The following is a 54,345-nucleotide window of genomic DNA, read 5'->3' as shown; positions in this document are numbered from 1 at the left end:
GGTCGACGCCGTCTCCGGCTCCGCCAAGGAGAAGATCACCGCCGCCGGCGGTACCGTCACCGAGCTCATCTGACCTTTTCAGGTGTCTCGATGACTTGAGCGATCCCGACCGGGGATACCCCACAAAAGGGGTATCCCCGGTTGGTCGTTCCTAGGGCGGTGGTGTCGCCGGTAAGGTGACCAGCACTGCCCACTTTTCACTGGGTGCTTCCCATGGGGCACCTTGAGCGGCAGTCGGCCGTTACACATGTCGTCGTTCCTTATTGGACCCTCAAGACCGTCACCCTTGACGCAGATGCGCGGGGGTCGCAGGAGGCACCGTGCTCACCGCGTTCGCCCGGGCGTTCAGGACGCCCGACCTGCGCAAGAAGCTCCTCTTCACGCTCGGGATCATCGTGATCTACCGGGTCGGGACGCACATCCCGATCCCCGGTGTCGACTACACGTCCGTTCAGCGGTGTGTGGACGAGGCGTCCGGCAACCAGGGCCTCTTCGGTCTGGTGAACATGTTCAGCGGCGGCGCGCTGCTGCAGATCACCATCTTCGCGCTGGGCATCATGCCGTACATCACGGCGAGCATCATCCTTCAGCTGCTCACCGTGGTCATCCCGCGTCTGGAAGCCCTGAAGAAGGAGGGCCAGGCCGGTACCGCGAAGATCACGCAGTACACCCGGTACCTCACCGTGGCGCTCGCCATCCTGCAGGGCACCGGCCTGGTGGCCACCGCCCGCAGCGGCGCCCTGTTCTCCGGCTGCTCGGTCGCTTCGAGCATCGTGCCGGACCAGGCGATCTTCACCACCATCACCATGGTCATCTGCATGACTGCGGGCACCGCCATGGTCATGTGGCTCGGCGAGCTCATCACCGACCGCGGCATCGGCAACGGCATGTCGATCCTGATGTTCATCTCGATCGCCGCGACGTTCCCCTCCGCGCTGTGGGCCATCAAGAAGCAGGGCACGCTGGCGGACGGCTGGATCGAGTTCGGCACCGTCATCCTGGTCGGCCTGGTCATGGTCGGTCTGGTCGTCTTCGTCGAGCAGGCCCAGCGCCGGATCCCCGTGCAGTACGCGAAGCGCATGATCGGCCGCCGGTCCTACGGCGGCACCTCGACGTACATCCCGCTGAAGGTGAACCAGGCCGGTGTGATCCCGGTCATCTTCGCCTCGTCGCTGCTCTACATCCCGGCCCTGGTCGCCCAGTTCTCCAGCGGACAGTCCGGCTGGAAGACGTGGATCGAGACCAACCTGACCAAGGGCGACCACCCGATCTACATCAGCATGTACTTCCTGCTGATCGTTTTCTTCGCGTTCTTCTACGTGGCGATCTCCTTCAACCCCGAGGAAGTCGCCGACAACATGAAGAAGTATGGTGGCTTCATCCCGGGCATCCGGGCTGGCCGACCGACCGCTGAGTACCTCTCGTACGTGCTCAACCGGATCACCTGGCCGGGTTCGCTGTATCTGGGTCTTATCGCTCTTGTACCGACGATGGCGTTGGTTGGCTTCGGGGCAAGCCAGAACTTCCCGTTCGGTGGCACCAGCATCCTGATCATCGTGGGTGTCGGTCTCGAAACGGTGAAGCAGATCGAGAGCCAGCTCCAGCAGCGCAATTACGAAGGGTTCCTCCGCTGATGCGTATCGTCCTTGTCGGGCCGCCGGGCGCCGGAAAGGGAACGCAGGCCACACGTCTGGCCGAGAAGCTCCGCGTTCCGCACATCTCCACGGGAGACCTGTTCCGCGCCAACATCAGCCGGCAGACGGAACTCGGGAAGCTCGCGAAGTCCTACATGGACGCCGGCAACCTCGTCCCCGACGAGGTAACCATCGCCATGGCCAAGGACCGCATGGAGCAGCCGGACGCCGAGCGAGGTTTCCTGCTGGACGGTTTCCCGCGCAACGTCTCGCAGGCCGAGGCGCTCGACGAGCTCCTCACCACCGAGGGCATCAAGCTGGACGCGGTACTGGACCTGGAGGCCCCGGAGGAGGAGGTCGTCAAGCGGATCGCCGGCCGGCGCATCTGCCGCAACGACTCCTCCCACGTCTTCCACGTGACGTACAAGACGGCCGCCGTGGAAGGCGTCTGCGACCTCTGCGGCGGTGAGCTGTACCAGCGGGACGACGACTCCGAGGAGACGGTCCGCACGCGGCTGGAGGTCTACCACACGCAGACCGAGCCGATCATCGACTACTACAAGGCGCAGGGCCTGGTCGTGACCATCGAGGCCATGGGCCCGGTGGACGAGGTCACCGGCCGTGCGCTGGCGGCGTTGAAGCGCGAGGGCGACGACCAGTAGTCGTCGGCCCGATACGGCCGTGGAGTCCTCCGGGACCCCACGGCCGTAGTGTTGTGTACGTACGTGACCGACCCACCTGAGTGACGGAGAGCGCAGGCCCCCCATGGTGCAGATCAAGAGCCCCGAGCAGATCGCCAGGATGCGTGCGGCGGGGCTGGTCGTCGCCGCCATCCACGCGGCCACACGGGAAGCGGCGGTCCCGGGGGCGACGACGAAAGACCTGGACGAGGTGGCCCGCAAGGTCCTCGCGGAGAACGGCGCGAAGTCGAACTTCCTCGGGTACGGCGGCTTCCCGGCCACGATCTGCACGTCGGTGAACGACGTCGTCGTCCACGGCATCCCCTCCGACGAGGTCGTCCTCAAGGACGGCGACATCATCTCGATCGACTGCGGCGCGATCGTGGACGGCTGGCACGGCGACGCGGCGTACACCGCCTTCGTCGGCTCCGGCCACGCCCCCGAGCTGATCGAGCTCTCCCGGGTGACGGAGGAGTCGATGTGGGCCGGCATCGCGGCCATGAAGCCGGGCAACCGGCTGGTGGACGTGTCGCGGGCCATCGAGACGTACATCCGCCGCCAGCCCAAGCCCGGCGGCGGTCGCTACGGCATCATCGAGGACTACGGCGGCCACGGCATCGGCACCGAGATGCACATGGACCCGCACCTGCTGAACTACGTCGACCGCCGGCGGGGCAAGGGGCCGAAGCTGGTGCCCGGCTTCTGCCTCGCCATCGAGCCGATGGTCTCGCTCGGCACTCCGCGGACCGAGGTCCTGGAGGACGACTGGACGGTCATCACCACGGACGGGACCTGGTCGTCGCACTGGGAGCACTCGGTGGCGTTGACGGAGGAGGGGCCGCTCGTGCTGACGTCTCCCGACGCAGGCAGGGCGAAGCTGGCGGAGCACGGGGTCGTGGCCGCGCCGGACCCGCTGGCCTGAGGTCTGGCCGGTCACCAGTCGCCGGTCACCAGTCGCCGGTCGACTGTCACCAGTCACCGGTCACCAGTCACCGGTCACCGGTCGCCGGTCGCCGGTCGTCTGTCACCGGTCCGGGGCCGTCCGTCCAAGGCCGGCGCAGCCGTTAGAAGCCTGCCAGGCGCCCCGGGCGGTCAGCCCGCTCGCTGCTGCGAGGGCGTGCGACGGGGCTTACGCGCCCGCCCGCCCTTCCGTCCCGCCCTTCCGTCCCGTCCTTCTGTCCGGCCCCTGGTGGCTGTGCCCCGGGGCCCCCGCTGTCGGCGTGAACGGCCGGGGCCCGCTTAAGGATCTCCTCGCCGGGGCAGACTTCTCGATTCGTGTTTCCGCCAGCGCTGGCGTAGACTGACTCGTCGGCTCTCGTGCACCCGCATGTCCGCATGCGCCCGTAAGGGAAAAGGCGGGGGAGCCGATCAAGGTAGTCGATTCGAAGGGCGAAGCGTGGCCAAGAAGCAAGGTGCCATCGAGATCGAGGGCACTGTCGTCGAGTCTCTGCCGAACGCCATGTTCAGGGTCGAGCTCCAGAACGGCCACCAGGTCCTGGCGCACATCAGCGGCAAGATGCGTATGCACTACATCCGTATCCTCCCTGACGACCGGGTCGTGGTGGAGTTGTCTCCGTACGACCTGACGCGTGGCCGGATCGTCTACCGGTACAAGTAGATCTTGCCCGTACCTTCGTGCGCCCCACGGGCGTGCGGGGCTGTTGGCAACTGACCCGGAGAACCTCACCCCATGAAGGTCAAGCCGAGCGTCAAGAAGATCTGCGACAAGTGCAGGGTGATCCGCCGTCACGGCCGGGTCATGATCATTTGCGAGAACCCGCGCCACAAGCAGCGCCAGGGCTGATCGCACACGGATCACACCCTCTGCATCGACATCGCAGAGACTTCGCGCGACGCGAGCTGAATTGTTCATACGCAGGGCCCGGACGGGATTTCCCGTCCGACACCCCCGGTTCGGAGGCCGGGGACCCATGCCGTACCAAATCTTCTGTCCGACAGGAGAGGCCGGCGGCTGGGGGCCGGCTCTGCGGAAGACCTCCGAGGATCAACTGGAGCCATTGAATGGCACGCGTTTCCGGTGTCGACATCCCGCGCGAAAAGCGTGTGGAGGTCGCCCTCACCTACGTGTTCGGCATCGGCCGGACCCTTTCCCAGGAGACGCTGGCAGCGACCGGCGTCGACCCGAACACCCGCGTTCGCGACCTCTCCGAGGAGCAGCTCGTCGCGATCCGCGAGTACGTGGACGCCAACATCAAGACCGAGGGTGACCTTCGTCGCGAGATCCAGGCCGACATCCGCCGCAAGGTGGAGATCGGTTCGTACCAGGGTCTCCGTCACCGTCGCGGTCTGCCGGTCCGCGGTCAGCGCACCAGCACGAACGCCCGTACCCGCAAGGGTCCGCGTCGCGCCATCGCCGGCAAGAAGAAGCCGGGCAAGAAGTAGTCCTCAGCGGACAACGCTTCATCAGCGGTCTTCGCTGTAGGACCGACCACCTCCCCGTAGGAGTTTGTAGATGCCCCCCAAGGGTCGTCAGGGCGCTGCCAAGAAGGTGCGCCGCAAGGAAAAGAAGAACGTCGCGCACGGCCAGGCGCACATCAAGAGCACGTTCAACAACACGATCGTGTCCATCACGGACCCGGCCGGAAACGTGATCTCGTGGGCCTCCGCCGGCCACGTCGGTTTCAAGGGCTCGCGCAAGTCCACGCCGTTCGCCGCGCAGATGGCCGCCGAGTCGGCTGCCCGTCGCGCTCAGGAGCACGGCATGCGCAAGGTCGACGTCTTCGTCAAGGGCCCGGGCGCCGGTCGCGAGACCGCCATCCGTTCCCTGCAGGCGACCGGCCTCGAGGTCGGCTCCATCCAGGACGTCACGCCGACCCCGCACAACGGCTGCCGTCCGCCCAAGCGTCGCCGCGTCTGATCTGACGTACGGCTGCTGGGACTGAGGAATTCGGGCGGTACGGCTCTTACGGGCCGTATCGCCCGTACCCTTGCACTTACCACCGTCAGGCTCCGCCTGGTGCATCAGGGCATCAAATAGTGGGTGCCCCTGACTGAAGGATCTCCGCATGCTGATCGCTCAGCGCCCCTCGTTGACCGAAGAGGTCGTCGACGAGTTCCGCTCCCGGTTCGTGATCGAGCCGCTGGAGCCGGGCTTCGGCTACACCCTCGGCAACTCCCTCCGCCGCACCCTCCTGTCGTCGATCCCCGGCGCTGCTGTCACCAGCATCCGCATCGACGGCGTCCTGCACGAGTTCACCACCGTGCCGGGCGTCAAGGAGGACGTCACCGACCTGATCCTCAACATCAAGCAGCTGGTCGTCTCCTCGGAGCACGACGAGCCGGTCGTGATGTACCTGCGCAAGCAGGGCCCGGGTCTGGTCACCGCCGCCGACATCGCGCCCCCGGCCGGTGTCGAGGTGCACAACCCCGACCTCGTCCTCGCCACGCTCAACGGCAAGGGCAAGCTGGAGATGGAGCTGACCGTCGAGCGCGGTCGCGGCTACGTCTCGGCCGTGCAGAACAAGCAGCTGGGCCAGGAGATCGGCCGTATCCCGGTCGACTCCATCTACTCGCCGGTGCTGAAGGTCACGTACAAGGTCGAGGCCACGCGTGTCGAGCAGCGCACCGACTTCGACAAGCTGATCGTCGACGTCGAGACCAAGCAGGCGATGCGTCCCCGCGACGCCATGGCCTCCGCGGGCAAGACGCTGGTGGAGCTGTTCGGTCTCGCCCGCGAGCTGAACATCGACGCCGAGGGCATCGACATGGGTCCGTCCCCGACGGACGCCGCCCTGGCCGCCGACCTGGCGCTGCCGATCGAGGAGCTGGAGCTCACCGTTCGGTCGTACAACTGCCTCAAGCGCGAGGGCATCCACTCCGTGGGTGAGCTCGTGGCCCGTTCCGAGGCCGACCTGCTCGACATCCGCAACTTCGGCGCGAAGTCGATCGACGAGGTCAAGGCGAAGCTGGCCGGCATGGGCCTGGCCCTCAAGGACAGCCCGCCCGGATTCGACCCGACCGCCGCCGCCGACGCCTTCGGCGCCGACGACGACGCGGACGCGGGCTTCGTGGAGACCGAGCAGTACTGAGCGCTCCGCCAGGAGGCCTGTTCTGCGGCTGCGGGGCCGTTGTCGCTGGTCGCGCAGTTCGCCGCGCCCCTTCGGGGGCGCGGACCCTCCGGGTGCTTCGCAAGAGGCGCCCGGATCTCCGACGGGCGATCGCCCGCTCGGACACTGACTCCGGTACCTGATACGGCCGGGGCAGACACCTAGGAGAGACACCATGCCGAAGCCCACCAAGGGTGCCCGTCTGGGCGGCAGCGCCGCGCACGAGAAGCTGCTCCTCGCGAACCTCGCGAAGGCGCTGTTCGAGCACGGCCGCATCACCACCACCGAGGCGAAGGCGCGCAAGCTGCGCCCGTACGCCGAGCGTCTGATCACCAAGGGCAAGAAGGGCGACCTGCACAACCGTCGCCAGGTGCTCCAGGTGATCACGGACAAGAGCGTCGTCCACACGCTCTTCACCGAGATCGGCCCGCGCTACGAGAACCGTCCCGGTGGCTACACGCGCATCACCAAGATCGGTAACCGTCGTGGCGACAACGCGCCCATGGCCGTCATCGAGCTGGTCGAGGCGCTGACGGTCGCGCAGGAGGCGACCGGCGAGGCCGAGGCCGCCACCAAGCGCGCGGTCAAGGAGTCCGAGGAGGCCAAGGTCGAGGAGACCCAGGCCGACGAGGCTCCCGCCGAGGAGTCCAAGGACGCGTAAGCGTTCCGCCCGGGCTGTGCGTCCGGGGCCACGGCGGCGTCGCGGCCGGTCGCGTCCGCGTGACAGAGCCGACACATCGCCGCAGTCCCGCGCCACTGAAGGGCGTTGGCGGGTCCGTTCCTTTCGAGGGGCGGGCCCGCTTTCTCGTGTCGCTGAGAGGATCTCTGTGTGAGTGACGAAGTACAGCCCGGGTTCGTCCGGGTGCGGCTGGACCTGTCCTACGACGGCTCCGAGTTCTCCGGGTGGGCCAAGCAGGCCGGGGGACGGCGGACCGTGCAGGGGGAGATCGAGGACGCGCTGCGGACCGTCACACGGTCCGGCGGGACGACGTACGAGCTGACCGTGGCCGGGCGGACCGACGCCGGGGTGCACGCGCGCGGGCAGGTCGCCCACGTCGATCTCCCGGAAACGGTCTGGCGCGAGCACCACGAGAAGCTGCTGAAGCGGCTCGCCGGGCGGCTGCCGCGGGATGTGCGGGTGTGGGCGCTGCGGGAGGCCCCGCACGGCTTCAACGCGCGGTTCTCGGCGATCTGGCGGCGGTACGCCTACCGGGTCACCGACAACCCCGGCGGGGTCGACCCGCTGCTGCGCAACCACGTCCTGTGGCACGACTGGCCGCTCGACGTCGACGCCATGAACGAGGCCGCCGAGCGGCTCCTCGGGGAGCACGACTTCGCCGCGTACTGCAAGAAGCGGGAGGGCGCGACCACCATCCGCACGCTGCAGCAGTTGAGCCTGGTCAAGGGGGCCGACGGGATCATCACCGCCACGGTCCGCGCCGACGCCTTCTGCCACAACATGGTGCGGTCGCTGATCGGGGCGCTGCTGTTCGTGGGCGACGGGCACCGCGGGGCCGAGTGGCCCGGGAAGGTGCTCGCCGCGGGCGTACGGGACTCGGCCGTGCACGTCGTGCGGCCGCACGGGCTGACGCTGGAGGAGGTCGGCTATCCGGCCGACGAGCTGCTCGCCGCGCGCAACAAGGAGGCGCGCAACAGGCGGACGCTGCCCGGGGCCGGCTGCTGCTGACTCCGCCCGCCTCGCGCGGGGCCCGGGCCGGTCAGCTGCCGGCGGCCGCCGACGCCTGGGCCTCGCCGCGGCGGCGGATCTGCTGGAACGTGAACTTGGCCAGATCGTCGCCGGCGGTGAAGACCGCGGTGTCCTTCGTCGTCACGTCCTTGCCGTCGGTGAAGCCCGTGAGCGTGAAGTAGGCGTACCGGCCGTAGGAGTTGGTCGTGGAGCGGCAGATCGCGCCGTTGCAGAACGCCTTGACGCCCCCGCCGGCGAGGGCCTTGACGATGCTCTTGTTGTCAGCGGCCTGGCTCTTGACCTTGAGGGCCTGGGCCTCGGTGTCGAAGACGGCCACCCCGACCGTGACCGCGACGCCGTCCTTGGTGTAGGTGACGCGCATGACGCGGGTGCAGTCGTTCGCGGTGAGGATCTTGGGCAGGGTGCCCGCGGCCCCCGTGGCGCACGTGGTGCTGTCGGCCTTGGGGCCCTTCTTGTACACGGCCGAGCCCATCGTCAGCTGGGTGCCGGGGAAGAGCAGATCAGGGCCGTTGGGGGCGGTGTCCTTGGCCTTGCTGGAGATGAACTCCTTCGGGTCCAGCGGCGGCGGTGCGCTGGTCGGCGCGAAGGACGGGGCGCCGGACGCGCTCGGCAGGCCGGCGGTCCCGGGCAGGGAGGAGGTCGGCTTGTTCGCCTCGTCGTCGCCGTTCGCCGACACCACGGCCATGGCCACGGCGGTGCCGACGGCGATCGTGGCGAGCGCGCCGCCGCCTATGAGGAGCAGTCGGCGGCGCCTGTTGCGCGTCTCGGACGCCTCGGCGAGCGCGGCCCAGTCCGGGGTCCGCCCGTCATCGCCGGTCGCCCACGGCTGCTGGGAGTTCGGTTTCCACGGATCCCACTGGGACTGAGGTCCCCCCTGCCCATAGCTCATGGGGCGCATCTTAGACGGGAGGCGGGGGGTGCTGTTCCGCCCCAACAGGCGCGGGAGGTCACGGCATTCGGGGCGTGAGTGCGGGCAAAGGCGACATGTCCAGGTGGTTGGTGCGGCGTTCTCCCAGGCCGACGGGCGAGGTGTGGCGCGGGACACTCCGGGAGGGGGTTTCCGGCCGTCTGCCCCTGGCGAGGCTGACATGTTCACGTGCGAGGCTCGGCCCCGTTTTGACCCGACCCCCAGGACACGGGTATTCTGCTTTTTCGTTGTGTATTGGCTTGCTCTTCTCACGGGACGGGCCCTTACACCGGTCCACCGGGCCGATGACCAGCGACCTGCACGCGGCTTGCGTCACCGCAGTGCGGTCAGGGCTGTCGTGATCGTCTTCGGTGACCTTGTCAGGACCAATTCACTGAAGAAGCGAAGGCTACGAACCGTGCGTACGTACAGCCCCAAGCCCGGCGATGTGACGCGCCAGTGGCACGTCATCGACGCTCAGGACATCGTCCTGGGCCGTCTCGCCACCACTGCCGCGTCCCTTCTGCGGGGCAAGCACAAGCCGATCTACGCGCCCCACGTCGACACGGGTGACTTCGTCATCATCATCAACGCCGACAAGGTGCACCTCTCCGGCAACAAGCGGACCCAGAAGATGGCCTACCGCCACTCCGGGTACCCGGGCGGTCTGCGCTCCGTGCGCTACGACGACCTCCTCGCGAACAACCCGGAGAAGGCCGTCGAGAAGGCCGTCAAGGGCATGCTCCCCAAGAACACGCTTGGCCGTCAGATGCTCTCGAAGCTGAAGGTCTACAAGGGTGACGTGCACCCGCACGCGGCGCAGCAGCCCGTGCCGTTCGAAATCACCCAGGTCGCGCAGTAAGTCCGGCCACACCCCCAAGCTGAAGAGAATCTGAGGAGAACCGTGGCCGAGACCACTGCCGAGCAGCCGCTCGAAGAGACCGAGCTCGTCGACATCGACAGCTACACCACCGAGTCCGAGGTCCCCGTCGAGGGCGAGTACACCTCGGAGTCCCTGGCGTCCCGCTTCGGCGAGGCCCAGCCCGCGGCCGGCCTGGGCCGCCGCAAGAACGCCATCGCCCGCGTCCGGATCGTTCCGGGCTCCGGGAAGTGGAAGATCAACGGTCGCACCCTCGAGGACTACTTCCCGAACAAGGTGCACCAGCAGGAAGTCAACGAGCCGTTCAAGGTCCTCGAGCTCGACGGCCGCTACGACGTCATCGCCCGCATCTCGGGTGGCGGCGTCTCCGGTCAGGCCGGTGCGCTCCGTCTCGGTGTCGCCCGCGCGCTGAACGAGGCCGACGTCGACAACAACCGCGGCGCCCTCAAGAAGGCCGGCTTCCTCACGCGTGACGACCGCGCGGTCGAGCGCAAGAAGGCCGGTCTCAAGAAGGCCCGCAAGGCCCCGCAGTACAGCAAGCGCTAAGCTTCGCTGCCTGCTCGTACGCATCCGGGTCGGGCCGGTTCCGGTCCGCCCGCACGTACTCCGAACGCCCCGGCGGCACGCCACAGTGTCGCCGGGGCGTTCGTTTTCTCGCAGCTGTGGGCGTATAACGGCACAAGGTGCTCAAAGGCTTGTGTGATCGGGTGTTCAGCGCATCGAATGCCTGGATGCGGTGCCTGGACGTGGCGCCGGGAAGCCGCGCCGGGACGCGGGAACCGCCGCGGACCGGCGGTCCGTGCGACGCGCCCGCAGGGCTTTCGAAACTGACGCTTCCTCAGGAGGACAAGTGGGACGACTCTTCGGCACGGACGGCGTGCGCGGTGTCGCCAACGCGGATCTGACGGCGGAGCTGGCCCTCGGCCTCTCGGTCGCGGCCGCGCACGTGCTGGCCGAGGCGGGGACGTTCGAGGGACACCGGCCGGTGGCCGTCGTCGGACGGGATCCGCGGGCGTCCGGGGAGTTCCTGGAGGCCGCCGTGGTGGCCGGTCTGGCGAGTGCGGGCGTCGACGTGCTGAAGGTCGGCGTGCTGCCGACGCCCGCCGTCGCGTACCTCACCGGCGTGCTCGGCGCGGATCTCGGCGTGATGCTCTCCGCCAGCCACAACGCCATGCCCGACAACGGCGTCAAGTTCTTCGCCCGCGGCGGCCACAAGCTCGCCGACGAGCTGGAGGACCGGATCGAGTCGGTCTACGAGGAGCACCGCACCGGCGCGCCCTGGGAGCGTCCGACCGGCAACGGCGTCGGCCGCGTGCGCTCGTACAACGAGGGGTTCGACCGCTACGTCGCCCACCTCATCGCCGTCCTGCCGAACCGGCTCGACGGGCTGAAGATCGTCCTGGACGAGGCGCACGGCGCCGCGGCGTGGGTGTCGCCCGAGGCGTTCACGCGGGCCGGCGCGGAGATCGTGACCATCGGGGCCGAGCCGGACGGGCTCAACATCAACGACGGGTGCGGGTCGACCCACCTGGACAAGCTGAAGGCCGCGGTCATCGAGCACGAGGCCGACTTCGGCGTCGCGCACGACGGGGACGCGGACCGTTGCCTCGCCGTGGACCACACGGGCGAGGAGATCGACGGCGACCAGATCCTCGCCGTGCTCGCCCTGTCCATGCGCGAGCGGGGCGTGCTGCGCTCGGACACCGTTGTCGCGACCGTCATGTCCAACCTCGGCTTCAAGCTGGCCATGGAGCGCGAGGGGATCCAGCTGGTGCAGGCCGCCGTCGGCGACCGGTACGTGCTGGAGGAGATGAAGCAGCACGGGTACGCGCTGGGCGGTGAGCAGTCCGGGCACGTGATCATCCTCGACCACGCGACGACCGGCGACGGAACGCTGACCGGGCTGATGCTGGCGGCACGCGTCGCCCAGAGCGGACGGTCGCTGCGCGAGCTGGCCTCCGTGATGGAGCGGCTGCCGCAGGTGCTGATCAACGTGCCCGACGTCGACAGGTCCCGGGTCGGTGACTCGGCCGAGCTGGCGGCCGCCGTCGGCGAGGCGGAGCGTGAACTCGGCTCCACCGGCCGGGTGTTGCTCCGTCCTTCGGGAACCGAGCCGCTGGTACGGGTGATGGTCGAGGCGGCCGACATCGATCAGGCGCGGTCCGTCGCCGGGCGGCTGGCGGACGTGGTGAAGTCCGCGCTCGGTTAGGCCCCCGTCGTTTCCGGACCGTCGGGGCCCCGCTCTCCTGACGGCCGGAGACCCGGCTGTCGGCCGGAGTCCGGCGCGCCCGGGGGACGGGCCGTCAGGGCCGCGCGTCCCTGACGGCCGGAGACCCGGCTGTCGGCCGGAGCCCGGCGCGCCCGGGGGACGGCAACAGGCCGGCGTCTGCGCGCTAGAGACCCGGCTGCCGGCCGGCGTGGGCCCGACGCCGTTGTCCGGCCCAGAACCACTTCTGGGCCAGCAGGGTCAGCGTGCCCGCCAGCACGATGCCCAGCAGGTTCAGCAGGAGCTGTTCCGTGGAACCCCAGGTCTGGTGGGTGTCGCCGTAACTGAGGGCCACGGCCGCGTTCGCGGCCGCCGGGACCGTCGTCACCGAGATGGCGACGCCCACCAGGGCGCCGGACTTCGCCGAGGTCAGGGACAGGGTGCCGGCCGCGCCCGCCAGCAGGGCGACGATGAAGGAGAAGGCGTCGGGGGCGTAGACGAAGCCGGTCTGGGGGCGGTCGGCGTCCAGCTGCTCCCTGCTGAACTGGCCGATCACGTCCATGAAGAGACTGAAGCCGACGGTCACCGCCATCGCCGCCGCGAAGCCGACCAGCAGGGCGATCAGCGAGCGCAGGGCCAGGCGGGGTGCCCGCTGCACGATCGACGTGGAGATGCCGGCCAGCGGGCCGAACTCCGGGCCCACCGCCATCGCGCCCACGATGAGGACCGCGTTGTCGAGGACCACACCGCAGGCCGCGATCATCGTGGCCAGGGTGATGAACGCGACGTAGGTGACCGAGAGCGTCGACTCCTCGTGGCTGGCGTCGGTGAGGTGCTCCCACAGGACCGCGTCCGCACCCTCGCCCGGCGCCTCCTTCTCGGCCTTGTCGGCGCGCAGGGAGAGCGACAGGTCGATGTTCTCCACGGCGATCGAGCCGGTCTTGTCCAGGCCCAACTCCTGCAGGCCGGTGAGGAGTTCGTCCCCAGCCTCGCGTGCCACGTCGCACAGGACGACGTCGCCGGCCGGGTTGCGGGCGGCCCCCGGCAGGACGACGAGGTGCGTGGTGCCGACGGTGTTCTCGATCAGCCGGACGGCGGAGCCGGTGCTGTCCGACGGGGTGATCAGGCGCAGGTGAAGCATGGGGGCAGGGTATCCGTCAGAGTTTGCGCAGACTCAGGCGTCGTACCTTGTGGTCCTGGCCCTTGCGGACCACGAGGGTGGCGCGGCCGCGGGTCGGGGCGATGTTCTCGACCAGGTTGGGCTTGTTGATGGTGCGCCAGAGGCCGCGGGCGTAGTCGACGGCCTCCTCCTCGGAGACCTGGGTGTACTTCCTGAAGTACGAGTCGGGGTCCTGGAAGGCCGTGTGACGCAGCTTCCGGAACCGGTTGAGGTACCAGCGCTCGATGTCCTCGGCGCTCGCGTCGACGTACACGCTGAAGTCGAAGTAGTCGGCGAGGCCGACGCGGGTGCGCCCGTCCTTGCCGGGGAGCGCGGGCTGCAGGACGTTCAGGCCCTCGACGATGAGGATGTCCGGGCGGCGGACGGTCAGCTTGCGGTCCGGCACGATGTCGTAGATCAGGTGGGAGTAGACGGGGGCCGTGACCTCGCCCTTGCCCGCCTTGATGTCGGCCACGAAGCGGGTCAGGGCGCGCCGGTCGTAGGACTCCGGGAAGCCTTTGCGGGACATCAGGCCGCGGGCTTCGAGTTCCCTGGTCGGGAGCAGGAAGCCGTCCGTGGTGACCAGTTCCACGCGGGGGTGCTCCGGCCAGCGGGAGAGCAGGGCCTGCAGGAGGCGCGCGACCGTCGACTTGCCCACCGCCACCGACCCCGCGACGCCTATCACGAACGGGGTGCCGGACTGCGAGCCCTGTTCGCCCAGGAACGTGTTGAGCGCGCCGCGCAGACCGTCCGTCGCGCCGACGTAGAGGTTGAGCAGACGGGACAGCGGGAGGTAGATGTCGCGGACCTCGTCGAGGTCGATGACGTCGCCCAGGCCGCGCAGCTTCTCGACCTCCTCGGCCGTCAGCGGCAGCGGGGTCTTCTCGCGCAGCGCGCTCCACTCGCTTCGAGTGAGGTCGAGGTAGGGAGTCGCCTCCGGCCTGTGCCGGTGGGCGCTCCGGGGCATCGGAGAGACCGGGGAGATCACACTCCATTGTTAACGGAGTTTGAACGGCCCGGCAGGTGGGGTCCGTCACGCCTGTCGGTCCGGCCGATAAAGAGATGGGCGAGCCGAAGCCGGGATGACAGGGTCGAGCGGGGGGTTTCGACGGGCCGGCCAGAGGGTGCCGCGGTGTTCGTCGCCGGTCGGCGGTTTCTCAGCCCCCGGCAAGGCGTGGGAATTTCCGAAATCGGGCACGTGGAGCCACTTTCGGGGGGCCGTTTCGCCGTACGCTGCCGCCCATGTGCGGAATCGTGGGATACGTGGGGTCTCAGTCGGCGCTCGACGTCGTCATGGCCGGACTGAAGCGGCTGGAGTACCGGGGCTATGACTCGGCGGGCGTCGCCGTGCCGGCCGACGGGGGGCTCGCCGCGGCGAAGAAGGCGGGCAAACTCGTCAATCTGGAGAAGGAGCTGACGGAACGGCCGCTGCCGGCCGGGACGACGGGCATCGGGCACACCCGGTGGGCCACGCACGGCGCGCCGACGGACGCCAACGCCCATCCTCATCTCGACAACGCCGGCCGGGTCGCCGTCGTGCACAACGGGATCATCGAGAACTTCGCCTCGCTGCGGGCCGAACTGGCCGAGCGCGGCCACGACCTGGTGTCCGAGACCGACACCGAGGTGGTGGCGCACCTGCTCGCCGAGGAGTTCTCGGTCACCGCCGATCTCGCCGAGGCCATGCGACTGGTGTGCCGACGGCTGGAAGGCGCGTTCACGCTGGTCGCGGTGCACGCCGACGAGCCGGACGTGGTGGTCGGCGCGCGCCGCAACTCCCCGCTGGTGGTGGGCGTCGGGGAGGGCGAGGCGTTCCTCGCCTCGGACGTCGCCGCGTTCATCGCCCATACGCGCTCGGCGATCGAGCTGGGGCAGGACCAGGTCGTCGAACTGCGCCGGGACGGCGTGACGGTCACCGGCTTCGACGGAACCGCCGCCGACGTGCGCGCCTACCACGTCGACTGGGACGCGTCGGCCGCCGAGAAGGGCGGCTACGACTACTTCATGCTCAAGGAGATCGCCGAGCAGCCCAAGGCCGCCGCCGACACGCTGCTGGGCCGCGTCGACGGCTCGGGGGCGCTGACCCTCGACGAGGTGCGGATCCCGGCAGCCGAACTGCGGGAGGTGGACAAGGTCGTCATCGTCGCGTGCGGCACGGCCTTCCACGCGGGCCTCATCGCCAAGTACGCCATCGAGCACTGGACGCGCATCCCCTGCGAGGTGGAGCTGGCGAGCGAGTTCCGCTACCGGGACCCCATCCTGGGCGCACGGTCGCTCGTCATCGCCATCTCGCAGTCCGGCGAGACGATGGACACCCTGATGGCGTTGCGGCACGCCCGCGAGCAGGGCTCCAAGGTGCTCGCCATCTGCAACACCAACGGATCGACGATCCCCCGTGAGTCGGACGCCGTGCTCTACACGCACGCCGGGCCCGAGGTGGCCGTCGCCTCCACCAAGGCGTTCCTGACGCAGCTGGTGGCGTGCTACCTGGTCGCCCTCTATCTGGCGCAGGTGCGCGGCGCCAAGTGGGCAGACGAGATCCGGGCGGTCGTGCGGGACCTCGCGCGGATGCCCGGCGAGGTCGAGCGGGTGCTGGAGACCATGGAGCCGGTGCGGGAGCTGGCCCGCTCGCTCGCCGGGAAGGACACGGTGCTGTTCCTCGGGCGGCACGTGGGCTACCCCGTCGCGCTGGAGGGAGCGCTCAAGCTGAAGGAGCTCGCCTACATGCACGCGGAGGGGTTCGCGGCAGGGGAGCTGAAGCACGGGCCCATCGCCCTCATCGAGGAGGACCTGCCGGTCGTGGTGGTGGTGCCCTCGCCGCGCGGGCGGTCCGTGCTGCACGACAAGATCGTGTCCAACATCCAGGAGATCCGGGCGCGGGGGGCGCGGACCATCGTGATCGCGGAGGAGGGGGACGAGGCGGTGGTGCCGTACGCCGACCATGTCGTGCGCATTCCCGTCACGCCGGTGCTGCTGCAGCCGCTGGTCGCGACGGTGCCGTTGCAGGTGTTCGCGTGCGAGCTGGCCACCGCGCGCGGCAACGAGGTCGATCAGCCGCGCAACCTGGCGAAGTCCGTGACGGTGGAGTGAACCGTGTGGAGCGGCCCGTGTGGAGTGAACCGTGTGGAGCGGCCCGTGTGGAGCGGCGGCCCGTCTGCCGGGCCGCTCCTGGATCGCCCGCGGCTGGTCCAGGAGCGGCCCGGGGCGGGCGTGTCAGCTCCGCCTGCGCGCCCTGCGGGCCGCGAACACCTTCCAGGTCGCGAAGACGAGCGGAAGCTCCATGATCCAGACGCCCACGACGGCGTCCCACTCGGGGTCGGCGGCCGAGGCCTCGTCACCCGTGATGACCGCGCACAGCAGGCCCCAGACCGCCGCGAGCAGGCCCACGAGCCACAGCGCGGTGGTCCAGCCCCAGGTGGAGCGGCCGCCGCCGGCCGGCGGGGCGGGGGTCCGCTCGCGCGGCTGGGGAACGGCCTCGGGCTCGCGGGCCGGCATCGGCACGGTCGCCTGCGGGGGCACCGCGGCGTCGAGCGCCGCGATGCGGTCCGGCGTCACGCCCCGGTACAAGGTCGGCTCGACGGTCACCGAGAAGCCGTCGTGGCCGGTGAGGGAGCGGGCGCCGTCGGGCCGGGCGGTCATCGCCGCACAGGCGTCGTAGCGGACCGTGATCGGGCCCCTCGGGGTCAGCAGGCTCACGCCCTCGGCGCCGATCACCAGGGTGACGTCCTCGTCCTCCAGGGACTGGTGACGGGTGCCGGTGACGGCGGCGGTCGAGCGCTGCGGGGCGAGCGTCAGGCCCGCCCAGTCGACGCCTCGGCCGGGTACCTGGAGGAGCGCGTCCCGCCACGCCTCCCGGGCGACCTCGCGCAGGTCCTGGACGGTCACCGCGTTGAGCTCCGCCTTGTGCTGCTCGGGGCTGAGGATGCGGTGCCCGAGCAGCAGGCTCAGCGCGTACGAGGGCAGGGTGGCGGCGCCCAGGTCGGGGTTGTCGTACACCTTGAGGAGCTTGCCGCGCACCGAGTCCAGCTCGGCCTGTTCGATGCGGCCCGCGCGCAGCCGGGCGAGGACGTCGACGAAGCCGCCGACGACCGCGTCCTGCTTCTTGGGGAGGGCGTCGGCGTAGGCCGTGAGGGTGGCGAAGTCGGCGTCGCGCGGGCTGTAGTCGGCCTCCGCGGAGTAGGAGTAGCCGCCCTCCTGGCGCAGGTCCTGGAAGAGGGCCCGGCCGAGCACGTCCGCGAAGACGGCGGCCGCGGTGGAGCGGCGCAGCACCGAGGTGAGGACGACATGGCCGTCGTCGCCGCTGATGTACGCGGGGGTGGTGGGCAGGGCGCTGGTCGCGACCGGCGCGGGGAAGCGGGAGCCCGCGGGCAGGGTGAGGTCCAGGCCGTCGGGGATGTGGTCGCTGGTGATCCACAGCACCGCGTTGTCCCTGGTGAAGCGGGTCTCGGCCCAGTGCCGGACCTGGTCGGGCGTGAGGCCCCAGGTGCCGAGCTCGGTGTAGCTGGACAGGCCGTAGCCCTGGGCGCCGTACCGCCACAGCGGCATCTGCTGCCGGGCGCCGCCGCGGCCGGCCGCCTCCGTGCGCAGGATCTCCTTCTCGGTCTCCAGCCGCTGCATCGGCAGGTCCCGCAGGCCGGCGCACACGCTGTTGAGGTACTCGACGACCTCCGCCTCGCTGCCGGTGACGTGGAAGAGGGTGTACGCGTTCGCCGTCGCACCGTTGTAGTGCAGGTCGGACAGGCCGAGGCGGTGCAGGGCGAGGTGCTCGACGAGGTGCGTGACGCCGGCGGTGGCCAGCGTCTCGTCGGCGCGGCCCACCCGGAAGAAGAGACCGGCGGTGATCTCGTTGCCGGAGGAGGGCGCGTAGAGGGCGGGAATGCCGTCGACGCTGGTGTGCGAGACCAGGCCGTCCAGGGCGGCGAGGCCGTCGGGCCCGTCGGAGCCGTGGACGGGGTCGTGCTGGTGCAGGTCCGTGGTCATCGGACGCCTCCTCGGGTGTCCAGCGCGGCCTTGCGGCACTTGAGGAACGACGACGTCTTGTCGGGCAGGTAATACCAGGGGGACTCCGACGCGCGGTCGCCGAGGAACGCGAAGTGCGGGGCCGCGTCCGCCCAGTGGTTGCCGAGCGAGAAGGCGAACGCGAAGGCGTTGTGCGCGCCGATCGAGTTCCAGTCGGGCCGGTGGGCGGGGTGCAGCACGGACACCTGGGCGGCGTACCGCAGGTCGTCACGGACCGACGGAGTGCGCATGTAGGCGGCGTCCTCGCCGCTGTCCAGGTCCAGCCAGCGCTCGATGTGCGCGAGAGCGACCAGGGCGGCGGAGTTCGAACCGTCGGGGGCGGCGGTCGCGCACTCGCGCGCGAACCCGTGCGCCGCCTCCCAGGAGCCGCCCCACTTCGGGCACACCTGCTGCAGCAGCTGCGTCTGGGCCCGGTAGTGGTGCGGATGGCGGGCGGACAGCCGGTCGTAGCGGCGGCGCGCCTCGGCCTGCCCCAGCTGCAGGCCGCGCGCGGTCATCAGCCGGGCGGTCCACGCGGGCGCGTGGTCGGGATGCTCGGCGCAGACCTCGATCAGCAGCTGCTCGGCCCGCCGCAGCCAGTCGTGGAACTGGGCGAACTGGTCCTGCGAGACGTGCTGGGCGCGGGCGCCGCTGCGGATGTCCCAGCCGATGTAGACGTACCGCTCGGCGAGCAGCGCGCGCGGCAGCGGATCGCCGGGGTCTTCGGCGACCGCCCGCTCCAGAAGGTTCTCGACGCCGGCGATGTCGGCGAGGAGGCTGGAGGCCGAGGCGAGCTCGTCGACCGAGGCGAGCCCCGCGAAGAACGCCCGCACGGCCGGCCAGTCCCCGGCCTGCGCGGCGGTGCGCAGCGGGATCAGCTCGGGTGTGTTGTCGTACGGGTCGAAGGTCGGCCCCGAAGAACTCGGCGGTCCGCCGCTGGTCGTGCCGTTGATGGTGCTGGTCATGCCTCCGCCCCCTGGCGTCGCTGTCCGCGGCGCGCGGGCTGGCCCCCCAGGGCGCGCGGCGGTGAACGTCTGCTTCGACTTGACGTGATCAAGTCGCCGCAGGCTAGCAGCAGGCGCTGACAACGCGGCCTTAGGGTGCTCGGCATGAGCATCATCGGGGTCGGTATCGACGTGGCCGAGATCGAGCGGTTCGCGGCGTCGCTGGAACGGACGCCGGGGCTCGCCCGACGCCTCTTCCTGGAGAGCGAGTTGCTGCTGCCCGGCGGCGGCCGCAGGGGAGCCGCCTCGCTGGCGGCGCGGTTCGCCGCGAAGGAGGCGCTCGCCAAGGCGCTGGGAGCCCCGCCCGGGCTGCTGTGGACCGACGCGGAGGTGTACGTCGAGGAGAGCGGGCGGCCCCGGCTGCGGGTGCGCGGGAGCGTCGCCGCGCGCGCGGCCGAACTGGGCGTCACGGGATGGCATGTGTCGCTGAGTCATGACGCGGGCGTGGCCTCGGCCGTGGTGGTGGCCGAGGGCTGAGCCGAGCGCGTGCGGCGGTGGCACGGACCGGGGCAGACTCGACGTATGCGTACTGCCTACTGTGTCGAGACCGTCCGTCGCGCCGAACGGGAACTGATGGCCCGGCTCCCGGAGGGGGCCCTGATGCAGCGGGCCGCCGCCGGGCTCGCCGCCGCCTGCGCCGACCTGCTGGGGCGGGTGTACGGGCGACGGGTCGTGTTGCTGGTCGGCAGCGGGGACAACGGAGGCGACGCCCTGTACGCCGGCGCCCGGCTCGCGCGGCGCGGTGCGGGCGTCGCCGCGGTGCTCCTGGCGCCGGGGCGCGCGCACGAGGGCGGGCTGGCGGCGCTGCTCCGCGCCGGGGGACGCACGGTGGCGTCCGGCGGGGCCGAGGAGGCCGTCCGGCGGGCGGACCTCGTGCTCGACGGGATCGTCGGGATCGGCGGCAAGGGCGGGCTGCGGCCCGAGGCGGCCGCGCTGGCCGAGCTCGTCGCCGGGTCCCGGGCCGCCGTCGTCGCCGTCGACCTGCCCAGCGGCGTCGACGCCGACACCGGGGAGGTGCCCGGCAGCGCGATCCGCGCCGACCTGACGGTCACCTTCGGCGCCCACAAACCGGCTCTGCTGGTCGACCCCGCCCGGGAGTACGCGGGGTCGGTGCGGCTCGTCGACATCGGGCTCGGGGCCGTGCTGCCCGCCGACCCTGAACTGGAGGCCCTGCAGCACGCCGACGTGGCCGCCCTGCTGCCGACGCCGGGCGGCGAGAGCGACAAGTACCGGCGGGGCGTCGTCGGGATCGCCGCCGGGTCCGCCCGTTATCCGGGGGCGGCCGTGCTGGCCGTGGCGGGGGCGCTGCGCGGCGGGGCGGGGGCCGTGCGGTACGTCGGTCCGGCCGGGGACGCGGTCCTGGCGCGGTTCCCCGAGACGCTCGTGTCCGACCGCGGGCCCGAGCAGGCCGGGCGGGTGCAGGCGTGGGTCGTCGGTCCGGGGGCCGGGGACGACGCGGGGACGGTGGCGCAGGTGCTGGCCGCCGAGGTGCCGGTGCTCGTCGACGCCGACGGGCTGCGGCTCGCGGACGCCGCCGCGGTGCGCGGCCGTACCGCGCCGACGCTGATGACGCCGCACGCCGGGGAGGCGGCCGCGTTGCTGGGGGTGACGCGCGAGGAGGTGGAGCGGGCCCGGCTGGCCGCGGCGCGCGAGCTGGCGGCGCGGTACGGAGCGACCGTGCTGCTGAAGGGCTCGACGACGCTGGTCGCGGACGCGGGGGGCGCGGGCGCGGTGCGGGTGAACGCCACGGGGACGGCCTGGCTGGCCACGGCCGGCAGCGGGGACGTCCTGTCCGGCCTCGCGGGATCGCTGCTGGCGTCCGGACTGAGCGCACGGGACGCGGGAAGCGCGGGGGCGTATCTGCACGGCCTGGCCGGTCGCTTCGCGGCCCACGGGGCGCCGGTGGGCGCCCACGACGTGGCGGAGACGATCCGCGAGGCCTGGCGGGATGTGCGGGAGGTACGGGACCCGTGGGGCCGATGAGGGTCGGTGTTCCGGCACGCGGGATCCGCGGGGCCGATGAGGGGGAGGTACGGGATCCGCGGGGCCGATGAGGGCCGGGCTTCCGGCACGGCCTTCCGCACCTCCTGATTGCGCGTCCGACGACCGGGACGATCGGGCTCCTCCGCGGCGCGACCGCTTCCTGCGACCGGGGCCGGGTCCGGGCCGGGTTCGGAGGCGGGGTCCGTGTCGGGTCCGGGGCCGGGTCCGGGTTCGATTCGGAGGCCGGGTCCGCGTTCGGGGCCGGGTTCGGAGGCCGGGGCCGGGTTCGGAGGCCGGGGCCGGGTTCGGAGTGGGGGCCGGGTCCGGGGCCGGGTCCGGGGCCGCCGTAAGGGTGACCCCGCCGCGCGCCGGTCCCGGCCCTCGGCGCGGTCGCGTTTGGCTGATCGGATGATGAGAACACGAGTCGCAGCCGCCCTCCTGGCCGCCGCGTCCCTGCTGCCCCTGGCGGGCGCCGCCCGTGCCGCCCCCGCGCCGCCCGACTCCGAGACCCGGCTCGTGCCCGGTGTGCCGCCGGGGATGTACCGGCCCTGGCAGATCGACACCCCTGACCAGGTGCTCGCGCCCACGGTGTACGAGCCGACCGCCGCCGAGGACGCCGTCGAACCCCCCGACGCCGCCCCGGGGACGTACGCGCTGGTCGAGTACGTGCCGCTGGCGGAGATCGCGACCCGCACGGCCTGCACCGGGCGCACCGGGCCGTATCAGCGGGCGGTCGAGCGATGGCTCGGACGGACGGCGGACGGCAAGCAGTCGGCCGCCGACTGCAAGGCGATCCGCGCCTTCCAGCTCAGTCAGGGGATCACCCCCGCGATCGGCTTCGCGGGGCCCGTCACCTGGGCGCGGATGCAGCTCGTCGCCGCGCGTGGGAACCCCAACGCGGCGAAGAAGTGCCCGGTGCGCTCGTACCGGGTCGCGTGCGTCGACCTCGACCGCCAGCTCACCTGGGTGCAGAAGGGGACGAAGGTCGTCTTCGGGCCCGTGTCCATGCGCAGCGGCCGGGTCGCCCACCCCACCCGCAAGGGGTGGCACACCATTTACTGGCGGCACAAGAACCATGTGTCCACCCTGTACGGCACCCCCATGCCCTACGCCCAGTTCTTCGACGGCGGGGAGGCCTTCCACGCCGTGTACGGAACCATCCACACCACCATCGGCTCCATGGGCTGCGTCAACCTCACCCTCGGCGACGCCCGCACTCTGTGGGGCGTGCTGAAGAAGGGCGACCGGGTCTACGTGTGGGGGCGGCGGCCCGGTACCTGAGGGGCGGTCCGGGCGCTCTGAGACACTGGGCGCGATGAGTGAGACTGCCGACCCGCCCGCCGCCCCGTCGCGTGCCCGTGCCGAGATCGACCTGGCCGCGCTGCGGGCCAACGTGCGCACCCTGCGCGCCAAGGCGCCGGGAGCGGCGTTCATGGCCGTGGTGAAGGCCGACGGTTACGGACACGGGGCCCTGCCGTGCGCCCGCGCGGCCGTCGAGGCCGGCGCCACCTGGGTGGGCGCCGCCACCCCCGAGGAGGCGCTGGCGCTGCGCGCGGACGGCGCCCTGCCGTCCGACGTCAGGGTCATGTGCTGGCTGTGGACGCCGGGCGGCCCATGGCGGGAAGCCGTCGAGGCCGACGTCGACGTGTCCGTGAGCGGGCTGTGGGCCCTGCGCGAGGTCGAACAGGCGGCCCGCGCCGCCGGCCGGCCGGCCCGCGTGCAGCTCAAGGCCGACACCGGACTCGGACGCAACGGATGCCAGCCCGCCGACTGGCCCGAGCTCGTCGCACAGGCGCTGCGCGCCGAACGCGAGGGGCTGCTCCGGATCACCGGCCTGTGGTCGCACCTCGCCTGCGCCGACGAGCCCGGGCACCCTTCCGTCGCCCTCCAGCTCGGCCGTTTCCACGAGATGACGGCCCACGCCGAGGAAGCGGGCGTACGGCCCGAGGTGCGGCACATCGCCAACTCCCCGGCCACGCTCACCGTCCCGGAGACCCACCTCGACCTCGTCCGCCCGGGCATCGCGATGTACGGCCTCTCGCCCGCCCCCGAGCTGGGCTCCTCCGCCGACCTCGGGCTGCGCCCGGTGATGACCCTCGCGGCCCCCCTGGCCCTGGTCAAGCAGGTCCCGGGCGGCCACGGCGTGAGCTACGGCCACCACTACGTCACCCCGGGAGAGACGACGCTGGGGCTGGTCCCCCTCGGGTACGCCGACGGCGTGCCGCGGCACGCCTCCGGGACCGGCCCGGTGCTGGTCGGCGGCAAGTGGCGGACGGCCGCCGGACGCATCGCCATGGACCAGTTCGTCGTCGACCTCGGCGGCGACGACCCCGGGCCCGGAGCCGAGGCGGTCCTCTTCGGCCCCGGCGACCGCGGCGAGCCCACCGCGCAGGACTGGGCGCAGGCGGCCGGAACCATCGGATACGAGATCGTCACGCGCATCGGAGTGCGGGTTCCCCGCGTCTATGTGAATGAATGACGCGTTCGGCGCCCGTGTCAGGTGAATGCGCAACGAGACGGGTAACCGGCAGTCAGGTGACGGACATCGGCCGAAGAGGGAGCGGTACGTGAGCGAGAGCAGCGCGGAGGTGGTGGCGAGCGGCGCGGAGGCGATGGCGAGCGCCGCCACGGCGGTCGTCGCCGCCTCCGCCACGGGGGCGGCCGGAAGCTGGCGCCGGGCGACCGGCGTCGCCGGCGCCGCGATAGGCGTGATCGCCGCGGGCGCCGCCGCCGGGGTCGCCCTGGAGCGGATGACGGTCGGGCGCGGCATGCGGGCGAAGGCCCGGCTCGCCCTGGACTCGGCGGGGCCCTACGGCGGCCTGCGGGGCGCCCCGGGCAGGGCGTACGCCGACGACGGCACCGAGCTCTACTACGAGGTCGACGAGGCCGAGCCGCAGGGCGGTCCGGCGAACCGGCGGCGCAGGCTGTTCGGGCGCAAGGCGCCGCTCCCCGTCACCGTGGTCTTCAGCCACGGCTACTGCCTCAACCAGGACTCCTGGCACTTCCAGCGGGCGGCCCTTCGGGGGGTCGTGCGGACCGTGCACTGGGACCAGCGCAGCCACGGCCGTTCGGGACGCGGCGCCGCCCAGACCCGGGACGGCGCCCCGGTCACCATCGACCAGCTGGGGCGCGATCTGAAGGCGGTCCTCGACGCGGCCGTGCCGGAGGGGTTGATCGTGCTGGTCGGGCACTCCATGGGCGGGATGACGGTGATGGCCCTGGCCGCGCTGTACCCCGAACTGATACGGGACCGCGTGGTGGCCACCGCCTTCGTCGGCACCTCGTCCGGGCGGCTCGGCGAGGTCAACTTCGGGCTTCCGGTCGCGGGCGTGAACGCCGTGCGGCGGGTGCTGCCGGGCGTGCTGAAGGCCCTCGGGCAGCAGGCGGCCCTGGTGGAGAAGGGGCGGCGGGCCACCGCCGATCTGTTCGCCGGGATCATCAAGCGGTACTCGTTCGCGTCGCGGGACGTGGATCCGGCCGTGGCGAGGTTCGCCGAGCGGATGATCGAGGGCACGCCGATCGACGTGGTCGCCGAGTTCTACCCGGCGTTCACCGACCACGACAAGACCGACGCGCTGGCCTGCTTCACGGACCTGCCGGTGCTGGTGCTGGCCGGGATCGGGGACCTGGTCACGCCGAGCGAGCACAGCGAGGCCATCGCCGACCTGCTGCCGGACGCCGAGCTGGTGCTCGTGCCGGACGCCGGGCACCTGGTGATGCTGGAACACCCCGAAGTCGTCACCGACCGGCTCGCCGACCTGCTCACCCGTGCGGGCGCCGTGCCGGCAGGAGCTACCGTGAACGGTTATGGAAGCACCAGCAGCACCGCACAGCCCCGCTGAGTCCGGGGCCGCGGAGAACCGCGTGGACATCGTCGTCGACTCCCCCGAGGCGATGGGGGACATGGGCCGTCGTCTGGCCGGGCTGTTGCGCGCCGGCGATCTCGTGATGCTCAGCGGAGAACTCGGAGCGGGCAAGACGACGCTCACCCGCGGACTCGGCGAGGGGCTCGGGGTCCGGGGCGCGGTCACCTCGCCGACCTTCGTGATCGCCCGGGTGCACCCCTCGCTCGCCGGGGGGCCGCCGCTCGTCCACGTCGACGCGTACCGCCTGGGCGGCGGACTCGACGAGATGGAGGACCTCGACCTCGACGTCTCGCTGCCCGACTCGGTGATCGTCGTGGAGTGGGGCGAGGGCAAGGTCGAGGAGCTGACCGACGACCGGCTGCACATCCGCATCCACCGCGCCGTCGGTGACACCTCCGACGAGGTGCGCCAGGTGACGGTGACGGGCCTGGGGGAGCGGTGGGCCGCGGCGGACCTCGGCGCGCTTTCGGCCTGACGCCCGCCCTGACGCCTGCCTGACGTTCCCGCCCGCCGTCCTGAACGCCGTCGGCCGGAGCCCCGGCCGGCGAGTCGTGAATATTCCGACAGGACGTCGGCAAGATGTTGCGTCCGGCGTCTTCTCCGTGGTCACATGGTATCGACTTCGTAGTTAGGTGTACCTAACCACATCCGCCCCCGAACCGCAGGAGGCGTTCATGCCGGTCCCCGAGCCCACGCCCCGGCCTTCGCGGCCGTCCCCGCTCGCCGGTGTGTCGATGCGCGACCTGCTGGCCTCCTGCGCGGCCGCGGAAGCCGTGTCGACGCCGCCGCGACTGCCCGACCCGGCGCTCGCGAGAACCCCGCCCCACCCGCACCGCACGGCCGCCTGAGGCCCGCGCAGGGCCCCGAGGGCCACTCCTGCGGACGACTTCCGCGGACGGCCGGGGCGGAGCGCCCTACGGGATCACGACGATCCCCCGGCCGATCGTCGCGAACGTCCACATCGCGGCGCCGTCCGCCACGGTCTCCCGGATGCCGCCGGTCCGCACCGTCGGGTCGGGCTCCGGCATCGAGCCGTCCAGCGCCGCGCTGAAGCCGATCGTCGCCCCCTGCACTGCGGTGAAGCGGACGACGTGCTCGATGGGGGTGCCGTCGGTGCCGGTGACCGCGCCCGACCGGGACGTGACGACGTAGCTGCCCGGAAGCGGGTCCACGCTCCCGGGGGCGACCTTGAACGTCCGGGTGACCACGTCGTCCGGTCCGACCAGCCAGACCCGGTCGTCGTCCAGCGAGTACACGACCCGCTCGCCCACGCCGGAGCCGGCCGGCAACGCGGCCGGATGCCGCCCGTCCCGGGGGGCCTTCTGCGCCGGACTCGCGCCGCGCTGCCCCCCGGCCGGGGCGGCGGGCGCGCTCGCCGAGGCCTGGAAGGCGAGGAACGCGACCGCCGCCAGGGCCGCCGCGGTGAGCCCGGCCACGAAAGTCGAGCTGGTGCTTGGCATCGCCGACCGTCCTGTCTGTCCTGTACGTCACGTTTCGCGGCGACGTTAGCAGCGATCGGGCCTTCGGCCGCCGCGGCCGTTTCCGGGGCACGGGAGCCGTAGGCTGTTCGCGTGCTCTTGCTCGCTCTGGATACCGCCACCCCCGCCGTCACCGTCGCGCTGCACGACGGCACGGACGTCGTCGCCTCCTCCGCCCAGGTGGACGCGCGCCGGCACGGTGAGCTGCTGCTGCCCGCCGTCGACCGACTGCTCGCCGGAGCCGGGCTCCGGCTCGACGCCGTCACCGGCATCGTCGTCGGCGTCGGACCCGGCCCCTACACCGGGCTGCGCGTCGGCCTGATGACCGCCGACACCTTCGGACTCGCGCTCGGCGTCCCCGTGCACGGCCTGTGCACGCTCGACGGGCTCGCCTACGCCTCCGACCTGCAAGGGCCGTTCGTCGTGGCGACGGACGCCCGCCGCAAGGAGGTCTACTGGGCCCGCTACGCCGACTCCCGCACGCGCCTCACGGGCCCGGCCGTGGACCGGCCCGCCGACATCGCCGACGAGGTGGCGGGGCTGCCCGCCGTCGGCGCGGGCGCGCTGCTGTACCCCGACGCCTTCCCGAACGCGCACGAACCCGAGCACGTCTCCGCCGCGGCGCTCGCGGGTCTCGCGGCCGAGCGGCTGGCCGCTGGCGAGGAGCTCCCGGCCCCGCGCCCGTTGTACCTGCGCCGGCCCGACGCCCAGGTGCCGAAGAACTACAAGGTGGTCACCCCCAAGTGACGGAGACCGACGACCGGCCCGGGCGGCCCGTGCTGCGCGAGATGCGCTGGTGGGACATCGAGCGCGTGCTGGAACTGGAGAAGGACCTCTTTCCCGAGGACGCCTGGTCGCGGGGCATGTTCTGGTCCGACCTGGCCCACGCCCGCGGCCCCGAGGCGACCCGGCGCTACGTCGTCGCCGTCGACCGGCGCGACGCCGGCGGGAGCGACGGCGACACCGACGGCGAGCGGATCGTCGGGTACGCCGGTCTGGCCGCCGCGGGGGACCTCGCCGACGTCCAGACCATCGCCGTCGCCCGCGACCACTGGGGCACCGGCCTCGGCGGCCGGCTGCTGACGGAACTGCTGCGCGCGGCGACCGCGTTCGAGTGCGCCGAGGTCATGCTGGAGTGCCGGATCGACAACGTCCGCGCCCAGAAGCTCTACGAGCGCTTCGGCTTCGAGGCCATCGGCTTCCGCCGCGGCTACTACCAGCCGGGGAACGTGGACGCCCTGGTGATGCGCCTGACCGACCCGACGAAATCCGTAGCCGGAACACAAGGAACCGAGACCCATGGCTGACGAACCCCTCGTTCTGGGGATCGAGACCTCCTGCGACGAGACCGGCGTCGGCGTCGTGCGCGGCACGACCCTGCTGGCCGACGCGATCGCCTCCAGCGTCGACGAGCACGCCCGCTTCGGCGGCGTCGTGCCCGAGGTGGCCTCCCGGGCCCACCTGGAGGCGATGGTCCCCACCATCGACCGGGCGCTGAAGGAAGCGGGAGTGAGCCCGAGGGACCTCGACGGCATCGCGGTCACGGCCGGCCCCGGCCTCGCCGGCGCGCTGCTGGTCGGCGTCTCGGCCGCGAAGGCGTACGCCTACGCCCTCGGCAAGCCCCTCTACGGCGTGAACCACCTCGCCTCGCACATCTGCGTCGACCAGCTGGAGCACGGCGCGCTGCCCGAGCCGACGATGGCCCTGCTGGTGTCCGGCGGCCACTCCTCGCTGCTGCTGTCCACCGACATCACCTCCGACGTCCGCCCGATGGGCGCGACCATCGACGACGCGGCGGGCGAGGCGTTCGACAAGATCGCCCGGGTGCTGAACCTGGGCTTCCCGGGCGGCCCGGTCATCGACCGCTACGCCCGCGAGGGCGACCCGACGGCCATCGCGTTCCCGCGCGGTCTCACCGGCCCGCGCGACCCGGCGTACGACTTCTCCTTCTCCGGGCTGAAGACGTCGGTGGCCCGCTGGATCGAGGCGAAGCGGGCGGCGGGCGAGGAGGTGCCGGTGCGGGACGTGGCGGCCTCCTTCCAGGAGGCGGTCGTCGACGTCCTGACCCGCAAGGCCGTTCGGGCCTGCAAGGACGAGGGCGTCGACCACCTGATGATCGGCGGCGGCGTGGCCGCGAACACCCGGCTGCGGGCCCTGGCCCAGGAGCGCTGCGAGGCGGCCGGCATCCGGCTGCGCGTGCCGCGTCCCAAGCTGTGCACGGACAACGGCGCGATGGTGGCGGCGCTCGGCGCGGAGATGGTGGCCCGGGGGCGGGCGGCGTCCGCCTGGGACCTGTCGGCGGACTCCTCGCTGCCGGTGACGGAGCCGCACGTGCCGGGCCGCCCGCACGATCACGACCATGTGCACGAGACCGCCAAGGACAACCTGTACTCATGAGGATCACGCGGTGAGCGTCGCGCTGATGTGGGAGGCCCGGGCGGTCCCCGGCCGGGGCGGGGAACTGCTGGCCTGGGCGCGGGCCCGGGAACTGACGCCACGGCCCCGGCGCCGGGAGACCTTCCGGGGCCCGCAGGACCGGGTGCTGGTGATCACCTGGTGGGACGCCGGGTACGACGACACCGGACTCCCCGAACTCCCGGAACCCGACGCCGGGTTGGTGACCCGACCGGTCCACCGGTGGCGATTCGAGCCGGTGGACGACGACGCGTGACGACGACGCGTGACGCGGCGCGTTGCGGCGGCGCCCGGCGGCGGTGACCGCCCCCCGGCCGCCGGGGCGGCGGCCACGGCGACGCCGGGCAGCCGTGCACGCGCCGCGTGATGGCCGGATGCGGGCGGTGGAGCGGAGAGGAGGGCTTTCCGGCCTGCGCGTGAACTCGCGTCCGCACCTCAGTCGCGCAGCACGTTCACCTCGCAGTGCAGCCGCCGCTCGACGCCCACCTCGCGCACCGGTCCGTCCAGCCGCACCCGGGCCACCTCCCGCACGTCCGCGCTGGACGCCCCCAACCGCAGCTCCAGCGCTCCCGGTTCGACGATCCGCCGGCCCGCACGGTCGGTGAACGCCGACAGGTCGGCGTGGAAGCGGAACGCGACCCGGGCCGACTCGCCCGCCGCCAGCTCCAGCCGGCGGTAGCCGATCAGCCGGACGTCGGGCCGGGTCACGCTCGCCACCGGGTCGTGTAGGTACAGCTGCACGACCTCCGCGCCCGCCCGGTCGCCGGTGTTGCGGACGGTGACGGCCACGTCGTACGAGCCGTCCGTCGCGATCTCCGCGTCGGGGCCGGTGAAGTCCTCCCAGACGAACGCCGTGTACGAGCGGCCGTGGCCGAAGGGGTACAGCGGGGTCGGGTCCAGGCTGCTGACCTCGCCCGCCAGGCCCAGCGGCGGCTGGAGGTAGGTCCAGGGCTGGCCGCCCGGCACGCGCGGCACGCTCACCGGGAGGCGGCCCGAGGGGTTCACCCGGCCCGACAGGACGCCCGCCACCGCCGGACCGCCCTCCTCGCCCGGGAAGAACGCCTGGACGACCGCCCCCAGCCGTCCGTGCCAGCGGCCCAGCGCGTACGGGCGGCCGGTGAGCAGGACGAGGACGACCGGAACGCCCGTCGCCACCAGGGCGTCCAGCAGCTCGCCCTGGACGCCCGGCAGGCTGAGGTCGGCCACGTCGCAGCCCTCGCCCGAGGTGCCCCGGCCGAACAGGCCGGCCCGGTCGCCGAGGACGGCCACGCACACGTCCGCCTCCGCCGCGCGCGCGACGGCCTCCGTGAAGCCGGACGGGTCCGGGTCGGAGACCCCGCACCCTTCCGTGAACGTCACCTTCGCGTCGGGGAGTTCGGCCCGCAGCGACTCCAGCAGAGTCGGGATCTCGATGCCCGTCTCCACCTCGGGGTGGTGCGGGAGGACGTGGGAGGGGAAGGAGTAGCAGCCGAGCATCGCCAGGGCGTCCGCCGCCCGCGGGCCGACGACCGCGATCCGGGTGTCGGGCGCCAGGGGCAGCAGACCGTCGGGATTGTCGAGCAGCACCACCGACTCCTCCGCGAGCCGGCGGGCCAGCACGCGGTTCGCCGCCGGGTCGAGGTCGACCGTCTCGGACGCCTCGGCCCGCCAGTCCTCGTCGAGCAGGCCCAGTTCGCACTTCTGGAGCAGGACCCGGCGGGCCGCCCGGTCCACCAAGTCCTCCCCGACCTCGCCCGCCCGGACGGCCGTGACCAGCGACGCGCCGTAGTACTGCACCGTGGGCAGCTCGACGTCGACGCCGGCCGTCAGGGCGAGGCCGGCCGTCTGCGCGCGGGTGCCGGCCACCCGGTGCAGGGTCTGCAGGAAGCCGATGCCGAAGTAGTCGGCGACGACCGTGCCGGTGAAGCCCCACTCCTCGCGCAGGAGGCGGGTCAGCAGCTCGGGGTCGGCGGAGGCCGGGACGCCGTCGCGTTCGGTGTAGGCCGCCATCACCGAGCGGGCGCCGCCCTCGCGCAGCGCCATCTCGAACGGCGGCAGGGTGACGTCGGCGAACTCGCGGGTGCCCGCGCGCACGGGGGCCAGGTTGCGGGCCCCCGCCGAGGAGGCGTATCCGGCGAAGTGCTTGAGGGTGGCGACGATCCCGGCGGACTCCAGTCCGCGGACGTAGGCCGTGCCGACCGTGCCGACCAGGTACGGGTCCTCGCCGATCGTCTCCTCGACCCGTCCCCAGCGCGGGTCGCGGACGACGTCCAGCACGGGAGCCAGACCCTGGTGGACGCCGACCGCGCGCAGGTCGCGGCCGATCGCCCGGCCCATCTCCTCCACCAGCGGCGGGTCGAAGGCCGCGCCCCAGGCCAGCGGCACCGGGTAGGCGGTGGCCCGCCAGGCGGTGAAGCCGGCCAGGCACTCCTCGTGGGCGACCGCCGGGATGCCGAAGCGGCCGGCGGCGGCGATCCGCCGCTGGGCCAGGGCCAGGGCGCGGGCGCCGAGCGCGGGGTCCACGGGGGCGGTGCCGAAGGACCGGGTCAGCTGGCCGAGCCCGCGGGTGATCAGCTCGTCGTAGTCGTCGGCCGGGCCGGCGGCCATGTCGTGCTGGTGGGGGGCGACTCCGTCGCCGTCCGTCGCGGCGCCCACCCACACGCCGTACAGCTGGGCGGTCTTCTCCTCCAGGGTCATCCGGGAGAGGAGGTCGTCGACGCGGGCGGCGGCGGGCAGGGCGGGGTCACGCCAGGGGGCGGTGGTCATGAAACTCCTGTCAGAGGCCGGTGAGCCACCAGAGGGCCAGCGAATCCGGAGATCCTGTACGAGCGTTGTGCGAATGTTTCGATCTGTATCTCGAATGTTCCGGGAACCTATGGCGTCCTACCAGGTTCGTCAAGAGGTCCCGTGGCGATACGATCGCCGCCATGACACCCTCGGAGCACGTGGAAACGCGGACAGAAGCGCGGCCGACGCAGACCGCGACCCTCGCGGAGATCGCCCGTGAGGCCGGTGTGTCGGCACCGACTGTTTCGAAGGTCCTCAACGGCCGCGCCGACGTGGCCCCCGCCACGCGCACCCGCGTCGAGGACTTGCTGCGCGCCCACGGCTACCGGCGCCGCCGGGCCGAGGCCACCCGCTCGCCGCTGATCGACCTGGTCTTCCACGAGCTGGAGAGCGCCTGGGCGATGGAGGTCATCCGGGGCGTGGAGAACGTGGCCCGGGACGCCGGCCTGAGCGTGGTGCTGAGCGAGAGCGCGGGGCGGCTCACCCCCGGCCGGACCTGGGCGGACCAGGTCGCCGCCCGCCGCCCGCACGGCGTCGTGCTGGTGCTGTCCGGGCTCGACGAGTCCCAGCGGGCGCTGCTGACCAGCCGGTCCATCCCGTTCGTGGTGATGGACCCGGCCGGCGACCCGGGCGCCGACGTGCCGTCCATCGGCGCGACCAACTGGCAGGGCGGTCTCGCCGCCACCCGGCATCTGGTCGAGCTGGGCCACCGCCGGATCGGGGCGATCAGCGGCCCGCCGCAGATGATGTGCAGCCGGGCCCGGATCGACGGCTACCGGGCCGCCCTGGAGACGGCCGGTCTGCCGGTCGACCAGGCGCTGATCAAGACCGGCGACTTCCACCACGAGACCGGCTACCGGCTCGGCCGCGAGCTTCTCGACCGCCCCGACCGGCCCACCGCGGTGTTCGCCGGCAACGACCTCCAGGCCCTGGGCTGCTACGAGGCCGCGCGTGAGCTCGGGCTGCGCATCCCGGAGGACGTCAGCGTGGTCGGCTTCGACGATCTGCCGGTGGCCCGCTGGGTGGGGCCGCCGCTGACGACCGTGCGGCAGCCGCTCACGGAGATGGCCGAGGCGGCCGCCCGGCTGGTCCTCGAACTGGCGCGGTCGACGTCGCGGGAGGCGCCGACCGCCACCCGTGTGGAGCTGGCGACCAGCCTGGTGGTGCGCACGAGCACCGGGGCGCCGCCGGCCGTGTAGGGGCCCGTCGGCCGGGCGTGGCCGGAAGCCGACGTATTGACGGGTGTGGCGCACACCCCCACACTCCTCCGAAGTCAATCGGTTGAACGACCGAAACTTTCGGAGGCACCCGCCATGAGATCCTCCAGAACCTCCCGCCCGATCACCCGGACGGCCGCCCTGCTCACCGGGGTGGCCGCCGCCGCGGCCCTGCTCGTCGCGGCCCCCGCGTCCCACGCGGCGGACGCCCCGCTGCGCGACCTCGCCGCCGCCCGCGGCAAGGTCGTCGGCACCGCGGTCACGGGCTCCAAGCTCACCGGCGCCTACGGCGAGGTCGCCGCGGCGCAGTTCTCCTCGCTGACCCCGGGCAACGCCATGAAATGGGGCTCGGTGGAGCCGTCCCGGGGCGCGTTCAACTGGGCCGAGGCCGACCAGATCGTCGCCTTCGCGCAGGCGCACGGCCAGCAGGTGCGCGGCCACACCCTGGTCTGGCACAACCAGAACCCCGGCTGGCTCACCAACGGCAGCTGGACCTCCGCCCAGCTCGGCACTCTGCTGCACAACCACATCGACACCGAGGTCGGCCGGTACAAGGGGAAGATCGCCGCCTGGGACGTCGTCAACGAGCCCTTCAACGAGGACGGCACCTACCGCTCGACCCTCTGGTACGACGGCCTCGGCGCCGACTACATCGCCAACGCCCTGACCTGGGCGCGGGCCGCCGACCCGGCCGCGAAGCTCTACGTCAACGACTACAACGTCGAGGGCGTCAACGCGAAGTCGACCGCCCTGTACAACCTCGTCAAGTCGCTGAAGGAGCGGGGAGTCCCCATCGACGGGGTCGGCCTGCAGGCGCACCTCGTCCTCGGACAGGTGCCCGCCACCCTCCAGCAGAACATCCAGCGCTTCGCCGACCTCGGCGTCGACGTGGCGATCACCGAGCTGGACATCAGGATGACGCTGCCCTCGGACAGCGCCAAGCTCGCCCGGCAGAAGGACGACTACCAGGCGGTCACCGCCGCCTGCGTCGCCGTCGCGCGCTGTGTGAACCTCACCGTCTGGGGCTTCACCGACTCCGACTCGTGGGTGGAGAGCACCTTCCCCGGAGAGGGCGCGGCGACGCCGTACGACGGCAACTACACGCCCAAACCGGCCTATCACGGCATCTCCGAGGCGCTCGGCGGCACGACCACGCCGCCGCCGACCGGCGGGTGCAAGGCGGTGTACAGCGTGGGAAGCCAGTGGAACACCGGGTTCACCGGCACTGTGACGATCTCCTGTTCGGGCGCCTCGCTGTCGTCCTGGAAGACGACCTGGACATACGGCGCCGGCCAGCAGATCACCCAGGCCTGGAACGCCGGCTGCACCCAGTCGGGGGCGGCCGTGACCTGCGTGAACGCCTCGTACAACGGGACGGTCCCGGACGGCGGTTCGGTGAGCTTCGGGTTCAACGCGAACTGGAGCGGGAGCAACCCGGCGCCGACGGTGACGCTGGGCTGAAGTCGGGGCTGAAGTCGGGGCCGAGCCGGGCGGAACCCGGGGGACGAAACAGTTCCGGGAAGGGTGTCGATCCGGCCCGCTCCCGTTCGACGCAGGGGTGAGGCCGGGAAGAAACCCGGCTCGTAGGACCTGAGGAGTCACCATGCCCCGTTACCTGTCGCTCGTGCGGATCGACGAGAACAACGTGCCCGCCGAGGGCCCCAGCCCCGAGCTGATGCAGCGCATGGGGGAGCTGATCGAGGAGATCACCAAGGCCGGCGTGATGCTGGAGACCGCCGGGCTGACCCCGACCGAGCAGGGCGCCCGGGTGCGCTACGAGGGCGGGAAGGTCTCCGTCACCGACGGCCCCTTCACCGAGTCCAAGGAGGCCGTCGGCGGCTACGCGATCATGCAGTGCAAGGACCGGGCAGAGGCCGTCGAGTGGGCGAAGCGGTTCGTGAAGGTCCACGAGGACTTCTGGACGGTGACCTGCGAGGTGCGGGAGATCGCGGAGGGCTGAGCCTTCCTTGGCCCCGGCGCGCCGCGGGTGTTCGATGGGGGGTTGTGGAACGACAGCCCCCCTCGAACCCCCCGCCCCTCCCGGACCCCCCGCCCCCCTCGGACCCCCCGCCCGCCGTGGACGGACATCACCGTGCGGCCCCGGACGGCCGGCCGGTCCCGGATCCCCGTGTCGCCATCGAGACCGTCTTCCGGCTGGAGTACCCCCGGGTCGTCGCGGTCGTCGCCCGTGTCGTGCGCGACGTCGGCATCGCGGAGGAGCTGGCGCAGGACGCGCTGGTGGCGGCGCTGGAGCAGTGGCCGCGCGACGGCGTGCCGGACAGTCCCGGCGCCTGGCTCACGGCCGCCGCCCGGCACCGGGCCGTCGACCTGGTCCGCCGCCGCGAGAACTACGCCCGGAAACTGCGGGAGATGGGCCGCGACCAGCCGACGACGACCGCGCCGCCCGAGGAGCCCGCCGACGCCGACGACATCGACGACGACCTGCTCAGGCTCGTCTTCACCGCCTGCCATCCGGTGCTGTCGGCCGAGGCCCGCACCGCCCTCACCCTGCGCCTGCTCGGCGGCCTGACCACACCCGAGATCGCCCGCGCCTTCCTGGTCCCCGAACCGACGGTCGCCCAGCGCATCGTCCGCGCGAAGAAGACGCTGGCCACCAGGAACGTCGCTTTCGAGGTGCCGTACGGGCCCGACCGTGAGGCCCGGCTGGGCTCGGTCCTGGACGTGATCTACCTGATCTTCAACGAGGGGTACGCGGCCACCGCCGGCGACGACTGGCTGCGTCCCGCGCTGTGCGAGGACGCGCTGCGGCTGGCCCGGCAGCTGGCCGCCCTGATGCCGAACGAGTCCGAGGTCCACGCGCTGGCCGCGCTCCTGGAGTTCCAGGCGTCCCGCACCCCCGCCCGCACCGCCGCCGACGGCACGCCCGTCCTGCTGAGGGACCAGGACCGCCGCCGCTGGGACCGGAGGCTCGTGGCCCGGGGCATCGCCGCCCTGGACCGGGCCGGCGCAACGGCCGCCGCGGCCCCCGGCCCCTACGCCCTCCAGGCCGCCGTGGCCGCCTGCCACGCGCACGCGCCGGACTACGAGGACACCGACTGGGCGGCCATCGCCACCCTGTACGGGCTGCTGGCCGCCCGCGCCCCCTCCCCGGTCGTGGAACTCAACCGCGCCGTGGCCGTGTCGATGACCGAGGGCCCCGGACCCGCGCTGGAGATCGTCGACGGCCTCACCGACGAGCCCTCGCTGCGCGCGTACCACCTGCTGCCCAGCGTCCGCGGCGATCTGCTGCTGCGCCTGGGCCGGCCGGCGCAGGCCAGGGCCGAGTTCGAGCGGGCGGCCGGGCTGACGGGCAACGCGCGCGAGCGGGAGCTGCTGCGGGCCCGAGCGGCGGACTGCGGAGGATGAGCGGGAACTCGCGATCCTTGTCCGTTCGCCCGTGCCCCGGTTCTTCCCTGGCGTCGCTCAGGACGCTCCACCGGCAGGGGCGGCCGGTGCGGCGGGGGCGCCGAGGAGCATCGTCGGCGCCCCCGCCACCCGGGTCAGGAAGACGGTCGCCGAGTGCGGCCCGCGGTCCTTGGGGAGCGCCTTCCTGCGCAGTTCCTCCGGCTCCACCGCCGACCCCCGCTTCTTCACGGTCAGGATCCCGACCCCGCGTTCGCGCAACAGGGCCTTCAACTTCTTGACGTTGAAGGGCAGTTCGTCGGTGATCTCGTAGGCGGTGGCGTACGGGGACGGCCGCAGGGCGTCTGCGGTGACGTAGGCGATGGTCTCGTCGATCAGCCCGCCGTCGACCTGCCGGGCCACGTCGGCGACCAGATGGGCCCGCACGACCGCGCCGTCGGGCTCGTACAGGTACCGTCCGACCGGCCGCACGCGCGGATCGGGCAGACCGACGCCGAGCAGCGTCCGCGGTCCCGGCAGGAGGGTCGCCCGGACGGCGCCCGGCTCGCCGGTCCCGAACCACAGCACCGCCTCCTTCACGTCTCCGCCGTCCGAGATCCACTCGGCCTCGGCCTCGGCCGGGATCGCCTCGTGCGGCACGCCGGGCGCGATCTTCAGGGCGGCGCGGGGCGCGGCGAGCGCGGCGCCGACCGCCCAGGACAGCGGCGGCGAGTAGCCCTCGGGGTCGAAGACGCGTCCGCGTCCGCCCCGGCGCGCCGGATCGACGAACACGGCGTCGTAGCCGCCGGTGTCCACCTCGGTGACGTCCGCCTCGCGCACCTCGATCAGCTCGCTCAGCCCCAGCGCGTCGGCGTTCGCGCGCGCCGCCGCCGCGGTGACCGGGTCCCGGTCCACGGCCAGCACCCGGATCCCGGCGCGGGCGAGCGCGATCGCGTCGCCGCCGATCCCGCAGCACAGGTCGGCGACGGAGGTCACGCCGAGCGCCCTCATCCGCCCGGCCCGGTATCCGGCGACGCTCGCCCGGGTCGACTGCTCCACGCCGTCGGGCGTGAAGAACATCCGGTCCGCGTCCCCGGCGCCGAACTTCACCGCCGCCCGTTGCCGCAGCCTGGCCTGGCCGATGGCCGCCGACACCAGGTCGGCGGGGTGCTCGCGGCGCAGCCGGGTGGCGACGGCGAGTTCGTCGGCGGGGGCGGTGCCGCGCACCGCGTCGAGGAGGGCGCGGCCCTCGGCCGTGAGCAGCGGAGCAAGGACGTTCACCCCCTCATTGTCGGCCAGCGGCCCGCCGCGCCCGTCAGGGGGCTCCGCCGGCCGGGCGGGAGCCGTCGGCGGTCCGTGTGGGCCAGTCGGTGGATGGTGTGCGTCCGGCGGCGGTGTCGGTCCGGCTTCCGGGACGGTGACTGCGAGGATCCGGCGCCATGGGACCTGTCGTACAAGATGATGACCGGCGCGGCTGTTCTCACCGGCCGCGCCGCCGTGGGCTCACGGGCATCCGGCGCGGCCGTGGACGCGCCGGGATCCGCGGCGCGATCGTCGTCCTCGCGCTGGCCGCCCTCGCCTCGGGCTGCGCGGGCGGCGGCGCCCGCGGGTCGATCCGCCCCGCCCCGGGCCAGCAGCCCGAGAAGGCCGCGCTCCCGGAAGCGCCGCCCGCCCGCGCCCTGCACGCGTACGCCGACCGGCTGCGCGCCGCCCAGCGGGCCCGGGTCGCCACGGCGCGGCGCTGGGGTCTGGGGAAGGTCCCGCTGACGCCCCCGGCGCCGCCCGCGCACAAGCCGGAGATCACCACCCGTAAGGGCTTCGAGGTCGACGACCACGAGGAACTCGGCCTGCCGCCGGTCTTCACGACGATCCCGACCGAGGACAGGGTCGTCTTCCTCACCGTGGACGACGGCGCCGAGAAGGACCCGGCGTTCCTGCGCATGATGAGCGAGCTGAAGATCCCGTACACCGCCTTCCTCAGCGACTTCCTGATCAAGGACGACTACGGCTACTTCAAGAAGATGCGGGACCTGGGGGTGACCCTGAACAACCACACCCTCCACCACCCCTACCTGCCCGCCCTCTCCTACGCCCGGCAGAAGCGCGAGATCTGCGGCATGCAGGAGGTGCTCCGCGAGCACTACGGCCACCGTCCGGCCCTCTTCCGGCCCCCGTTCGGCAACTACGACCAAAACACCCTGCGCGCCGCGAAGACGTGCGGCGTGCGCTACGCCCCGCTCTGGGACGAGGAGGTGTTCGTCGACCACTGGGAGTACCGGGAGACGGACCGGGACCTCCACCCCGGCGACATCGTCCTGACCCATTTCCGCGGCCGGAGCGAGTGGAAGGGCACGATGCCCGACATGGTGCGCCGCTTCCTGGACAAGGTCACGGCGAAGGGCTACGCGGTGGCCCGGCTGGAGGACTACCTGTGAGGGCGTGGGGACCGGGGACCGGGGGACCGTGGGCGGAGGGACCGCGGGCGTGGGGACCGGGGACCGGGGGACCGTGGGCGGAGGGACCGCAGGCGTGGGGACCGGGGACCGGGGGACCGCGGGCGTGGGGACCGGGGACACGCGGACTGACGGCCGTCCTGCTGATCCTGGCGGCCCTGACCGGTTGCGCCCAGTCCGTCGACCCGATCGAACGCCTGGGCCGGAAGGCGGCCGCGCGGGTCCACGAGCCCGCCCCCGCCCCCTACCTCCGCTGGGGGCTGACGGCCCCGCCGGCCCCCGCGCCGACCCATCCCGCCCGCGTCCTGCCGGGCAGCCCGGGAACGGGTCTCCCGCCGGTCCTCGACCACGTCCCGACCACCGACAGGGTCGTCTTCCTCACCTACGACGACGGGGCGGAACGCGACCCGCGCTTCGTCGACATGGTCCGCGAACTGCGCCTGCCGGTCAGCATGTTCCTCACCGACAGCGTGGTCGGCCCGGGCTACGCGCAGTTCGCCCGGCTGCAGTCGGTCGGCGCGAGCATCCAGAACCACACCCTGGACCACCCGGTCCTGCGCGGTCTGCCCTACGCCGGCCAGCGCGCCGAGATCTGCGGCCAGCAGGACAAGCTCCGATCCCGGTTCGGCCTGCGCCCCCGCCTCTTCCGTCCGCCCTACGGCGCCTACGACGCCACCACCCGGCGCGCCGCCGCCGACTGCGGCATCACCGCCCTCGTCCGCTGGCGCGCCGCCATGGGCCCCACCCAGCTCGCCTACCCGTACGGCCCGCACCGCCTCAGCCCCGGCGACATCGTCGCCGTGGCCCCGGACGAGCCGACGGGCTCGGCCCTGCGCGAGCGCACGGCACGTCTGCTGCGCGGGCTGCAGCGGCAGGGCCTGACGGTGGGCCGCCTGGAGGACTACGTCTGAGGGCGCCCCCGGCGGAAAATGTGGCCGACGCGCCGCGCGCATTGGCACTCCGCTTGACCGAGTGCTAACCGCGGTCATAGTCTCAGCTCTGGCACTCACCACTGGAGAGTGCCAACACAGCGACGGGCAGGTCCGGCACCCGCGACGACGGATCCACCTGGTCGCCACCTCAGACAGTTAACCCCGTGAGATCTCCGAAGGGGGAGGTCGGATCGTGACGACCACCAGCTCCAAGGTTGCCATCAAGCCGCTCGAGGACCGCATTGTGGTCCAGCCGCTCGACGCCGAGCAGACCACCGCCTCTGGCCTGGTCATCCCGGACACCGCGAAGGAGAAGCCCCAGGAGGGCGCCGTCCTCGCCGTGGGCCCGGGCCGCTTCGAGAACGGCGAGCGCCTGCCGCTCGACGTCAAGGTCGGCGATGTCGTCCTGTACAGCAAGTACGGCGGCACCGAGGTGAAGTACAACGGCGAGGAGTTCCTCGTCCTCTCGGCTCGCGACGTGCTCGCGATCATCGAGAAGTAATTCACCCAGTTTTGCAGTGAACTGCGCCCCTGGCCCCCGCTACTTTGTGCAGCCGGGCGCTGGGGGCGCAGTTCGTTTCTCCCACGCTTTCCGAGAGGGCTGAACCGCTCCCATGGCGAAGATCCTGAAGTTCGACGAGGACGCCCGTCGCGCCCTTGAGCGCGGCGTCAACAAGCTTGCCGACACCGTCAAGGTGACGATCGGCCCCAAGGGCCGCAACGTCGTCATCGACAAGAAGTTCGGTGCCCCGACCATCACCAACGACGGCGTCACCATCGCCCGTGAGGTGGAGCTCGAGGACCCGTACGAGAACCTCGGCGCCCAGCTCGTGAAGGAGGTGGCGACCAAGACCAACGACATCGCGGGCGACGGTACGACCACCGCCACCGTGCTCGCGCAGGCGCTCGTGCGCGAGGGCCTCAAGAACGTAGCCGCCGGCGCCTCTCCGGCCGCCCTGAAGAAGGGCATCGACGCCGCCGTCAAGGCCGTCTCCGAGGAGCTGCTGGCCACCGCCCGCCCCATCGACGAGAAGTCCGACATCGCGGCCGTCGCCGCGCTGTCCGCCCAGGACCAGCAGGTCGGCGAGCTCATCGCCGAGGCGATGGACAAGGTCGGCAAGGACGGTGTCATCACCGTCGAGGAGTCCAACACCTTCGGTCTGGAGCTGGACTTCACCGAGGGCATGGCCTTCGACAAGGGCTACCTGTCGCCGTACTTCGTGACGGACCAGGAGCGCATGGAGGCCGTCCTGGAGGACCCCTACATCCTCATCAACCAGGGCAAGATCTCCTCGATCGCTGACCTGCTGCCGCTGCTGGAGAAGGTCATCCAGACCAACTCCTCCAAGCCGCTGCTGATCATCGCCGAGGACCTGGAGGGCGAGGCGCTCTCCACCCTCGTCGTCAACAAGATCCGCGGCACCTTCAACGCGGTCGCGGTCAAGGCCCCGGGCTTCGGCGACCGCCGCAAGGCGATGCTGCAGGACATGGCCGTCCTCACCGGCGCCACCGTCATCTCCGAGGAGGTCGGCCTCAAGCTCGACCAGGTCGGCATCGACGTGCTCGGCTCCGCCCGCCGCGTCACCGTCACCAAGGACGACACCACCATCGTCGACGGCGGCGGCAACTCCGGTGACGTCGTGGGCCGCATCGCCCAGATCAAGGCCGAGATCGAGAACACCGACTCCGACTGGGACCGCGAGAAGCTCCAGGAGCGCCTCGCGAAGCTGGCCGGCGGCGTGTGCGTGATCAAGGTCGGCGCCGCCACCGAGGTGGAGCTGAAGGAGAAGAAGCACCGTCTGGAGGACGCCATCTCCGCGACCCGCGCCGCGGTCGAGGAGGGCATCGTCTCCGGTGGCGGTTCCGCTCTGGTCCACGCCGCCAAGGTGCTGGAGGGCGGCCTGGGCAAGACCGGCGACGAGGCCACCGGCGTCGCCGTCGTGCGCCGCGCCGTCGTCGAGCCGCTGCGCTGGATCGCCGAGAACGCGGGCCTCGAGGGCTACGTCATCACCGCCAAGGTGGCCGAGCTCGACAAGGGCCAGGGCTTCAACGCCGCCACCGGCGAGTACGGCGACCTGGTCAAGGCCGGCGTCATCGACCCGGTCAAGGTCACCCGCTCCGCCCTGGAGAACGCCGCCTCCATCGCCTCCCTCCTCCTGACGACCGAGACCCTCGTCGTCGAGAAGAAGGAAGAGGAGGAGCCGGCCGCCGGCGGCCACTCCCACGGGCACTCCCACTGACCCAGGTCGGTACCCACGGCAGTACCGAGGCCCGGCGCCCCGCTGACAAGCGGCGCCGGGCTTCGGCGTGCGTGCGCCGCCGCCGCCGCGGCCGCCGGCCCGCTACTGCTCCAGCGCGTCCAGCGCACCCAGCTGATCCATCAGCCCGAGCCGGTCGTACTGCCACCAGGCCTCGACGATCTTCCCGTCGTCCCGGCAGCGGAAGACGGTCGTCCCGGTCATGGCGACCTGCCGGCCGGTGGCCGGGATCCCCATGAAGTCGCCCCGGTGCGTGCCGCGCCAGGTCCACCGGTTGCACACCCGGTCGCCCTGGGCGATCTGGTCGTCGAGCGTGAAGGCGAAGTCGAAGCCGCCGCGCCACGCCTCGATCTCCCGCCGCATCGCGTCCATCCCCATGGTGTCCTGCGGGTTGGCCGGATCGTGGTCGTGGTACTCCTCGGCGATCAGCCCGTCGAGCGGCGGCAGGTCGCCCCGCATGCCGACCGTTTCGAAGAACAGCCGTGCCGTCCGCGCGGACAACTGCTCGTCCCGCACGACGTCGAGGTCCGTGAAGGTCGGCATCTCCTCGCACAGGGCGACCAGCTCCCGGAAGACCTTGCCGGTCTCCGGGAGGTGGGAGTTGCGCATCGCCTCCTCGTACGACGGGAACTCCACGATCTCGATGAAGTGCGAGCCGTCGGAGCGGTCCCGGGCGACGACCGCGTGGGTCGCGGTCCGCTTCCCCCGGGTCTGCTCGACCCATGTGTCCATCAGCCGGTCCATCTCGTCGAACCGGTCGGTCCTGCAGTCGATGAGCTGTACGAACGTCATGACGCCGCCTCCGACCCCCCTGGGTCCCGGTCCCGTCCCGCCCATCTTCCCACCGGAGCGCCCACGTCACCCGTTCACCGCCGCACCCGTCACTGCGGCCCGTACTTGCGACCCGTCCGCGAGCTGATCCCGCCCAGCAGCGACCGGGGGGTCAGCTTCACCAGACCCATCAGCGCCTTGTAGCGCGGGTCGGGAATCGACAGCGACTTCCCGCGCGCCAGGTCGTGCAGCGCCGCCGCGACCAGCTTGTCGGCGTCCAGCCACATCCAGCCCGGGATGTTGTCCGTGCCCATCCCGGCCCGCTCGTGGAACTCCGTGCGCACGAAGCCCGGGCACAGCGCCATCAGCCGCACCCCGCTGCCGGCCAGGTCCTTGGCGGCGCCCTGCGTGAACTGCACGACCCAGGCCTTGGAGGCCCCGTAGGTCCCGCGCGGCACGAAGGCCGCCACGGACGCCACGTTGACGACCCCGCCGCGCCCGCGCTCGCGCATCGCCGCCGTCGCCGCGGACGTCAGCCGCAGCACCGCCTCGCAGTGCACCTTGAGCATCTTCAGCTCGTCTGCCATGGACACGTCGAGATAGCGGCCCTTGTTGCCGAAGCCGGCGTTGTTGACCAGCAGGTCGACGGCCTTCTTACGGTCCCCGAGACGAGCGGCCACCGCCTCGATGCCCTCGTCCGTGGCGAGGTCCGCGGTCAGCACCTCCGCCTCGATGCCGTGCCGGTCGTGCAACTCGGTCGCCTGCTCGCGCAGCCGCTTGGTGTCCCGTGCCACGAGGACGAGATCATGCCCGTCCGCCGCCAGTCTGCGCGCGAACGCGGCGCCGATGCCCGCGGTCGAACCCGTAATGAGAGCCGTTGTCATGGCGCAAGGTTAGTGACCCGGAGTGCGGGGGTCCGTTCTCTGCACGCGGCCTCCCGAAGGTGAAGGCCCCGTGAGCGTCCGCCGACGCGAGGACGGCTCAGGCGCCGTGCTCCGCCACGTACTTCCGGGCCGCGGCCAGCGACTCCGGATGCAGGGCCTCGCCGGCCGCGAGCAGCCGGGGCAGCAGCTCGCGGTGCGTGGTGACGGCCTGGAACTGCATGCGGGCCGTCACGTCGTGGTCCGGCAGGTGGACGATCTCCACCGCGTCCCCCGCCCGGACCTCGCCCGGCACGATCACCCGGAGGTACGCGCCCGTCGCCGCCTTCCGCGTGAACCGCTTCACCCACTGCTTCTCACCCAGATGTCCCTGGAAGGTGAGGCACGGTATCCGCCCGGCGCTCACCTCCAGCACCACGTCGGGGCCGATCCGCCAGCGCTCGCCGATCCGCGCGCCCGAGACGTCGAGGCCCGCGGTGGTGAGGTTCTCGCCGAACACGCCGTTGTTCAGGGGCCGCCCCAACTCGCGCTCCCACGCGTCGAGGTCCTCGCGCGCGAAGGCGTACACCGCCTGGTCGTCGCCGCCGTGATGGCGCAGCTCGCACACCGCGTCACCGGCCAGACCGCTCGCTCCGACCCCCTTGGGGCCGGGCGCCGAGACCCGCACGGGCCCCTCGACCGGCCGCTTGTCGATCCCGGTCAGTCCCTGCGGCTGACCGGTGTACGGGACGGCCTCGGGGCGGCCGAGATTGACAGACAGAAGCCTCATGGCGGCACGGTAGGCGACCCGGGGTCAAAGTGTCGACGCATTATTCGCCCTGCCATCCAAGGGTCCCTTATGCTCGACGCATGATCGAGGCCCGTCATCTCCGCGTGCTGCGCGCCGTGTCCGCAACCGGCTCCTTCTCGGCGGCCGGGCGGGAACTGGGCTGCACCCAGCCCGCCGTCAGCCAGCAGATGAAGGCCCTGGAGGCGTCCGTGGGCACGCCCCTGCTGGTCCGCAGCGGCCGCGAGACCCGGCTGACCCAGGCGGGCGAGGCCCTCGTCCGGCACGCGGCCGGGATCCTGTCCGGGCTGACGGCCGCCGAGGAGGAGGTCGCCGCGATCGCGGGGCTGCGCGCCGGCCGGGTCCGCCTGGTCTCGTTCCCCAGCGGCAGCTCCACCCTCGTGCCCACCGCCCTCGCCGCCCTGCGGGCCGCGCACCCCGGCACCCGGGTCTCCCTGGAGGAGGCCGAGCCGCCGCGCTCGGTCGAGCTGCTCCGGGAGGGCGACTGCGACATCGCGCTGGCCTTCCGCTACGAGCGCGCCACGGGCGACGGCGCCGTCGCGGGCTCCGGCGCGGGTGAGTGGGACGACCTGGTCGTGCGCCCGCTGCTGACGGACCGTCTGGTCGCGCTCGTGCCCGAGCGGCACCCCCTGGCCCGCGCGGCGTCCGTCGCCATCGACGATCTCGCCGGCGAGCCGTGGATCGCCGGCTGCCCGCGCTGCCGCGGTCAGTTGGTGCAGGTGTGCGAGCGCGCCGGCTTCACGCCCCGCATCGACTTCGCGACCGACGACTACCCGGCGGTGGTCGGCCTGGTGGGCGCCGGTCTCGGCGTCGCCGTCCTGCCCCAGCTCGCCATCGAGTCGGTGCGGCCCCGGGGCGCCCGCGCGGTCGCGCTGGAACCGGCGGTGCGGCGGGAGATCGTCGCGCTCACCCTGCCCGACCTGGCCCAGGTGCCGGCGGTGACGGCGACGCTGGAACAACTGGGACGCGCCGCCCGGCGCTGAACGGGAAGACCGCCCCGGCGCGGACGTCGCGGCACGCGAGAGCGCCGAGGTCGCGGCACCGAAAAACGGAGAGGCCGAGGTCGCGGCACCGAAAAACGGAGAGCACGCGCGTGTGCCCTCCGCCTCAGTCGCTTGCGGTCAGCCGTATGTCCGGCTGTTTTCGCAGAAACGTTCCTTCATTTGTTCGAAGCGGTGTCTCCCGCGCCTGACGACGCCGACACCAGGCGGTTGCGCGCCCGCCCCATGAGCTCCTCGCGCTCGTCCTCGGTCAACCCGCCCCACACCCCGTACGGCTCGCGAACCGCCAGGGCGTGCGCCGCGCACTGCGCGCGGACCGGGCACCTCATGCAGACCTCCTTCGCCGAGTTCTCTCGAGCGCTCCGAGCCGCCCCGCGCTCGCCCTCAGGATGGAAGAAGAGCGAGCTGTCCACTCCGCGGCAGGCGGCCAGAAGCTGCCAGTCCCACAGGTCCGCGTTCGGTCCGGGAAGGCGGGAGAAATCTGCCATTGCGTGACCCCTTGTAGCCGTTCTGAGCGGATACGGTGCCCACGACCGTACAACTACGATCTAAGGAGATGAAAATATGACTCATTGCGAATCTAGCCTCAGACACCAGTAAAAGGGAAGAAATAGGGCCAAATGGGGCATGGGTTGTGGTGAAAGCTTGAGGGTCCGTGTGGCTGACTCATCTGTGTCCGGCCCCTCACGTAGAGTGCCGAAGAATGCACGCAGCCCCGTAACTCTTTCGAGTGACCGTCGTTGAGAGTGCGGTGGCGGTTGAAAACACAAACGCTCGGGCAGGCGTCCGAGACGGTCGACCGCACAGGTGACGATTCGTACCAGCCTGGAGGCACAAGGTGACGCGCATCAGCTGCGGAGGGCGGCCATGACTTCCGTCCTCGTCTGCGACGACTCCCCGCTTGCCCGAGAGGCGCTCCGCCGCGCGGTCGCGACCGTGCCCGGCGTCGAGCGCGTGACCACGGCGGCCAACGGCGAGGAAGTGCTCCGCCGCTGGGGCGCCGACCGCTCGGACCTGATTCTGATGGATGTACGCATGCCCGGCCTGGGCGGCGTCGAGACCGTACGGCGACTGCTGTCCGCCGACCCCGGGGCGCGCATCATCATGCTGACCGTCGCCGAGGACCTCGACGGCGTCGCTCTCGCGGTCGCCGCCGGCGCCCGCGGCTACCTGCACAAGGACGCCTCGCGCGCGGAACTGCGCGCGACCGTCACCCAGGCGCTCGCCGACCCGACCTGGCGGCTCGCCCCGCGCCGGCTGCGCTCGGCCGAGATGGGCGCGGCCCCCACGCTCACCGCGCGGGAGATCCAGGTCCTCGAGGGCATGAGCCACGGCCGCTCCAACGCGGAGATCGGCCGTGAGCTGTTCCTCTCCGAGGACACCGTCAAGACGCACGCCCGGCGGCTGTTCAAGAAGCTCGGCGCCTCGGACCGCGCGCACGCCGTGGCGCTCGGCTTCCGGTGGGGACTGGTCCGCTAGGGCCGTCGTCCTCGCCGCCCGTCCGGCCCGCGGCCCCGGACCGGTCCGGGGCAGGACGGGCCCGGGTCGTCCGGTGGACCGCACCGGTTCAGGGTGACATCGGTCATTCATCGAGGAGAGCGGGCTCATGGGTGAACCTCCCTGCTCAGAGGCGGTGCGAAGGCCGCCAGAGCCCTCCTGGCGCCGCACCGCGGGCACGAGCGGCACAGGGTCCCGGCGGGCGCCCGCTGCTCGTTTCGCCGCGGATGCCGCATCCTTGAGGTGTGGAGTTCCTCGGGGACGAGTCGGTCGAGCGGAAGGGGAGGGCGCAGGGGATGAGTGCCGGCGCACCTGCTCATAACGCTTCGGTGCACAACGACGGGCACGGTGCCGCGGCCGGTCCGGCCGCAGTGCACCATGGACCGATGCGCGATGACGAGGCGGTCACTGCCGTGGGGACGATCGGGGGACTCGTCCATCGCGCGGTGGACGGCGACGAGCAGGCCACGCACGACCTGCTGGCCCACGTCCATCCGCTGGCCCTGCGCTACTGCCGCACCCGGCTGTCCCGGCTGCCCGGGGACGCCCGCCACTTCGTGGAGGACCTCGCCCAGGAGGTCTGCGTCGCCGTCCTGCTCGCCCTGCCCCGCTACCGGGACACCGGCAGGCCCTTCGAGGCCTTCGTCTTCGCCATCGCCGCCCACAAGGTCGCCGACCTGCAGCGGGCCGCGATGCGCCATCCGGGTTCGACGGCGGTTCCGTCCGACGAGATGCCCGAACGGCCGGACGACTCGCTCGGCCCCGAAGAGCGGGCGCTCCTGAGCAGCGACGCCGAGTGGGCGAAGAAGCTCATGGCCAACCTGCCCGAGAACCAGCGGGAACTGCTCCTGCTGCGCATCGCGGTCGGCCTCACGGCCGAGGAGACCGGCCAGATGTTGGGAATGTCACCCGGAGCGGTCCGGGTGGCCCAGCACCGGGCGCTCAGCAGGCTGCGGGCACTCGCCGAGCAGTGACGAATCCCGGTGGCCGCGCCTCCGGTGAACAGCCCCGCCCTCGCGTCCGTACGAACCTACGAAGCCCGGAGTCCTGCGCGACCGTGGAATTCGGGCGGTGCGCTTCCCGTTAGCATGGACATCCGCACCGATCAAGGCCATTTGGGGAAGGTGTCATGACTGCCAACGTCGACGGAGTGCCCGCCAAATTCGCGACCCTCGGGCTGACCTACGACGACGTGCTGCTGCTGCCGGGCGCATCCGAGGTGCTCCCCAACGCGGTCGACACCTCGTCCCGCATCTCCCGCAACGTGCGGGTCAACATCCCGCTGCTGTCGGCGGCCATGGACAAGGTGACCGAGTCCCGCATGGCGATCGCGATGGCCCGCCAGGGCGGCGTGGGCGTGCTCCACCGCAACCTCTCCGTCGAGGACCAGGTCAACCAGGTCGACCTGGTCAAGCGCTCCGAGTCCGGCATGGTCACCGACCCGATCACGGTGCACCCGGACGCGACGCTGGGCGAGGCCGACGCCCTGTGCGCCAAGTTCCGCATCAGCGGTGTGCCGGTCACCGACGGCGGCGGCAAGCTGCTCGGCATCGTCACCAACCGCGACATGGCCTTCGAGTCCGACCGCTCCCGCCAGGTGCGCGAGGTCATGACCCCGATGCCGCTGGTCACCGGCACGGTGGGCATCTCCGGCGTCGAGGCCATGGAGCTGCTGCGCCGGCACAAGATCGAGAAGCTTCCCCTGGTCGACGAGGCGGGCGTCCTCAAGGGCCTCATCACGGTCAAGGACTTCGTCAAGGCCGAGAAGTACCCCCGGGCCGCCAAGGACGCCGAGGGCCGGCTGCTCGTCGGCGCGGCGGTCGGCGCGAGCCCCGAGGCGCTGGAGCGCGCCCAGGCCCTCGCCGAGGCCGGCGTGGACTTCCTGGTCGTGGACACGTCCCACGGCCACAACAGCAACGCCCTGAGCTGGATGGCGAAGATCAAGTCCAGCGTGCGCGTCGACGTGATCGGCGGCAACGTCGCCACCCGCGACGGCGCTCAGGCCCTGATCGACGCCGGCGTCGACGGCATCAAGGTCGGCGTCGGGCCCGGCTCGATCTGCACCACGCGCGTGGTCGCCGGCATCGGCGTCCCGCAGGTCACCGCCATCTACGAGGCGTCCCTCGCGGCCCGTCCGGCGGGCATCCCGCTGATCGGCGACGGCGGCCTGCAGTACTCCGGCGACATCGGCAAGGCGCTCGCCGCCGGCGCCGACACGGTGATGCTGGGCAGCCTCCTCGCGGGCTGCGAGGAGTCGCCGGGCGAGCTGCAGTTCATCAACGGCAAGCAGTTCAAGTCCTACCGCGGCATGGGCTCGCTCGGCGCCATGCAGTCCCGCGGCCAGGCCCGGTCGTACTCCAAGGACCGCTACTTCCAGGCGGAGGTCGCGGCGGACGACAAGCTCGTGCCCGAGGGCATCGAGGGCCAGGTTCCCTACCGCGGCCCGCTCGGCAACGTGCTGCACCAGCTCGTCGGCGGTCTGCGCCAGACCATGGGCTACGTGGGCGCCGCCACCATCGAGGAGATGGAGAGCAAGGGCCGCTTCGTGCGGATCACCTCCGCGGGGCTCAAGGAGAGCCACCCGCACGACATCCAGATGACGGTCGAGGCGCCGAACTACAGCAGCAAGTAGGCGCCACGCGCGCGTGCGACACCGTGAGGGCGGTCCCGGACGAACCGGGGCCGCCCTTGTCGTACCCGTCGGCGATACTGGAAGACGCTGAACGCATCAGGGAAAGGCCACACACGTGACTGAGATCGAGATCGGGCGCGGCAAGCGCGGCCGCCGGGCGTACGCCTTCGACGACATCGCCGTCGTCCCCAGCCGCCGTACGCGGGACCCGAAGGAGGTCTCGATCGCCTGGCAGATCGACGCCTACCGCTTCGAGCTGCCCTTCCTGGCGGCTCCCATGGACTCGGTCGTCTCCCCGGCCACCGCGATCCGCATCGGCGAGCTGGGCGGCCTGGGCGTCCTGAACCTCGAAGGCCTGTGGACCCGGCACGAGGACCCGCAGCCGCTGCTCGACGAGATCGTGGGCCTGCCCGTGGAGGCGGCCACCCGTCGTCTCCAGGAGATCTACGCCGCTCCCGTCAAGGAGGAGCTGATCGGGCAGCGCATCAAGGAGGTGCGCGACTCGGGCGTGGTCACCGCGGCCGCGCTGTCCCCGCAGCGCACGGCCGAGTTCTCCAAGGCCGTCGTCGACGCGGGCGTGGACATCTTCGTCATCCGCGGTACGACCGTCTCGGCGGAGCACGTCTCCGGCTCGCACGAACCGCTGAACCTGAAGCAGTTCATCTACGAACTCGACGTCCCGGTGATCGTCGGCGGCTGCGCCACCTACACGGCGGCCCTGCACCTGATGCGCACGGGCGCGGCGGGCGTCCTGGTCGGCTTCGGCGGCGGCGCGGCGCACACCACGCGCAACGTGCTGGGCATCCAGGTCCCGATGGCGACGGCGGTCGCCGACGTGGCCGCCGCCCGCCGCGACTACATGGACGAGTCCGGCGGCCGCTACGTGCACGTGATCGCGGACGGCGGCGTCGGCTGGTCCGGCGACCTGCCCAAGGCGATCGCCTGCGGCGCCGACTCGGTGATGATGGGCTCCCCGCTCGCCCGGGCGACCGACGCGCCGGGCCGTGGCCACCACTGGGGCATGGAGGCCGTCAACGAGGAGCTGCCGCGCGGCAAGAAGGTCGACCTCGGCACGGTCGGGACCATCGAGGAGGTCCTCATGGGCCCGTCGCACACGCCCGACGGCTCGATGAACTTCTTCGGCGCCCTGCGCCGCGCCATGGCCACCACCGGCTACAGCGAGCTCAAGGAGTTCCAGCGGGTCGAGGTCACGGTGGCGGACTCGGTGCACCGCCGCTGACGCCGACACCCCGCAGAACCGCGAAAGGGGCCGGCCGTCTCACGTCGAGACGACCGGCCCCTTCGGTGTGCCCCGGCGCGGTCGGGCGGACCGGGTGCGGGCTCCGCCTGTTTCCTGCGTCGCCGGGGCGTGGGCGCACGCCACCGGCCCCGGCCCGGCCGCGTGCGCCCGGGCTCACAACCGGTGCGCCGCCCCCGTGGGCGTGGCCCCGCGCGTGTCCAGCAGCAGTTGTGCCTTCACCGACAGGCCCTGCAGGTCGTAGGTGCGGTGCTGCTGGAGGAGGATCGTCAGGTCGGCGTCGGCGGCCGCCTCGTAGAGGGAGTCGGCGCGGGGGACCGGACGGTCCAGGACGCTCCACGACGGGACGTGCGGATCGTTGTAGCTGACGGCCGCGCCCAGCTCCATCAGGCGGACGGCGATCTCGTGCGCGGGGGAGTTCTGCTGGTCGGCGAGGTCCGGTTTGTAGGTGACGCCGAGCAGGAGCACCCGCGCGCCCCGGGCCGATTTGCCGTGCTCGTTGAGGAGGGCGGCGGCGCGCTGGACGACGTAGCGGGGCATGCGGCTGTTGACCTGCTGGGCGAGCTCGACCATGCGCAGGGGGCTACCGGGATGGCCGGTGCGGTCCAGGGCGACGGAGTGGCCGCCGACGCCGGGGCCGGGGCGGAAGGCCTCGAAGCCGAAGGGCTTGGTCTCGGCGCAGCGGACGACGTCCCACAGGTCGACGCCCAGGTCGTGGCAGAGGACGGCCATCTCGTTGACGAGGGCGATGTTGACGTGCCGGAAGTTGGTCTCCAGGAGCTGCACGGTCTCGGCTTCGCGCAGGCCCCGCGCGCGTACCACCTTGTCGGTGAGGCGGCCGTAGAAGGCGGCGGCGGACTCGGTGCAGGCGGGGGTGAGGCCGCCGATGACCTTCGGGGTGTTCGCCGGAGTGAAGGCGCGGCTGCCGGGGTCGACCCGGCTGGGGGAGTAGGCGAGGTGGAAGTCGCGGCCCGCGCGCAGGCCCGACGTCTCCTCCAGCAGCGGCCGCAGGAATCCCTCCGTAGCCCCGGGGTACACGGGTGACTCCAGGATCACGGTGGTGTGCGGGCGCAGGTGTCCGGCGAGGGTGCGGGCGGCCGCCTCCACCTGGCTCAGGTCGAGTCCGCCGTCCGCGTCGCGCGGGGTCGGGGCGCAGATGACGGCCGTCCGCACCCGGCCCAGCTCGGCCGGGTCGGTGGCGGGCCGGAAACCCCCCGAGAGCATCCGGCGCAGTTCGGCGGGGCTGAGGGAGCCGGCCTCGGGGCCGGTGCGGTAGCCGATGGTGGGCATGCCGGCGGCCACGGCGGCCTGGGCCAGGGGCAGGCCGAGCGGGCCGAGTCCGATGACGGCGAGATCTGCGGGCATGGCGTATGCCGTCCTTCCCAGTAACCGAGGTGGGACAGGTGCGCAAGCCCGGTGGACAGGATGGACGAGCGCAATGTCAGACTAGGAGTAAATATGACCGTTATGCGGCATTGATCGACTGTGTTGGGTCGGCTGTGTCGCCCGGTCGCACGGGCCGGCCCCGGGGCCTGATTCTTTCGCGGCCCCCGCGGCCTGGGCGAGCGGCGGCGTGGACGGCGGCTTGAGCAGCGGCGTTTCCCGGCAGGCCGGTTCCGGGCTCCGTGGGAGTTGTCCACAGGCTGGGGGCGAGTAGTGGCTGATGTCGGACAACAAGGTCAGAATTTGGGCATGGGGGATACGGACCGGGTCTCGTCCTGACAGGGCGCGGCCGGCGCGAGCGACAGCGGGAGGCAGCGGTGAGGACAGCGACACTGGGGCCGGCACAACGAGCAGAGTCACTGGCGGCCATGGCCGAGCGCGAACTGGACGTGCTGGTGGTGGGCAGCGGCGTGGTCGGCGCGGGCACCGCCCTGGACGCCGTGACGCGCGGCCTGTCCACAGGGCTGGTCGAGGCACGCGACTGGGCGTCGGGCACGTCGAGCAGGTCGAGCAAGCTGATCCACGGCGGTCTGCGCTATCTGGAGATGCTGGACTTCACCCTCGTGCGGGAGGCGCTCAAGGAACGCGGTCTGCTGCTGGAGCGGCTCGCCCCCCACCTCGTGAAACCGGTGCCCTTCCTGTACCCGCTCCAGCACAAGGGCTGGGAGCGGCTGTACGCCGGCTCGGGCGTCGCGCTCTACGACGCGATGTCCATGGCCCGCGGGCACGGCCGGGGCCTGCCGACGCACCGTCACCTGACCCGCCGCCACGCCCTGCGCGTCGCTCCCGCGTTGAAGAAGGACGCGCTGGTCGGAGCGCTGCAGTACTACGACGCCCAGATGGACGACGCCCGTTTCGTCGCCACCCTGGTGCGCACCGCGGTGGCCTACGGGGCCAAGGCGGCCAACCGCGCGCGGGTGACGGGCTTCCTGCGCGAGGGCGAACGGGTCGTCGGCGCGCGGGTCCAGGACCTAGAGGCGGGCGGGGAGTACGAGGTCCGCGCCCGGCAGGTCGTCAACGCCACCGGCGTGTGGACCGACGACACGCAGGCGCTGGTCGGGGAACGCGGCCAGTTCCACGTCCGCGCCTCCAAGGGCATCCACCTCGTGGTCCCCCGGGACCGCATCAGCTCCTCCACCGGGCTCATCCTGCGCACCGAGAAGTCGGTGCTGTTCGTGATCCCCTGGGGCCGGCACTGGATCGTCGGCACGACCGACACCGACTGGGACCTCGACAAGGCCCACCCGGCCGCCTCCAGCGCCGACATCGACTACCTCCTGGAACATGTGAACTCGGTGCTCGCGGTGCCGTTGACCAGGGACGACGTGGAGGGCGTCTACGCGGGTCTGCGACCGCTGCTGGCCGGCGAGTCCGACGCCACCAGCAAACTGTCCCGCGAGCACACCGTCGCCCACCCGGTGCCGGGGCTGGTCGTCGTCGCGGGCGGCAAGTACACGACGTACCGGGTGATGGCGAAGGACGCCGTCGACGAGGCGGTCCGCGGACTCGACCAGCGGGTGGCCGACTGCGTCACGGAGGACGTGCCCCTGCTGGGCGCGGAGGGCTACCGGGCGCTGTGGAACGCACGCGCGCGGATCGCGGCGCGCACCGGTCTGCACGTGGTGCGGGTCGAGCATCTGCTCAACCGTTTCGGGTCGATGGCGGAGGAGGTGCTGGACCTCATCGCCGCGGACCCGTCGCTGGGCGAGCCGCTGCAGGCCGCCGACGACTACCTGCGCGCCGAGATCGTCTACGCCGCCTCGCACGAGGGCGCGCGGCACCTGGACGACGTGCTGACGCGCCGTACACGCATCTCCATCGAGACCTTCGACCGGGGCACCCGCAGCGCCCGCGAGGCCGCCGAGCTGATGGCGCCGGTCCTCGGCTGGGACAAGGAACGCGTCGAGCGCGAGGTCGAGCACTACGAGAAGCGGGTCGAGGCCGAGCGCGAGTCCCAGCGCCAGCCCGACGACCTGACGGCGGACGCCGCCCGGCTGGGAGCCCCGGACATCGAGCCGCTCTGACCCGGCCCGGCCCCTGACCCGGGCCTGACCCGGCCCCGCCCGGGCCCTGACCCGGGCCTGACCCGGCCCGGCCCTGACCCGGCCCCCGGCCCCCGGCC

53 protein-coding genes (1 of these 53 only partly in view) are annotated in these 54,345 nt (G+C 72.1%); 40 read left to right on the top strand and 13 right to left on the bottom strand.

The window, feature by feature from the left end; translation table 11 throughout:
- The 11 genes from rplO to truA form a co-directional block, all read left to right on the top strand.
- Positions 1 to 73 carry the final stretch of a 50S ribosomal protein L15 gene (gene rplO / locus ACFVYK_RS07445; RefSeq protein ID WP_069770396.1) on the top strand. The gene continues 383 nt to the left of window position 1, outside the view, so 73 of the gene's 456 nt are visible here — the last part of the coding sequence; its start codon lies off the left edge, out of view; the stop codon is at positions 71 to 73.
- A gap of 247 nt (positions 74 to 320) precedes the next feature.
- Positions 321 to 1,634, top strand: a complete 1,314-nt coding sequence (gene secY / locus ACFVYK_RS07440) for a preprotein translocase subunit SecY (RefSeq protein ID WP_389769762.1) — start codon at positions 321 to 323, stop codon at positions 1,632 to 1,634.
- The gene (locus tag ACFVYK_RS07435; protein WP_389769759.1) at positions 1,634 to 2,296 is read left to right on the top strand and encodes an adenylate kinase; all 663 of its coding nucleotides are present in this window, start codon (positions 1,634 to 1,636) and stop codon (positions 2,294 to 2,296) included. The genes secY and ACFVYK_RS07435 overlap by 1 nt, the downstream gene beginning before the upstream one ends.
- A 103-nt stretch (positions 2,297 to 2,399) precedes the next feature.
- Positions 2,400 to 3,236 (top strand): type I methionyl aminopeptidase, encoded by an 837-nt coding sequence (map, locus tag ACFVYK_RS07430; protein WP_389769757.1) that lies wholly within the window; start codon positions 2,400 to 2,402, stop codon positions 3,234 to 3,236.
- A gap of 474 nt (positions 3,237 to 3,710) precedes the next feature.
- Complete coding sequence (gene infA / locus ACFVYK_RS07425; protein WP_004927214.1) at positions 3,711 to 3,932, top strand: translation initiation factor IF-1; 222 nt, start codon at positions 3,711 to 3,713, stop codon at positions 3,930 to 3,932.
- 72 nt (positions 3,933 to 4,004) lie between these two features.
- The gene (gene rpmJ, locus ACFVYK_RS07420) at positions 4,005 to 4,118 is read left to right on the top strand and encodes a 50S ribosomal protein L36 (protein WP_004984509.1); all 114 of its coding nucleotides are present in this window, start codon (positions 4,005 to 4,007) and stop codon (positions 4,116 to 4,118) included.
- A gap of 218 nt (positions 4,119 to 4,336) precedes the next feature.
- Positions 4,337 to 4,717: a 30S ribosomal protein S13 gene (rpsM, locus tag ACFVYK_RS07415; RefSeq protein WP_307164922.1), complete on the top strand. Its 381-nt coding sequence runs from the start codon at positions 4,337 to 4,339 to the stop codon at positions 4,715 to 4,717.
- Between the two features lie 70 nt (positions 4,718 to 4,787).
- Entirely contained in the window at positions 4,788 to 5,192 is a 405-nt protein-coding gene (gene rpsK, locus ACFVYK_RS07410; protein ID WP_010354218.1) for a 30S ribosomal protein S11, read from the top strand.
- 148 nt (positions 5,193 to 5,340) lie between these two features.
- Positions 5,341 to 6,363, top strand: coding sequence for a DNA-directed RNA polymerase subunit alpha (locus ACFVYK_RS07405; protein ID WP_069171149.1), 1,023 nt, complete (start codon positions 5,341 to 5,343; stop codon positions 6,361 to 6,363).
- A gap of 193 nt (positions 6,364 to 6,556) precedes the next feature.
- Positions 6,557 to 7,042, top strand: a complete 486-nt coding sequence (gene rplQ, locus ACFVYK_RS07400) for a 50S ribosomal protein L17 (RefSeq protein ID WP_389769752.1) — start codon at positions 6,557 to 6,559, stop codon at positions 7,040 to 7,042.
- Between the two features lie 168 nt (positions 7,043 to 7,210).
- On the top strand, positions 7,211 to 8,068 hold the full coding sequence (gene truA, locus ACFVYK_RS07395) for a tRNA pseudouridine(38-40) synthase TruA (protein WP_389769750.1): 858 nt from the start codon (positions 7,211 to 7,213) through the stop codon (positions 8,066 to 8,068).
- A 31-nt stretch (positions 8,069 to 8,099) separates the two neighbouring features.
- On the opposite strand, the gene ACFVYK_RS07390 is transcribed toward truA, so the two are convergent.
- On the bottom strand, positions 8,100 to 8,978 hold the full coding sequence (locus tag ACFVYK_RS07390; RefSeq protein WP_389769747.1) for a hypothetical protein: 879 nt from the start codon (positions 8,976 to 8,978) through the stop codon (positions 8,100 to 8,102).
- Positions 8,979 to 9,414: 436 nt separating this feature from the next.
- On the opposite strand from ACFVYK_RS07390, the gene rplM reads away from it, so the two are divergent.
- From rplM to glmM, 3 genes are all read left to right on the top strand, one after another.
- Positions 9,415 to 9,858, top strand: coding sequence for a 50S ribosomal protein L13 (gene rplM / locus ACFVYK_RS07385; protein WP_020132189.1), 444 nt, complete (start codon positions 9,415 to 9,417; stop codon positions 9,856 to 9,858).
- Between the two features lie 42 nt (positions 9,859 to 9,900).
- On the top strand, positions 9,901 to 10,422 hold the full coding sequence (gene rpsI / locus ACFVYK_RS07380; protein ID WP_389769745.1) for a 30S ribosomal protein S9: 522 nt from the start codon (positions 9,901 to 9,903) through the stop codon (positions 10,420 to 10,422).
- Between the two features lie 304 nt (positions 10,423 to 10,726).
- The gene (gene glmM / locus ACFVYK_RS07375; protein ID WP_389769743.1) at positions 10,727 to 12,085 is read left to right on the top strand and encodes a phosphoglucosamine mutase; all 1,359 of its coding nucleotides are present in this window, start codon (positions 10,727 to 10,729) and stop codon (positions 12,083 to 12,085) included.
- A 184-nt stretch (positions 12,086 to 12,269) separates the two neighbouring features.
- On the opposite strand, the gene ACFVYK_RS07370 is transcribed toward glmM, so the two are convergent.
- Both ACFVYK_RS07370 and coaA read right to left on the bottom strand, forming a co-directional pair.
- Positions 12,270 to 13,223 (bottom strand): DUF389 domain-containing protein, encoded by a 954-nt coding sequence (locus ACFVYK_RS07370; protein WP_389769741.1) that lies wholly within the window; start codon positions 13,221 to 13,223, stop codon positions 12,270 to 12,272.
- A 16-nt stretch (positions 13,224 to 13,239) separates the two neighbouring features.
- Positions 13,240 to 14,208, bottom strand: coding sequence for a type I pantothenate kinase (gene coaA / locus ACFVYK_RS07365; RefSeq protein WP_389769738.1), 969 nt, complete (start codon positions 14,206 to 14,208; stop codon positions 13,240 to 13,242).
- Positions 14,209 to 14,483: 275 nt separating this feature from the next.
- On the opposite strand from coaA, the gene glmS reads away from it, so the two are divergent.
- Positions 14,484 to 16,331 carry a glutamine--fructose-6-phosphate transaminase (isomerizing) gene (gene glmS, locus ACFVYK_RS07360; protein ID WP_389769736.1) on the top strand — a complete coding sequence of 616 codons (1,848 nt, stop codon included), beginning with the start codon at positions 14,484 to 14,486 and terminating at the stop codon, positions 16,329 to 16,331.
- Between the two features lie 123 nt (positions 16,332 to 16,454).
- Here glmS and ACFVYK_RS07355 read toward each other — a convergent pair whose 3' ends face one another.
- On the bottom strand, positions 16,455 to 18,221 hold the full coding sequence (locus ACFVYK_RS07355; RefSeq protein ID WP_389769734.1) for a M16 family metallopeptidase: 1,767 nt from the start codon (positions 18,219 to 18,221) through the stop codon (positions 16,455 to 16,457).
- Positions 18,218 to 19,204, bottom strand: coding sequence for a hypothetical protein (locus ACFVYK_RS07350; protein WP_389769731.1), 987 nt, complete (start codon positions 19,202 to 19,204; stop codon positions 18,218 to 18,220). The genes ACFVYK_RS07355 and ACFVYK_RS07350 overlap by 4 nt, the downstream gene beginning before the upstream one ends.
- A 144-nt stretch (positions 19,205 to 19,348) precedes the next feature.
- Between ACFVYK_RS07350 and ACFVYK_RS07345 the strand changes: the two genes are divergently transcribed.
- From ACFVYK_RS07345 to ACFVYK_RS07315, 7 genes are all read left to right on the top strand, one after another.
- A complete protein-coding gene (locus ACFVYK_RS07345) occupies positions 19,349 to 19,720 on the top strand; it encodes a holo-ACP synthase (protein WP_389769728.1) in 372 nt (123 codons plus the stop codon).
- Positions 19,721 to 19,765: 45 nt separating this feature from the next.
- Complete coding sequence (locus ACFVYK_RS07340; protein ID WP_389769725.1) at positions 19,766 to 21,226, top strand: NAD(P)H-hydrate dehydratase; 1,461 nt, start codon at positions 19,766 to 19,768, stop codon at positions 21,224 to 21,226.
- Between the two features lie 411 nt (positions 21,227 to 21,637).
- Positions 21,638 to 22,507, top strand: coding sequence for a L,D-transpeptidase family protein (locus ACFVYK_RS07335; protein ID WP_389769932.1), 870 nt, complete (start codon positions 21,638 to 21,640; stop codon positions 22,505 to 22,507).
- 34 nt (positions 22,508 to 22,541) lie between these two features.
- Entirely contained in the window at positions 22,542 to 23,705 is a 1,164-nt protein-coding gene (gene alr, locus ACFVYK_RS07330) for an alanine racemase (RefSeq protein ID WP_389769722.1), read from the top strand.
- Between the two features lie 88 nt (positions 23,706 to 23,793).
- The gene (locus tag ACFVYK_RS07325; protein ID WP_389769720.1) at positions 23,794 to 25,068 is read left to right on the top strand and encodes an alpha/beta fold hydrolase; all 1,275 of its coding nucleotides are present in this window, start codon (positions 23,794 to 23,796) and stop codon (positions 25,066 to 25,068) included.
- A complete protein-coding gene (tsaE, locus tag ACFVYK_RS07320; protein WP_389769717.1) occupies positions 25,034 to 25,567 on the top strand; it encodes a tRNA (adenosine(37)-N6)-threonylcarbamoyltransferase complex ATPase subunit type 1 TsaE in 534 nt (177 codons plus the stop codon). Before ACFVYK_RS07325 ends, tsaE begins: the two co-directional genes overlap by 35 nt.
- Before the next feature lie 199 nt (positions 25,568 to 25,766).
- On the top strand, positions 25,767 to 25,940 hold the full coding sequence (locus tag ACFVYK_RS07315) for a hypothetical protein (RefSeq protein ID WP_389769714.1): 174 nt from the start codon (positions 25,767 to 25,769) through the stop codon (positions 25,938 to 25,940).
- Positions 25,941 to 26,006: 66 nt separating this feature from the next.
- Here the strand turns inward: ACFVYK_RS07315 and ACFVYK_RS07310 are convergent, their stop codons facing one another.
- A complete protein-coding gene (locus ACFVYK_RS07310) occupies positions 26,007 to 26,552 on the bottom strand; it encodes a hypothetical protein (protein ID WP_389769712.1) in 546 nt (181 codons plus the stop codon).
- A 111-nt stretch (positions 26,553 to 26,663) separates the two neighbouring features.
- On the opposite strand from ACFVYK_RS07310, the gene tsaB reads away from it, so the two are divergent.
- Genes tsaB through ACFVYK_RS07290 form a run of 4 tightly spaced genes read left to right on the top strand, consistent with a single transcriptional unit; the run spans position 26,664 to position 29,241 of the window.
- On the top strand, positions 26,664 to 27,317 hold the full coding sequence (gene tsaB, locus ACFVYK_RS07305) for a tRNA (adenosine(37)-N6)-threonylcarbamoyltransferase complex dimerization subunit type 1 TsaB (RefSeq protein WP_389769710.1): 654 nt from the start codon (positions 26,664 to 26,666) through the stop codon (positions 27,315 to 27,317).
- Positions 27,318 to 27,358: 41 nt separating this feature from the next.
- A complete protein-coding gene (locus ACFVYK_RS07300) occupies positions 27,359 to 27,877 on the top strand; it encodes a GNAT family N-acetyltransferase (protein WP_389769930.1) in 519 nt (172 codons plus the stop codon).
- Positions 27,870 to 28,967: a tRNA (adenosine(37)-N6)-threonylcarbamoyltransferase complex transferase subunit TsaD gene (gene tsaD / locus ACFVYK_RS07295; RefSeq protein WP_389769707.1), complete on the top strand. Its 1,098-nt coding sequence runs from the start codon at positions 27,870 to 27,872 to the stop codon at positions 28,965 to 28,967. Before ACFVYK_RS07300 ends, tsaD begins: the two co-directional genes overlap by 8 nt.
- Positions 28,968 to 28,977: 10 nt before the next feature.
- Complete coding sequence (locus tag ACFVYK_RS07290; protein ID WP_389769704.1) at positions 28,978 to 29,241, top strand: hypothetical protein; 264 nt, start codon at positions 28,978 to 28,980, stop codon at positions 29,239 to 29,241.
- 179 nt (positions 29,242 to 29,420) lie between these two features.
- On the opposite strand, the gene ACFVYK_RS07285 is transcribed toward ACFVYK_RS07290, so the two are convergent.
- Positions 29,421 to 31,730, bottom strand: coding sequence for a glycoside hydrolase family 3 N-terminal domain-containing protein (locus ACFVYK_RS07285; RefSeq protein WP_389769702.1), 2,310 nt, complete (start codon positions 31,728 to 31,730; stop codon positions 29,421 to 29,423).
- A 161-nt stretch (positions 31,731 to 31,891) separates the two neighbouring features.
- Here ACFVYK_RS07285 and ACFVYK_RS07280 point away from each other — a divergent pair, with 161 nt between their 5' ends.
- From ACFVYK_RS07280 to ACFVYK_RS07265, 4 genes are all read left to right on the top strand, one after another.
- On the top strand, positions 31,892 to 32,950 hold the full coding sequence (locus tag ACFVYK_RS07280; RefSeq protein ID WP_389769699.1) for a LacI family DNA-binding transcriptional regulator: 1,059 nt from the start codon (positions 31,892 to 31,894) through the stop codon (positions 32,948 to 32,950).
- Between the two features lie 114 nt (positions 32,951 to 33,064).
- Entirely contained in the window at positions 33,065 to 34,429 is a 1,365-nt protein-coding gene (locus ACFVYK_RS07275; RefSeq protein WP_389769697.1) for an endo-1,4-beta-xylanase, read from the top strand.
- A gap of 142 nt (positions 34,430 to 34,571) precedes the next feature.
- On the top strand, positions 34,572 to 34,928 hold the full coding sequence (locus ACFVYK_RS07270) for a YciI family protein (protein ID WP_389769694.1): 357 nt from the start codon (positions 34,572 to 34,574) through the stop codon (positions 34,926 to 34,928).
- 116 nt (positions 34,929 to 35,044) lie between these two features.
- Positions 35,045 to 36,334, top strand: coding sequence for an RNA polymerase sigma factor (locus tag ACFVYK_RS07265; RefSeq protein ID WP_389769692.1), 1,290 nt, complete (start codon positions 35,045 to 35,047; stop codon positions 36,332 to 36,334).
- Positions 36,335 to 36,391: 57 nt separating this feature from the next.
- Here ACFVYK_RS07265 and ACFVYK_RS07260 read toward each other — a convergent pair whose 3' ends face one another.
- The gene (locus ACFVYK_RS07260; protein WP_389769689.1) at positions 36,392 to 37,591 is read right to left on the bottom strand and encodes a methyltransferase domain-containing protein; all 1,200 of its coding nucleotides are present in this window, start codon (positions 37,589 to 37,591) and stop codon (positions 36,392 to 36,394) included.
- A gap of 158 nt (positions 37,592 to 37,749) precedes the next feature.
- Between ACFVYK_RS07260 and ACFVYK_RS07255 the strand changes: the two genes are divergently transcribed.
- The 4 genes from ACFVYK_RS07255 (at position 37,750) to groL (ending at position 41,935) form a co-directional block, all read left to right on the top strand.
- Positions 37,750 to 38,745, top strand: a complete 996-nt coding sequence (locus ACFVYK_RS07255; protein ID WP_389769685.1) for a polysaccharide deacetylase family protein — start codon at positions 37,750 to 37,752, stop codon at positions 38,743 to 38,745.
- Positions 38,746 to 38,891: 146 nt separating this feature from the next.
- On the top strand, positions 38,892 to 39,674 hold the full coding sequence (locus tag ACFVYK_RS07250) for a polysaccharide deacetylase family protein (RefSeq protein ID WP_389769927.1): 783 nt from the start codon (positions 38,892 to 38,894) through the stop codon (positions 39,672 to 39,674).
- 214 nt (positions 39,675 to 39,888) lie between these two features.
- Positions 39,889 to 40,197, top strand: a complete 309-nt coding sequence (groES, locus tag ACFVYK_RS07245; protein ID WP_057584642.1) for a co-chaperone GroES — start codon at positions 39,889 to 39,891, stop codon at positions 40,195 to 40,197.
- A gap of 112 nt (positions 40,198 to 40,309) precedes the next feature.
- Positions 40,310 to 41,935, top strand: coding sequence for a chaperonin GroEL (groL, locus tag ACFVYK_RS07240; protein ID WP_389769682.1), 1,626 nt, complete (start codon positions 40,310 to 40,312; stop codon positions 41,933 to 41,935).
- A 102-nt stretch (positions 41,936 to 42,037) separates the two neighbouring features.
- Here the strand turns inward: groL and ACFVYK_RS07235 are convergent, their stop codons facing one another.
- From ACFVYK_RS07235 to ACFVYK_RS07225, 3 genes are all read right to left on the bottom strand, one after another.
- A complete protein-coding gene (locus ACFVYK_RS07235) occupies positions 42,038 to 42,745 on the bottom strand; it encodes an ester cyclase (protein ID WP_389769679.1) in 708 nt (235 codons plus the stop codon).
- A gap of 89 nt (positions 42,746 to 42,834) precedes the next feature.
- A complete protein-coding gene (locus tag ACFVYK_RS07230; RefSeq protein ID WP_389769676.1) occupies positions 42,835 to 43,608 on the bottom strand; it encodes an SDR family NAD(P)-dependent oxidoreductase in 774 nt (257 codons plus the stop codon).
- Between the two features lie 97 nt (positions 43,609 to 43,705).
- Positions 43,706 to 44,374 carry an MOSC domain-containing protein gene (locus ACFVYK_RS07225; protein WP_389769674.1) on the bottom strand — a complete coding sequence of 223 codons (669 nt, stop codon included), beginning with the start codon at positions 44,372 to 44,374 and terminating at the stop codon, positions 43,706 to 43,708.
- Between the two features lie 80 nt (positions 44,375 to 44,454).
- Here ACFVYK_RS07225 and ACFVYK_RS07220 point away from each other — a divergent pair, with 80 nt between their 5' ends.
- Positions 44,455 to 45,375 carry a LysR family transcriptional regulator gene (locus ACFVYK_RS07220; RefSeq protein ID WP_389769671.1) on the top strand — a complete coding sequence of 307 codons (921 nt, stop codon included), beginning with the start codon at positions 44,455 to 44,457 and terminating at the stop codon, positions 45,373 to 45,375.
- A 176-nt stretch (positions 45,376 to 45,551) separates the two neighbouring features.
- Here ACFVYK_RS07220 and ACFVYK_RS07215 read toward each other — a convergent pair whose 3' ends face one another.
- Positions 45,552 to 45,881, bottom strand: coding sequence for a WhiB family transcriptional regulator (locus ACFVYK_RS07215; RefSeq protein WP_389769669.1), 330 nt, complete (start codon positions 45,879 to 45,881; stop codon positions 45,552 to 45,554).
- A gap of 379 nt (positions 45,882 to 46,260) precedes the next feature.
- Here ACFVYK_RS07215 and ACFVYK_RS07210 point away from each other — a divergent pair, with 379 nt between their 5' ends.
- From ACFVYK_RS07210 to ACFVYK_RS07195, 4 genes are all read left to right on the top strand, one after another.
- Positions 46,261 to 46,872: a response regulator transcription factor gene (locus ACFVYK_RS07210; RefSeq protein ID WP_003948568.1), complete on the top strand. Its 612-nt coding sequence runs from the start codon at positions 46,261 to 46,263 to the stop codon at positions 46,870 to 46,872.
- A gap of 404 nt (positions 46,873 to 47,276) precedes the next feature.
- On the top strand, positions 47,277 to 47,864 hold the full coding sequence (locus ACFVYK_RS07205) for a sigma-70 family RNA polymerase sigma factor (RefSeq protein WP_329412790.1): 588 nt from the start codon (positions 47,277 to 47,279) through the stop codon (positions 47,862 to 47,864).
- 155 nt (positions 47,865 to 48,019) lie between these two features.
- The gene (guaB, locus tag ACFVYK_RS07200; RefSeq protein ID WP_389769666.1) at positions 48,020 to 49,522 is read left to right on the top strand and encodes an IMP dehydrogenase; all 1,503 of its coding nucleotides are present in this window, start codon (positions 48,020 to 48,022) and stop codon (positions 49,520 to 49,522) included.
- Between the two features lie 115 nt (positions 49,523 to 49,637).
- Positions 49,638 to 50,762 carry a GuaB3 family IMP dehydrogenase-related protein gene (locus tag ACFVYK_RS07195; protein ID WP_389769664.1) on the top strand — a complete coding sequence of 375 codons (1,125 nt, stop codon included), beginning with the start codon at positions 49,638 to 49,640 and terminating at the stop codon, positions 50,760 to 50,762.
- Between the two features lie 174 nt (positions 50,763 to 50,936).
- Here ACFVYK_RS07195 and ACFVYK_RS07190 read toward each other — a convergent pair whose 3' ends face one another.
- Complete coding sequence (locus ACFVYK_RS07190) at positions 50,937 to 52,145, bottom strand: nucleotide sugar dehydrogenase (RefSeq protein WP_389769662.1); 1,209 nt, start codon at positions 52,143 to 52,145, stop codon at positions 50,937 to 50,939.
- A 395-nt stretch (positions 52,146 to 52,540) separates the two neighbouring features.
- On the opposite strand from ACFVYK_RS07190, the gene ACFVYK_RS07185 reads away from it, so the two are divergent.
- Entirely contained in the window at positions 52,541 to 54,247 is a 1,707-nt protein-coding gene (locus tag ACFVYK_RS07185) for a glycerol-3-phosphate dehydrogenase/oxidase (protein WP_389769660.1), read from the top strand.
- The last annotated feature ends 98 nt before the right edge of the window (positions 54,248 to 54,345 follow it).

It is taken from the genome of Streptomyces sp. NPDC058291, assembly GCF_042880855.1.
Lineage (GTDB): Bacteria > Actinomycetota > Actinomycetes > Streptomycetales > Streptomycetaceae > Streptomyces.
This window is presented reverse-complemented; position numbering and strand designations above follow the sequence as displayed.

What these genes read in the sequence shown, in the direction of transcription:
- ACFVYK_RS07435 (WP_389769759.1), top strand. Translation starts at nt 1,634, where the DNA reads ATGCGTATCGTCCTTGTCGGGCCGCCGGGCGCCGGAAAGGGAACGCAG.
- map (WP_389769757.1), top strand. Translation starts at nt 2,400, where the DNA reads ATGGTGCAGATCAAGAGCCCCGAGCAGATCGCCAGGATGCGTGCGGCG.
- rpmJ (WP_004984509.1), top strand. Translation starts at nt 4,005, where the DNA reads ATGAAGGTCAAGCCGAGCGTCAAGAAGATCTGCGACAAGTGCAGGGTG.
- rpsM (WP_307164922.1), top strand. Translation starts at nt 4,337, where the DNA reads ATGGCACGCGTTTCCGGTGTCGACATCCCGCGCGAAAAGCGTGTGGAG.
- rpsK (WP_010354218.1), top strand. Translation starts at nt 4,788, where the DNA reads ATGCCCCCCAAGGGTCGTCAGGGCGCTGCCAAGAAGGTGCGCCGCAAG.
- ACFVYK_RS07405 (WP_069171149.1), top strand. Translation starts at nt 5,341, where the DNA reads ATGCTGATCGCTCAGCGCCCCTCGTTGACCGAAGAGGTCGTCGACGAG.
- rplQ (WP_389769752.1), top strand. Translation starts at nt 6,557, where the DNA reads ATGCCGAAGCCCACCAAGGGTGCCCGTCTGGGCGGCAGCGCCGCGCAC.
- ACFVYK_RS07390 (WP_389769747.1), bottom strand. Translation starts at nt 8,978, where the DNA reads ATGAGCTATGGGCAGGGGGGACCTCAGTCCCAGTGGGATCCGTGGAAA.
- ACFVYK_RS07370 (WP_389769741.1), bottom strand. Translation starts at nt 13,223, where the DNA reads ATGCTTCACCTGCGCCTGATCACCCCGTCGGACAGCACCGGCTCCGCC.
- coaA (WP_389769738.1), bottom strand. Translation starts at nt 14,208, where the DNA reads ATGCCCCGGAGCGCCCACCGGCACAGGCCGGAGGCGACTCCCTACCTC.
- glmS (WP_389769736.1), top strand. Translation starts at nt 14,484, where the DNA reads ATGTGCGGAATCGTGGGATACGTGGGGTCTCAGTCGGCGCTCGACGTC.
- ACFVYK_RS07355 (WP_389769734.1), bottom strand. Translation starts at nt 18,221, where the DNA reads ATGACCACGGACCTGCACCAGCACGACCCCGTCCACGGCTCCGACGGG.
- ACFVYK_RS07350 (WP_389769731.1), bottom strand. Translation starts at nt 19,204, where the DNA reads ATGACCAGCACCATCAACGGCACGACCAGCGGCGGACCGCCGAGTTCT.
- ACFVYK_RS07345 (WP_389769728.1), top strand. Translation starts at nt 19,349, where the DNA reads ATGAGCATCATCGGGGTCGGTATCGACGTGGCCGAGATCGAGCGGTTC.
- ACFVYK_RS07340 (WP_389769725.1), top strand. Translation starts at nt 19,766, where the DNA reads ATGCGTACTGCCTACTGTGTCGAGACCGTCCGTCGCGCCGAACGGGAA.
- ACFVYK_RS07335 (WP_389769932.1), top strand. Translation starts at nt 21,638, where the DNA reads ATGAGAACACGAGTCGCAGCCGCCCTCCTGGCCGCCGCGTCCCTGCTG.
- alr (WP_389769722.1), top strand. Translation starts at nt 22,542, where the DNA reads ATGAGTGAGACTGCCGACCCGCCCGCCGCCCCGTCGCGTGCCCGTGCC.
- tsaE (WP_389769717.1), top strand. Translation starts at nt 25,034, where the DNA reads ATGGAAGCACCAGCAGCACCGCACAGCCCCGCTGAGTCCGGGGCCGCG.
- ACFVYK_RS07315 (WP_389769714.1), top strand. Translation starts at nt 25,767, where the DNA reads ATGCCGGTCCCCGAGCCCACGCCCCGGCCTTCGCGGCCGTCCCCGCTC.
- ACFVYK_RS07310 (WP_389769712.1), bottom strand. Translation starts at nt 26,552, where the DNA reads ATGCCAAGCACCAGCTCGACTTTCGTGGCCGGGCTCACCGCGGCGGCC.
- ACFVYK_RS07300 (WP_389769930.1), top strand. Translation starts at nt 27,359, where the DNA reads ATGCGCTGGTGGGACATCGAGCGCGTGCTGGAACTGGAGAAGGACCTC.
- tsaD (WP_389769707.1), top strand. Translation starts at nt 27,870, where the DNA reads ATGGCTGACGAACCCCTCGTTCTGGGGATCGAGACCTCCTGCGACGAG.
- ACFVYK_RS07285 (WP_389769702.1), bottom strand. Translation starts at nt 31,730, where the DNA reads ATGACCACCGCCCCCTGGCGTGACCCCGCCCTGCCCGCCGCCGCCCGC.
- ACFVYK_RS07280 (WP_389769699.1), top strand. Translation starts at nt 31,892, where the DNA reads ATGACACCCTCGGAGCACGTGGAAACGCGGACAGAAGCGCGGCCGACG.
- ACFVYK_RS07275 (WP_389769697.1), top strand. Translation starts at nt 33,065, where the DNA reads ATGAGATCCTCCAGAACCTCCCGCCCGATCACCCGGACGGCCGCCCTG.
- ACFVYK_RS07270 (WP_389769694.1), top strand. Translation starts at nt 34,572, where the DNA reads ATGCCCCGTTACCTGTCGCTCGTGCGGATCGACGAGAACAACGTGCCC.
- ACFVYK_RS07255 (WP_389769685.1), top strand. Translation starts at nt 37,750, where the DNA reads ATGGGACCTGTCGTACAAGATGATGACCGGCGCGGCTGTTCTCACCGG.
- groL (WP_389769682.1), top strand. Translation starts at nt 40,310, where the DNA reads ATGGCGAAGATCCTGAAGTTCGACGAGGACGCCCGTCGCGCCCTTGAG.
- ACFVYK_RS07235 (WP_389769679.1), bottom strand. Translation starts at nt 42,745, where the DNA reads ATGACGTTCGTACAGCTCATCGACTGCAGGACCGACCGGTTCGACGAG.
- ACFVYK_RS07230 (WP_389769676.1), bottom strand. Translation starts at nt 43,608, where the DNA reads ATGACAACGGCTCTCATTACGGGTTCGACCGCGGGCATCGGCGCCGCG.
- ACFVYK_RS07225 (WP_389769674.1), bottom strand. Translation starts at nt 44,374, where the DNA reads ATGAGGCTTCTGTCTGTCAATCTCGGCCGCCCCGAGGCCGTCCCGTAC.
- ACFVYK_RS07220 (WP_389769671.1), top strand. Translation starts at nt 44,455, where the DNA reads ATGATCGAGGCCCGTCATCTCCGCGTGCTGCGCGCCGTGTCCGCAACC.
- ACFVYK_RS07215 (WP_389769669.1), bottom strand. Translation starts at nt 45,881, where the DNA reads ATGGCAGATTTCTCCCGCCTTCCCGGACCGAACGCGGACCTGTGGGAC.
- ACFVYK_RS07210 (WP_003948568.1), top strand. Translation starts at nt 46,261, where the DNA reads ATGACTTCCGTCCTCGTCTGCGACGACTCCCCGCTTGCCCGAGAGGCG.
- ACFVYK_RS07205 (WP_329412790.1), top strand. Translation starts at nt 47,277, where the DNA reads ATGCGCGATGACGAGGCGGTCACTGCCGTGGGGACGATCGGGGGACTC.
- guaB (WP_389769666.1), top strand. Translation starts at nt 48,020, where the DNA reads ATGACTGCCAACGTCGACGGAGTGCCCGCCAAATTCGCGACCCTCGGG.
- ACFVYK_RS07190 (WP_389769662.1), bottom strand. Translation starts at nt 52,145, where the DNA reads ATGCCCGCAGATCTCGCCGTCATCGGACTCGGCCCGCTCGGCCTGCCC.